The 55,817-nt window shown below is 73.3% G+C and carries 50 protein-coding genes and 1 pseudogene; 21 read left to right on the plus strand and 30 right to left on the minus strand.

Going from position 1 to position 55,817, the window contains the following annotated elements:
• A partial coding sequence (locus tag UWG_RS0113790; RefSeq protein ID WP_016907805.1) for a biotin/lipoyl-containing protein occupies window positions 1-671 on the plus strand: 671 nt, incomplete at its 5' end.
• A gap of 66 nt (window positions 672-737) precedes the next feature.
• Here the strand turns inward: UWG_RS0113790 and UWG_RS0113795 are convergent.
• A complete protein-coding gene (locus tag UWG_RS0113795) occupies window positions 738-1,733 on the minus strand; it encodes a DeoR/GlpR family DNA-binding transcription regulator (protein WP_078495654.1) in 996 nt (331 codons plus the stop codon).
• A gap of 177 nt (window positions 1,734-1,910) precedes the next feature.
• On the minus strand, window positions 1,911-3,350 hold the full coding sequence (locus UWG_RS0113800) for an NAD(P)H-quinone dehydrogenase (protein ID WP_033196132.1): 1,440 nt from the start codon (window positions 3,348-3,350) through the stop codon (window positions 1,911-1,913).
• A 96-nt stretch (window positions 3,351-3,446) separates the two neighbouring features.
• On the opposite strand from UWG_RS0113800, the gene UWG_RS0113805 reads away from it, so the two are divergent.
• The 3 genes from UWG_RS0113805 (at window position 3,447) to UWG_RS0113815 (ending at window position 6,629) form a co-directional block, all read left to right on the plus strand.
• Entirely contained in the window at window positions 3,447-3,884 is a 438-nt protein-coding gene (locus UWG_RS0113805) for a gamma-glutamylcyclotransferase family protein (RefSeq protein WP_016907808.1), read from the plus strand.
• Between the two features lie 112 nt (window positions 3,885-3,996).
• Window positions 3,997-4,842: a purine-nucleoside phosphorylase gene (locus tag UWG_RS0113810; RefSeq protein WP_016907809.1), complete on the plus strand. Its 846-nt coding sequence runs from the start codon at window positions 3,997-3,999 to the stop codon at window positions 4,840-4,842.
• Window positions 4,843-4,931: 89 nt separating this feature from the next.
• A complete protein-coding gene (locus UWG_RS0113815) occupies window positions 4,932-6,629 on the plus strand; it encodes a phospho-sugar mutase (RefSeq protein ID WP_016907810.1) in 1,698 nt (565 codons plus the stop codon).
• Between the two features lie 10 nt (window positions 6,630-6,639).
• On the opposite strand, the gene UWG_RS0113820 is transcribed toward UWG_RS0113815, so the two are convergent.
• The gene (locus tag UWG_RS0113820; RefSeq protein WP_016907811.1) at window positions 6,640-7,362 is read right to left on the minus strand and encodes a PH domain-containing protein; all 723 of its coding nucleotides are present in this window, start codon (window positions 7,360-7,362) and stop codon (window positions 6,640-6,642) included.
• 186 nt (window positions 7,363-7,548) lie between these two features.
• Between UWG_RS0113820 and deoC the strand changes: the two genes are divergently transcribed.
• Genes deoC through UWG_RS0113835 form a run of 3 tightly spaced genes read left to right on the plus strand, consistent with a single transcriptional unit; the run spans window position 7,549 to window position 11,039 of the window.
• On the plus strand, window positions 7,549-8,544 hold the full coding sequence (gene deoC, locus UWG_RS0113825) for a deoxyribose-phosphate aldolase (protein WP_016907812.1): 996 nt from the start codon (window positions 7,549-7,551) through the stop codon (window positions 8,542-8,544).
• 48 nt (window positions 8,545-8,592) lie between these two features.
• On the plus strand, window positions 8,593-10,122 hold the full coding sequence (locus UWG_RS0113830) for an aldehyde dehydrogenase family protein (RefSeq protein ID WP_016907813.1): 1,530 nt from the start codon (window positions 8,593-8,595) through the stop codon (window positions 10,120-10,122).
• The gene (locus UWG_RS0113835; RefSeq protein ID WP_016907814.1) at window positions 10,119-11,039 is read left to right on the plus strand and encodes an aldehyde dehydrogenase family protein; all 921 of its coding nucleotides are present in this window, start codon (window positions 10,119-10,121) and stop codon (window positions 11,037-11,039) included. The genes UWG_RS0113830 and UWG_RS0113835 overlap by 4 nt, the downstream gene beginning before the upstream one ends.
• A gap of 473 nt (window positions 11,040-11,512) precedes the next feature.
• Here UWG_RS0113835 and UWG_RS0113840 read toward each other — a convergent pair whose 3' ends face one another.
• Window positions 11,513-12,298: a winged helix-turn-helix transcriptional regulator gene (locus UWG_RS0113840; protein ID WP_016907815.1), complete on the minus strand. Its 786-nt coding sequence runs from the start codon at window positions 12,296-12,298 to the stop codon at window positions 11,513-11,515.
• A gap of 182 nt (window positions 12,299-12,480) precedes the next feature.
• Between UWG_RS0113840 and UWG_RS0113845 the strand changes: the two genes are divergently transcribed.
• Window positions 12,481-13,692 carry a pyridoxal phosphate-dependent aminotransferase gene (locus tag UWG_RS0113845; protein WP_016907816.1) on the plus strand — a complete coding sequence of 404 codons (1,212 nt, stop codon included), beginning with the start codon at window positions 12,481-12,483 and terminating at the stop codon, window positions 13,690-13,692.
• A 542-nt stretch (window positions 13,693-14,234) separates the two neighbouring features.
• Here the strand turns inward: UWG_RS0113845 and UWG_RS0113850 are convergent.
• The gene (locus tag UWG_RS0113850; protein WP_016907817.1) at window positions 14,235-14,867 is read right to left on the minus strand and encodes an MBL fold metallo-hydrolase; all 633 of its coding nucleotides are present in this window, start codon (window positions 14,865-14,867) and stop codon (window positions 14,235-14,237) included.
• Window positions 14,864-15,961, minus strand: a complete 1,098-nt coding sequence (locus UWG_RS0113855) for an S-(hydroxymethyl)mycothiol dehydrogenase (RefSeq protein WP_016907818.1) — start codon at window positions 15,959-15,961, stop codon at window positions 14,864-14,866. The genes UWG_RS0113850 and UWG_RS0113855 overlap by 4 nt, the downstream gene beginning before the upstream one ends.
• 205 nt (window positions 15,962-16,166) lie before the next feature.
• On the opposite strand from UWG_RS0113855, the gene UWG_RS0113860 reads away from it, so the two are divergent.
• Entirely contained in the window at window positions 16,167-16,967 is an 801-nt protein-coding gene (locus tag UWG_RS0113860) for a uridine kinase family protein (RefSeq protein ID WP_016907819.1), read from the plus strand.
• Between the two features lie 129 nt (window positions 16,968-17,096).
• On the opposite strand, the gene UWG_RS0113865 is transcribed toward UWG_RS0113860, so the two are convergent.
• Entirely contained in the window at window positions 17,097-17,933 is an 837-nt protein-coding gene (locus tag UWG_RS0113865; protein ID WP_029391437.1) for a SigE family RNA polymerase sigma factor, read from the minus strand.
• 189 nt (window positions 17,934-18,122) lie between these two features.
• Here UWG_RS0113865 and UWG_RS0113870 point away from each other — a divergent pair, with 189 nt between their 5' ends.
• From UWG_RS0113870 to UWG_RS0113890, 5 genes are all read left to right on the plus strand, one after another.
• On the plus strand, window positions 18,123-18,800 hold the full coding sequence (locus tag UWG_RS0113870; protein ID WP_193386448.1) for a response regulator transcription factor: 678 nt from the start codon (window positions 18,123-18,125) through the stop codon (window positions 18,798-18,800).
• Window positions 18,797-20,533 (plus strand): ATP-binding protein, encoded by a 1,737-nt coding sequence (locus tag UWG_RS0113875; protein ID WP_016907822.1) that lies wholly within the window; start codon window positions 18,797-18,799, stop codon window positions 20,531-20,533. Before UWG_RS0113870 ends, UWG_RS0113875 begins: the two co-directional genes overlap by 4 nt.
• A gap of 110 nt (window positions 20,534-20,643) precedes the next feature.
• The gene (locus UWG_RS0113880) at window positions 20,644-21,234 is read left to right on the plus strand and encodes a hypothetical protein (protein ID WP_016907823.1); all 591 of its coding nucleotides are present in this window, start codon (window positions 20,644-20,646) and stop codon (window positions 21,232-21,234) included.
• 127 nt (window positions 21,235-21,361) lie between these two features.
• Window positions 21,362-21,997, plus strand: a complete 636-nt coding sequence (locus UWG_RS0113885; RefSeq protein WP_033196134.1) for a VanZ family protein — start codon at window positions 21,362-21,364, stop codon at window positions 21,995-21,997.
• 48 nt (window positions 21,998-22,045) lie between these two features.
• On the plus strand, window positions 22,046-22,243 hold the full coding sequence (locus tag UWG_RS0113890) for a PspC domain-containing protein (protein ID WP_016907825.1): 198 nt from the start codon (window positions 22,046-22,048) through the stop codon (window positions 22,241-22,243).
• A gap of 83 nt (window positions 22,244-22,326) precedes the next feature.
• On the opposite strand, the gene UWG_RS0113895 is transcribed toward UWG_RS0113890, so the two are convergent.
• The 3 genes from UWG_RS0113895 to UWG_RS0113905 form a co-directional block, all read right to left on the minus strand.
• The gene (locus UWG_RS0113895) at window positions 22,327-22,608 is read right to left on the minus strand and encodes a hypothetical protein (protein WP_016907826.1); all 282 of its coding nucleotides are present in this window, start codon (window positions 22,606-22,608) and stop codon (window positions 22,327-22,329) included.
• A gap of 142 nt (window positions 22,609-22,750) precedes the next feature.
• Window positions 22,751-23,920, minus strand: a complete 1,170-nt coding sequence (locus UWG_RS0113900; RefSeq protein ID WP_016907827.1) for an adenosine deaminase — start codon at window positions 23,918-23,920, stop codon at window positions 22,751-22,753.
• A 106-nt stretch (window positions 23,921-24,026) separates the two neighbouring features.
• Window positions 24,027-24,338: a hypothetical protein gene (locus UWG_RS0113905; RefSeq protein ID WP_016907828.1), complete on the minus strand. Its 312-nt coding sequence runs from the start codon at window positions 24,336-24,338 to the stop codon at window positions 24,027-24,029.
• A gap of 197 nt (window positions 24,339-24,535) precedes the next feature.
• Between UWG_RS0113905 and UWG_RS0113910 the strand changes: the two genes are divergently transcribed.
• Window positions 24,536-25,222 (plus strand): alpha/beta hydrolase, encoded by a 687-nt coding sequence (locus tag UWG_RS0113910; protein WP_016907829.1) that lies wholly within the window; start codon window positions 24,536-24,538, stop codon window positions 25,220-25,222.
• Window positions 25,223-25,229: 7 nt separating this feature from the next.
• Here UWG_RS0113910 and UWG_RS0113915 read toward each other — a convergent pair whose 3' ends face one another.
• A complete protein-coding gene (locus UWG_RS0113915) occupies window positions 25,230-26,171 on the minus strand; it encodes a LysR family transcriptional regulator (RefSeq protein WP_016907830.1) in 942 nt (313 codons plus the stop codon).
• Between the two features lie 92 nt (window positions 26,172-26,263).
• Here UWG_RS0113915 and UWG_RS0113920 point away from each other — a divergent pair, with 92 nt between their 5' ends.
• Window positions 26,264-27,586: an MFS transporter gene (locus UWG_RS0113920; RefSeq protein ID WP_016907831.1), complete on the plus strand. Its 1,323-nt coding sequence runs from the start codon at window positions 26,264-26,266 to the stop codon at window positions 27,584-27,586.
• A 60-nt stretch (window positions 27,587-27,646) separates the two neighbouring features.
• Here UWG_RS0113920 and UWG_RS0113925 read toward each other — a convergent pair whose 3' ends face one another.
• From UWG_RS0113925 to UWG_RS0113975, 11 genes and pseudogenes are all read right to left on the minus strand, one after another.
• Window positions 27,647-28,921: a thymidine phosphorylase gene (locus tag UWG_RS0113925; protein WP_016907832.1), complete on the minus strand. Its 1,275-nt coding sequence runs from the start codon at window positions 28,919-28,921 to the stop codon at window positions 27,647-27,649.
• Window positions 28,922-29,087: 166 nt separating this feature from the next.
• Window positions 29,088-29,522: a cytidine deaminase gene (locus UWG_RS0113930; RefSeq protein WP_016907833.1), complete on the minus strand. Its 435-nt coding sequence runs from the start codon at window positions 29,520-29,522 to the stop codon at window positions 29,088-29,090.
• The gene (locus UWG_RS0113935) at window positions 29,519-30,841 is read right to left on the minus strand and encodes an ABC transporter permease (protein WP_016907834.1); all 1,323 of its coding nucleotides are present in this window, start codon (window positions 30,839-30,841) and stop codon (window positions 29,519-29,521) included. Before UWG_RS0113935 ends, UWG_RS0113930 begins: the two co-directional genes overlap by 4 nt.
• The gene (locus UWG_RS0113940; RefSeq protein WP_016907835.1) at window positions 30,838-31,977 is read right to left on the minus strand and encodes an ABC transporter permease; all 1,140 of its coding nucleotides are present in this window, start codon (window positions 31,975-31,977) and stop codon (window positions 30,838-30,840) included. The genes UWG_RS0113935 and UWG_RS0113940 overlap by 4 nt, the downstream gene beginning before the upstream one ends.
• A complete protein-coding gene (locus UWG_RS0113945) occupies window positions 31,974-33,656 on the minus strand; it encodes an ABC transporter ATP-binding protein (protein ID WP_420235630.1) in 1,683 nt (560 codons plus the stop codon). Before UWG_RS0113945 ends, UWG_RS0113940 begins: the two co-directional genes overlap by 4 nt.
• 202 nt (window positions 33,657-33,858) lie before the next feature.
• Window positions 33,859-34,890 carry a BMP family lipoprotein gene (locus tag UWG_RS0113950; protein WP_016907837.1) on the minus strand — a complete coding sequence of 344 codons (1,032 nt, stop codon included), beginning with the start codon at window positions 34,888-34,890 and terminating at the stop codon, window positions 33,859-33,861.
• Window positions 34,891-35,168: 278 nt separating this feature from the next.
• Window positions 35,169-36,542, minus strand: coding sequence for an amidohydrolase (locus UWG_RS0113955; RefSeq protein WP_033196133.1), 1,374 nt, complete (start codon window positions 36,540-36,542; stop codon window positions 35,169-35,171).
• Between the two features lie 117 nt (window positions 36,543-36,659).
• Complete coding sequence (locus tag UWG_RS0113960; protein ID WP_016907839.1) at window positions 36,660-37,775, minus strand: hypothetical protein; 1,116 nt, start codon at window positions 37,773-37,775, stop codon at window positions 36,660-36,662.
• A complete protein-coding gene (locus UWG_RS0113965) occupies window positions 37,756-38,712 on the minus strand; it encodes an N-acetylneuraminate synthase family protein (protein WP_016907840.1) in 957 nt (318 codons plus the stop codon). The genes UWG_RS0113960 and UWG_RS0113965 overlap by 20 nt, the downstream gene beginning before the upstream one ends.
• A 118-nt stretch (window positions 38,713-38,830) precedes the next feature.
• Window positions 38,831-39,562: pseudogene (locus UWG_RS0113970) on the minus strand (acylneuraminate cytidylyltransferase family protein); the annotation flags it as partial.
• Window positions 39,563-39,686: 124 nt separating this feature from the next.
• A complete protein-coding gene (locus tag UWG_RS0113975; RefSeq protein WP_016907842.1) occupies window positions 39,687-41,024 on the minus strand; it encodes a DUF6716 putative glycosyltransferase in 1,338 nt (445 codons plus the stop codon).
• Between the two features lie 235 nt (window positions 41,025-41,259).
• On the opposite strand from UWG_RS0113975, the gene UWG_RS0113980 reads away from it, so the two are divergent.
• Together UWG_RS0113980 and UWG_RS0113985 are read left to right on the plus strand one after the other, a co-directional pair.
• Window positions 41,260-42,300 carry a glycosyltransferase family 2 protein gene (locus UWG_RS0113980; RefSeq protein ID WP_016907843.1) on the plus strand — a complete coding sequence of 347 codons (1,041 nt, stop codon included), beginning with the start codon at window positions 41,260-41,262 and terminating at the stop codon, window positions 42,298-42,300.
• Window positions 42,300-43,643, plus strand: coding sequence for a polysialyltransferase family glycosyltransferase (locus UWG_RS0113985; RefSeq protein ID WP_016907844.1), 1,344 nt, complete (start codon window positions 42,300-42,302; stop codon window positions 43,641-43,643). Before UWG_RS0113980 ends, UWG_RS0113985 begins: the two co-directional genes overlap by 1 nt.
• Window positions 43,644-43,699: 56 nt before the next feature.
• On the opposite strand, the gene UWG_RS0113990 is transcribed toward UWG_RS0113985, so the two are convergent.
• Both UWG_RS0113990 and UWG_RS0113995 read right to left on the minus strand, forming a co-directional pair.
• A complete protein-coding gene (locus UWG_RS0113990) occupies window positions 43,700-45,100 on the minus strand; it encodes a GntP family permease (protein WP_016907845.1) in 1,401 nt (466 codons plus the stop codon).
• Window positions 45,101-45,169: 69 nt separating this feature from the next.
• Window positions 45,170-45,754 carry a gluconokinase gene (locus tag UWG_RS0113995; protein WP_016907846.1) on the minus strand — a complete coding sequence of 195 codons (585 nt, stop codon included), beginning with the start codon at window positions 45,752-45,754 and terminating at the stop codon, window positions 45,170-45,172.
• 284 nt (window positions 45,755-46,038) lie between these two features.
• Here UWG_RS0113995 and UWG_RS0114000 point away from each other — a divergent pair, with 284 nt between their 5' ends.
• Window positions 46,039-46,752, plus strand: a complete 714-nt coding sequence (locus tag UWG_RS0114000) for a FadR/GntR family transcriptional regulator (RefSeq protein WP_016907847.1) — start codon at window positions 46,039-46,041, stop codon at window positions 46,750-46,752.
• A gap of 7 nt (window positions 46,753-46,759) precedes the next feature.
• Here the strand turns inward: UWG_RS0114000 and UWG_RS0114005 are convergent, their stop codons facing one another.
• Window positions 46,760-48,235 (minus strand): amidase, encoded by a 1,476-nt coding sequence (locus tag UWG_RS0114005; protein ID WP_016907848.1) that lies wholly within the window; start codon window positions 48,233-48,235, stop codon window positions 46,760-46,762.
• 183 nt (window positions 48,236-48,418) lie between these two features.
• A complete protein-coding gene (locus UWG_RS0114010; RefSeq protein WP_016907849.1) occupies window positions 48,419-50,005 on the minus strand; it encodes an acyl-CoA mutase large subunit family protein in 1,587 nt (528 codons plus the stop codon).
• A gap of 435 nt (window positions 50,006-50,440) precedes the next feature.
• Here UWG_RS0114010 and UWG_RS0114015 point away from each other — a divergent pair, with 435 nt between their 5' ends.
• Window positions 50,441-51,292 carry a L,D-transpeptidase family protein gene (locus UWG_RS0114015; protein WP_016907850.1) on the plus strand — a complete coding sequence of 284 codons (852 nt, stop codon included), beginning with the start codon at window positions 50,441-50,443 and terminating at the stop codon, window positions 51,290-51,292.
• Between the two features lie 408 nt (window positions 51,293-51,700).
• Window positions 51,701-52,201, plus strand: coding sequence for a DUF3995 domain-containing protein (locus UWG_RS0114020; protein WP_033196136.1), 501 nt, complete (start codon window positions 51,701-51,703; stop codon window positions 52,199-52,201).
• A gap of 369 nt (window positions 52,202-52,570) precedes the next feature.
• Here UWG_RS0114020 and UWG_RS0114025 read toward each other — a convergent pair whose 3' ends face one another.
• The 4 genes from UWG_RS0114025 to UWG_RS0114040 all read right to left on the minus strand — a co-directional run.
• Entirely contained in the window at window positions 52,571-53,626 is a 1,056-nt protein-coding gene (locus tag UWG_RS0114025) for a hypothetical protein (RefSeq protein WP_016907852.1), read from the minus strand.
• A 46-nt stretch (window positions 53,627-53,672) separates the two neighbouring features.
• Window positions 53,673-54,323 (minus strand): RNA polymerase sigma factor, encoded by a 651-nt coding sequence (locus UWG_RS0114030; RefSeq protein WP_016907853.1) that lies wholly within the window; start codon window positions 54,321-54,323, stop codon window positions 53,673-53,675.
• A complete protein-coding gene (locus UWG_RS32780; RefSeq protein WP_016907854.1) occupies window positions 54,299-54,496 on the minus strand; it encodes a hypothetical protein in 198 nt (65 codons plus the stop codon). The genes UWG_RS0114030 and UWG_RS32780 overlap by 25 nt, the downstream gene beginning before the upstream one ends.
• A gap of 816 nt (window positions 54,497-55,312) precedes the next feature.
• A partial coding sequence (locus UWG_RS0114040) for a hypothetical protein (protein WP_029391442.1) occupies window positions 55,313-55,817 on the minus strand: 505 nt, incomplete at its 5' end.

The following is a 55,817-nucleotide window of genomic DNA, read 5'->3' on the forward strand; positions in this document are numbered from 1 at the left end:
TCGAGTCCGGCTCGGTGATCGGCCCCGCGTGGGACTCGCTCCTGGCGAAGCTGATCGTCACGGGCGCCGACCGCAAGCAGGCGCTGGAGCGCTCGCAGCGGGCGCTCGCGGAGTTCACCGTGGAGGGCATGGCGACGGCGATCCCCTTCCACCGGAAGGTCGTGCGCGACGCGGCGTTCGCACCCGAAGTCCACGGCAGCGACGAGGCGTTCACCGTCCACACCCGGTGGATCGAGACCGAGTTCGTCAACGACGTGGAGCCGTTCGGCCCCCCCACGGGCGACGACGAGGCCGGCGAGGCCGGGCGGGAGACCGTCGTCGTCGAGGTCGGCGGGAAGCGGCTGGAGGTGTCGCTGCCGTCTTCGCTGGGGATGCCGCTCGCTCGCGCCGCCGTGGAGGGCGGTGCGCACAAGCCGCGGCGCAAGGCGGGGAAGAAGTCCTCGTCGGCCGCTTCGGGTGACGCGCTCGCCTCTCCGATGCAGGGCACCATCGTCAAGGTCGCCGTCGAGGAGGGGCAGCAGGTCGAGGAGGGCGAACTCGTCGTCGTCCTGGAGGCGATGAAGATGGAGCAGCCGCTCAACGCGCACCGCTCCGGCACCGTCAAGGGGCTCAACTCGCAGGTGGGCGAGGCCGTTACGGCCGGTGCCGTGCTCTGCGAGATCAAGGACTGACCCGGTTCCGCACCGGAGGAGCGTGGGGCGTACACGGTCGGCGTGTACGCCCCACGTCGTGTGCGGTCAGCGCCTACGGGGCCCGAGGTCGGCGACGCGGTTCTTCGCCGGATAGCCCCCGGCGCCGGGTGGCTCGCCCTGCTGTCCTGGGCCGCGCGCCTGCGGGTGCCCCGAACCGCCGCCCTGCGGCGGCGGGTTGCGGCGGGGCGACGGCATGGGGACGTCGCGCCGCTGGCCCTCGGCCCGATGGCCGCCTCCAGGTCCGGGCCCCGAGGGGCTCGGACCGCCCGCCACGACGACCTGCACCCCGCGGTCGGCGAGGGCGTGCAGCTCCGCCTCGGCACGCTGCTCGCCCGCCGGCGGTTCGTCGGTGACGAGGCGGGTGACGGCGTCGGTCGGGACCGTCTGGAACATCGTGTCGGTGCCGAGCTTGCTGTGGTCGGCGAGGACGACGACCTCCGTCGCCGCCTGCACGAGCGCCCGATCGACGCTCGCCGAGAGCATGTTGGAGGTGGAGAGCCCGCGCTCGGCGGTGAGCCCGCTCCCGGAGAGGAAGGCACGGGAGACCCGCAGCCCCTGGAGCGACTGCTCGGCACCGCTCCCCACGAGCGCGTAGTTGGAGCCGCGCAGGGTGCCGCCCGTCATCACGACTTCCACGCGGTTCGCGTGGGCCAACGCCTGCGCCACCAGCAGGGAGTTGGTGACGACCGTCAGCCCGGGGACGCGCGCCAGGCGGCGGGCCAGCTCCTGGGTGGTGGTGCCGGCGCCGACGACGACGGCCTCCCCCTCACCGACGAGGCCGGCCGCGAGGTCGGCGATCGCCGTCTTCTCGGCGCTGGCCAGGTGCGACTTCTGTGGGAGCCCGGACTCCCTGCTGAACCCTCCGGGCAGTACGGCACCGCCGTGGCGACGGTCGAGCAGCCCTTCGGCTTCCAGCGCCCGCACGTCCCGACGGACGGTGACTTCGGAGGTCTGGACTACCCGCGCGAGCTCCCGGAGCGAGACCGCTCCGTTGGCTCGCACCATTTCAAGGATCAATTGGCGACGTTCCGCAGCGAACACGAAACTGACAGTAACGCCAACGACCGTCTGGTTTCAGCAGATTGCGCCGATTAACAGAAGTTGTTCGTCTCGTACGGGAGCACGTGGTATAGGGCCCCTCAGGAGCCTTCCGTCCCTGCGTACCGGCCGTCGGACCGCCTTCGCGCCCCTCTTCACGCCCCCGGCGGCGTCAACGGCTCAACTCTCCTCTGCCGCCTTACGAGTGTGCAGCTGCCGCGCCACCTCGGCGATCGAACCCGTCAACGACGGATACACGGTGAAGGTGTTGGCTATCTGCTCGACCGTCAGATTGTTGTCGACGGCGATCGCGACGGGGTGGATCAGCTCGCTCGCACGCGGCGCCACCGCGACGCCGCCCACCACGATCCCGGTACCGGGCCGGCAGAAGAGCTTCACGAAGCCGTCCCTGATGCCCTGCATCTTCGCCCGCGGGTTCCGCAGCAGCGGCAGCTTCACCACGCGTGCGTCGATCGTGCCCTGCTCGACGTCGGCCTGGGTGTAGCCGACGGTGGCGATCTCCGGGTCGGTGAAGACGTTCGCCGAGACCGTCTTGAGGTCGAGCGGCGCGACGGCGTCCCCGAGGAAGTGGTACATCGCGATCCGGCCCTGCATCGCGGCCACCGAGGCGAGCGCGAGGACGCCGGTGCAGTCCCCCGCCGCGTAGACGCCGGGCGCCGAGGTGCGCGAGACCCGGTCCGTCTTGATGTGCCCCGACTCGCGCAGCACCACGCCCGCCTCGGCGAGGCCGAGTTCGGCGGTGTTGGGGATCGCGCCGACGGCGACGAGGCAGTGCGTGCCGCTGATCGTCCGGCCGTCCTTGAGCGTGACCTCGACCCGGTCGCCGACCCGGCGCGCGGACTCGGCGCGCGAGCGGGACATCACGTTCATGCCGCGCCGCCGGAAGACGTCCTCCAGCACGGCGGCCGCGTCCGGGTCCTCGCCCGGAAGCACGCGGTCGCGCGAGGAGACGAGGGTGACCTGGGAGCCGAGCGCCTGGTAGGCACCGGCGAACTCGGCGCCCGTGACGCCGGAGCCGATCACGATCAGCTCCTCGGGGAGCTCCTCGAGCTCGTAGACCTGCTTCCAGTTGAGGATGCGCTCGCCGTCGGGGAGTGCGTCGGGGATCTCCCGCGGATGCGCGCCGGTCGCGATGAGGACGGCGTCGGCCGTGAGCCGCTCCTCGCGGCCGTCGGCGGCGGTGGCGACGACCTCGCGTGAGCCGTCCCGCGCCTGGCCGGGCTCGATGCGCCCGTGCGCACGGACGACGCGGACGCCGGCGCGGGTCACGGAGGCGGTGATGTCGTGGGACTGCGCGAGTGCGAGGCGCTTCACGCGCTTGTTGACGCGGCCGAGGTCGACGCCGACCACACGGGCCGGGTCGGCCGGGTCGTGGGTGCCGTCCTCGATCCGGATACCGAGTTCGCGGTGGGAGGAGTCGAAGCTCGTCATCACTTCCGCGGTGGCGATGAGCGTCTTCGACGGCACGCAGTCGGTGAGGACCGAGGCGCCGCCGAGGCCGTCGCTGTCGACGACGCTCACCTCCGCCCCGAGTTGAGCGGCGACGAGCGCCGCCTCGTATCCGCCAGGGCCACCACCGATGATCACGATCCGAGTCACGGGCCCATTGTCCCGCACGGCCCCCGTCGCCACCCGCCCGGGCCACCCGACGCCGCACAGCCGCCCGCGTCCGCGCACCGCCGCTACCCTCGGGCCATGTCGCTCTACGCCGCGTACGCCGGCAACCTCGACGCCCGGCTGATGGCGCGCCGCGCCCCGCACTCCCCGCTCCGCTGCACGGGCTGGCTCGACGGCTGGCGGCTCGCTTTCGGCGGGGAGCACATGGGTTGGGACGGGGCGCTCGCCACGCTCGCCGAGGAGCCGTGCGGGCAGGTCTTCGTCGCGCTCTACGACGTCGCACCGATGGACGAGGCGGCGCTGGACCGCTGGGAGGGCGTCGGCCTGGAGATCTACCGCAGGACGCGGATGCGCGTCCACACGCTGGAGGGCGACGAGGCCGCGTGGACCTACGTCCTCAACGCGTACGAGGGCGGGCTCCCTTCGCCGCGCTACCTCGGCGACGTCGCCGACGCGGCCGAGTCGGCGGGCGCCCCGCACGACTACGTGATGGAGCTGCGCAAGCGCCCGTGCTGAGGTCGCTACCGGAGGCCGCTTCAACTCCCCCCGGCGAAACGGGCAGTTGAGAGGCGCAGAACGAACCCCCCTCCTTCTACGCGCGTAGGGCCGGAGCGGCTACGCTCAACGCGTGAACGCATCACCCACACTCCACCCCGACGACCCGTACCGCACGGCCGAGGCCGCCGCCGCGCGGCTCCGCGAGCTCACCCGGCGCCGGGAGGGCGGCGCCTTCGAGGGCTCCGACAGTTTCGACGTCGCGCTCGTCATGGGCTCCGGCTGGGCCCCCGCCGCCGACGCGCTGGGCGACCCCGAGGACGAGATCGACGTCACCGAGCTCCCCGGCTTCCCCCCACCCACCGCCACCGGCCACGCCGGAACCATCCGCACGTACACGCTCGGCAGCACCCGGGCGCTCGTCTTCCTCGGCCGCACCCACTACTACGAGCACCGCGACCTCGCGGCCGTCGCGCACGGCGTGCGCACCGCCGTCGCCGCCGGGTGCAAGACGGTCGTCCTCACCAACGGCTGCGGCGGACTGCGGCCCGGCATGCGGCCCGGGCAGCCCGTCCTCATCAGCGACCACCTCAACCTCACCGCCGCCTCACCCATCCAGGGCGCCCGCTTCGTCGACCTCACCGACCTGTACTCGTCGCGTCTGCGCACGCTGTGCAGGGAGGTCGACCCGACGCTGGAGGAAGGCGTCTACGTCCAACTCCCCGGACCGCACTACGAGACGCCGGCGGAGATCACCTACCTGCGGGCCATCGGCGGCGAACTCGTCGGCATGTCCACGGCGTTGGAGGCGATCGCAGCCCGCGAGGCGGGGGCCGAGGTCCTCGGCGTCTCCCTCGTGACCAACCTCGCCGCCGGCATGACGGGCGAGCCGCTCAGCCACGAGGAGGTGCTCCGCGCCGGGCGCGACTCCGCGTCCCGGATGGGGACGCTCCTCGCCGGCGTGCTCGAACGGATCTGACCGGCGCCGGCGTGCGGCGGAGCGCGGTAGGCGGGACGCCGACGCGGGTACCCCGCACAGCGGCGCAGCAGCGACGAGAGGCAGGAACCGTGCACGACGAGGCGATCACGGCAGCCCGCGAGTGGCTCGCCGAGGACCCCGACGAAGAGACCCGCAAGGAGCTGGCCGCGCTCCTGGCCCGAGCGGAGGAAGGAGACCCCGGCTCCCTCGCCGACCTCGGCGACCGCTTCTCCGGGACCCTGCGGTTCGGAACGGCGGGAATGCGCGGGCGCCTCGGCGCCGGACCGATGCGGATGAACAGGGCCGTGGTGATCCGCACGGCGGCAGGGCTCGTGCGCCACCTGGAGCGGACGCTGGGCTCGGCCGCCGGGCTCGACCCGGCGAGGGGGCTCGTGGTCATCGGCTACGACGCGCGGCACAAGAGCGCGGAGTTCGCGCGCGACACCGCGGCGGTCGTCGTCGGGGCCGGCCTGCGCGCCGTCCTGCTGCCGGGCCCGCTGCCGACACCGGTGCTCACCTTCGCCGTCGGACACCTCGGGGCCGTCGCGGGCGTGATGGTCACCGCGAGCCACAATCCGCCGGGCGACAACGGTTACAAGGTCTACCTCGGCGGCGGATACCAGATCGTCCCGCCGACCGACGACGAGATCGCCGCGGAGATCGACGCGATCGGTCCGCTCTCGTCGGTGCCGCGCCCCGACTCCGGCTGGCAGGTCCTCGACGACGGGCTGCTCGACGCGTACCTCGCACGCTCCGGCTCCGTGCTCACCGAAGGGTCGCCGCGCGAGGTGCGCGTGGTGCACACGGCGCTCCACGGCGTCGGCACCGGCACCTTCCGCGAGGCGTTCCTCCGCGCCGGCTTCCCCGAGCCCGTCCCCGTGCCCGAACAGGCGGAGCCCGACCCGGAGTTCCGCACGCTCGCCTTCCCCAACCCGGAGGAGGCCGGCGCCCTCGACCACGCCTTCGCCACGGCACGGGCGCACGGCCCCGACCTCGTCGTCGCCAACGACCCGGACGCCGACCGGTGCGCCGTCGCCGTGCCGGAACCGGGGAGCGAAGCCGGCTGGCGGATGCTCCACGGCGACGAGGTGGGCGCGCTCCTCGCCGTCCACCTCGTCCACAAGCGGGCGCGCGGGACGTTCGCGACGACGATCGTCTCCTCCTCGCTGCTCTCGCGGATCGCACGGGCCGCGAAGGTGCCGTACGCAGAGACGCTCACCGGGTTCAAGTGGCTCTGCCGCGTCCCCGACCTGGCGTTCGCGTACGAGGAGGCGCTCGGATACTGCACCGACCCCGCCGCCGTCCCGGACAAGGACGGCATCACGGCGGCGCTCCTCGTCGCGGAGCTCGCGGCCGAACTCAAGCTCGCCGGACGCACGGTGGGCGACCTCCTCGACGACCTCGCCGTCGAACACGGGCTGCACGCGTCGGGGCAGATCTCGATGCGCGTCGACGAGCTGCCGCGCATCGCCGAGGCGATGGAGCGGCTGCGGTCCCGCCCGCCGCAGCAGCTCGGCGGGTTGGCCGTCGCCGAGGCGGAGGACCTCGCCGCGGGCGCGGGCGGGCTGCCGCCGACGGACGGTCTCCGCTACCGGCTCGACGGCGCCGGAGCCGTCCGGGGCGCACGCGTGATCGTGCGGCCGAGCGGCACGGAGGCGAAGCTGAAGTGCTACCTGGAGGCGGTCGTCGGGGTCGAGGGGCAGGGGGACCTCGACCGCGCGCGGCGGACGGGGGAAGCGGTGTTGGAGCGGATCAAGGAGGGGCTCTCGGCCGCCACCGGGCTGTGAACCGGCTGCGTCAGCCGGTCGCGAGGAGGACGGCGAGCGCGACGACGCCGGCCGCGGCCGGCGCGAGCACCTCGTAGGCCCAGCGGACCGCCACGCCGCCTGCCCGGTCGCCGTCCGCGCCGTGGCGTTCGGCGAGGGAGCGGAGGTCGTCCATCGCCTGGTCCGAGGGCGCGCGGCGGTCGGTCTGCTCCGGCTCCTTGGCGACGGAGGGCATCGTCCTGCCGCCGAACAGGCCGCCGGCCGCCGAGGGCGGGCGGCCGGCGGCGACCCGCTCGTTGTGGCGCGTCGCCTTGTTCCGGGCGCGCAGCGACACCGGGATCGACCAGAGTTGGTAGGTCCGGCCGTCGGCGACGACCTCGCTTGAGTACCCGGAGCGCAGCGACTCCACCGCGCCCCACGGCACCGAGACGGTCCGGAAGGGGTTGCGCACCCGCAGCCGCCGCTCGCCCGCGAAGACCGCGGGGCGCAGGGTGAACGCCACCACCAGCGGCACGACGACGAAGAGGCCGGCGAGCGTGATCCACGGTGTACGCCCGTCGCTGTTGACGATCGCGTCGGTGCCGAGCCACAGGGCGAGCAGGAGCAGCAGCACGCCGCCGGCCATGCCCGCGGGCGAGCGGAAGACACGGTCCGCGTACGCCGGGGGCTCGGGGCGCTGCTCGCCGGGCTCGTCTGCCGTGGTCCCTCGCCCCTCGGGGCGGTCGTCCCCTGGGGTGCTCTCCTCGCGCGTCATGCGATCGATTCTGCCGGACCGTCCGGTAGACGGACATTGCGGTACGGCATCGATGCGTGTGGCGGGAGCGCACGCTGTGTCGGGAGGTCGTCGCACACGGTGTTCGGCCGCTCCAACTGCCGGGAAAACGGTCGCACTTCGGGGGCGACGCACCGCTACACGCGTAGATATGCTGCCCTGGTGACCATGCCGACTCCCCCCAGCAGCCCCCCGGCCGCGCCCCGCCCTCCCGTCACCGGGCCGGCGCCCTCGCAGGCGGAGCTCCGCTCCCGGCTCCACGGCCTCCCCGGCGTCGACGCCGTCGGCCTCGAGCAGCGCGCGTCCGGGCTCGCCACCCGCTCGATCAAGACGACGGCGAAGGCGTACGCCCTCGACCTGGCGATCTCCATGGTCGACCTCACCACCCTCGAGGGCTCGGACACGGCCGGCAAGGTGCGCGCCCTGTGCGCCAAGGCGGCGCGGCCGGACCCCGGCGACCCGACGACGCCGCACACCGCCGCCGTCTGCGTCTATCCCGACCTCGCCGCCACGGCGAAGGAGGCGCTCGCCGCCGCGGGCGCCCCGCAGGTCGAAGTCGCCGCCGTGGCGACGGCGTTCCCCTCCGGGCGCGCCTCGCTCCGGGTGAAGATCGCCGACGCCGAGGACGCGGTCGCGGCAGGCGCCGACGAGGTCGACATGGTGATCGACCGCGGCGCCTTCCTCTCCGGCGACTACCTGAAGGTCCACGAGGAGATCAGAGCCGTCAAGGAGGCGTGCGCCGCCGGACCGGGCGGCGGCGCGCGGCTCAAAGTCATCTTCGAGAACGCCGAGTTGGCGACGTACGACAACATCCGGCGCGCCTCCTGGCTCGCCATGGAGGCGGGCGCCGACTTCATCAAGACCTCGACGGGGAAGGTCGGCGGCGCCGCCACCCTCCCCGCCACCCTGCTGATGCTGGAGGCGGTCCGGGGCTACCACGCGGCCACCGGCACCCGCGTCGGCGTCAAGCCGGCCGGCGGGATCAGGGCGGCGAAGGACGCGCTGCGCTACCTCGTCGTCGTCAACGAGGCGGCGGGTCCCGAGTGGCTCACACCCGACTGGTTCCGCTTCGGCGCCTCAGGACTCCTCGGCGATCTCCTGATGCAGCGCCACAAGTTGGCGACGGGGGCCTACTCCGGCGCCGCGTACGTCACCGTCGACTAGACGACCTGCCACCCACCCATGCCCACACCCCAAGGCACAGAGGCACCGATGGTTTTCGACTACGCACCCGCACCGGAGTCCCGCTCGCTGGTGCAGATCGCCCCGTCCTACGGGCTTTACATCGACGGCGAGTTCCGCGAGGCGGCGGACGGGAAGAGCTTCAAGACCGTCTCCCCCGCCGACGAGCAGGTCCTCAGCGAGGTGGCGCACGCCGGCGCCGAGGACGTCGAGGCCGCCGTCCGCGCGGCCCGCTCGGCCTTCCCCGGCTGGGCCGCGCTGCCCGGTGCCGAGCGTGCGAAGTTCCTCTTCCGGATCGCCCGCATCCTCCAGGAGCGCTCCCGCGAACTCGCCGTCCTGGAGACCCTCGACAACGGCAAGCCGATCAAAGAGACGCGCGACGCCGACCTGCCGCAGGTCGCCGCACATTTCTTCTACTATGCAGGCTGGGCCGACAAGTTGGCCCACGCAGGTCTGGAGCGCACCGCGCACGGCGGCCCGCCGCGGCCGCTCGGTGTCGCCGCGCAGGTCATCCCCTGGAACTTCCCGCTGCTCATGCTCGCCTGGAAGGTCGCGCCCGCGCTCGCCACCGGGAACACCGTGGTGCTCAAGCCGGCCGAGACGACGCCGCTCTCCGCGCTCTTCTTCGCCGACATCTGCCGCCAGGCACAGCTCCCGGCGGGCGTCGTCAACATCCTCACGGGGGACGGGGAGACGGGCGCCGCACTCGTCTCCCACCCCGGCGTCGACAAGGTCGCGTTCACCGGCTCCACCGCCGTGGGCAAGGCGATCGCCCGCGAAGTCGCAGGCGGTGACAAGCGGTTGACGCTGGAGCTCGGCGGCAAGGGCGCCAACATCGTCTTCGAGGACGCGCCGCTCGATCAGGCCGTCGAGGGCGTCGTCAACGGCAGCTTCTTCAACCAGGGGCAGGTCTGCTGCGCCGGCTCGCGGCTCCTCGTCCAGGAGTCGGTCGCCGACGAACTCCTCGAAGCCCTGCGGCGGCGGCTCGGCACGCTGCGGCTCGGCGATCCGCTCGACAAGAACACCGACATCGGTGCGATCAACTCGCCCGAGCAGCTCGCCCGGATCACCGAACTCGCCGACGCGGGGGAGGCCGAGGGCGCGGCACGGTGGTCCCCGGCGTGCGAACTCCCGTCGCAGGGCTACTGGTTCGCGCCGACCGTCTTCACCGGAGTGACGCAGGCGCACCGCATCGCGCGCGAGGAGATCTTCGGTCCTGTGCTCTCCGTGCTCACCTTCCGCACCCCTGAGGAGGCGGTGGCGAAGGCGAACAACACACCGTACGGGCTTTCGGCAGGCATCTGGACGGAGAAGGGCTCGCGCATCCTGCGCGTCGCCGAGCAGCTGCGGGCCGGTGTGGTCTGGGCGAACACCTTCAACAAGTTCGATCCCACCTCGCCCTTCGGCGGCTACCGGGAATCCGGCTTCGGCCGCGAGGGCGGACGGCACGGACTGGAGGCGTACCTCGACCTCACCGGCGCCGAGCCGGCCGAGGCGGGCGCCGTGGCGAACGAGGGCAGGCGCGGGGCTCGCGCCGGTGGAAAGGCAGGTGGCCGGTGAGTGAGCAGACGGCACAGCGGCGCACGGGCGCGCCGCGCAGGCTCGGGGTGCTGAAGACGTACAAGCTCTTCGTCGGCGGAAAGTTCCCGCGCAGCGAGAGCGGACGGGTGTACGAGGTGGTCGACGCAAAGGGCGAGTGGCTCGCCAACGCCCCGCTCTCCTCGCGGAAGGACGCCAGGGACGCCGTCGCCGCCGCGCGCAAGGCGTTCCCCGGTTGGTCCGGGGCGACGGCGTACAACCGCGGTCAGGTCCTCTTCCGGGTGGCCGAGATGGTCGAGGGGCGCAGGGCGCAGTTCGCCTCCGAGGTCGCGGCCGCCGAGGGGCTCTCGGCCGCGCGCGCCTCCGCGCAGGTGGACGCGGCGATCGACCGGCTCGTCTGGTACGCGGGCTGGACCGACAAGATCGCGCAGATTGCCGGAGGTCCCAACCCGGTGGCAGGGCCCTTCCTCAACGTCTCGACCCCCGAACCCACGGGCGTGGTCGCCGTGTTGGCGCCGCAGCGCTCCTCGCTGCTGGGGCTCGTCTCGGTGCTGGGGCCCGTCCTCGCGGGGGGCGGTACCGCGGTGCTCGTCGCGTCGGAGCGGGCGCCGCTCCCTGCGCTCTCCTTCGCCGAAGTGCTCGCCACCTCCGACGTGCCCGGCGGGGTCGTGAACATCCTCTCCGGGCGGACGGCCGAGCTGGCGGCGCCGCTCGCCGCCCACCGCGACGTCGACGCCCTCGACCTCACCGGCGCCTGCCGGGATCCGGAACTCGTCCGCGAGTTGGAAGTGGCGGCGGCCGAGAACCTCAAGCGCGTCCACCGGCCCCGGGCGGGCGCCGGGGACGGCGACGCCGAGGACTGGACCGCGGAGCCGGGGACGGGGCGGCTGCTCGCCTTCCTGGAGACGAAGACGGTCTGGCACCCCCGAGGGGACTGAATCCCGCACGGTTCCGGGCCCCGCGCGGGGCCCGGACCATCGGGGCACGGCCGACCGGGCCGACCGACTGCGCTGCACGCTCCGCGCCGTGGGCGTCTTCTCGTGAGCGGTGCGGCAGCACCCGCATCCCTCCGCCCGGCGCACACCCTGCGTTTCGTTCACGTGCCCGCACACCCCTCCCGCCAGGTGCTCCGTGCCCTCGCCCTTCCCTCGTGCTCGACTACCGCGTCGCCGCGGTCGACGCGCGAGGCGGCGGAGCGCTGGGGGATGCGCGTGCCCGAGCGGTTGCGGGGGCCGATCGCCGGCCTGCTCGTCGGGGCGGCGGGCGTGCAGGGCGCAGGGGCTGCGCGGGGCGCGCAGGACGCGCACAACGCGGAGTGCGCGCGGGATGAGCAGCGCGAGCAGAGCACAGGCGACGCGCAAGGCGCGCCGCCCGGCGGGCAGCCCCGGATGCCGACGGCGCCTCGGTGGCGTCAACACGCGGCTTCCGCACCCTCGTTGGAGTGGTCGCCGTTGCCGGTCCCGTCGGGCTCCGCCGCTCTGTCCTCCGGGGCGGGACGGCGGAGCTCCTCGGCGAGCCAGCTCGCGCCGTGGACCCGGACCGATCCCTTGCTTATGGCCTCGCGCAGAGTGAGAGAGGAGTTGGCCAGCTCGACGGGCGCCCGTGCGTCCAACTCCATGACCACGTCGGGGGATTCGGCGCGCCCGGGCTCGTAGAGCGGCGGCGCCTCGGCCCCGGGACGCACGCCGCAGAGGCGCTCGACGTCAAGGTGGAGGTGGAAGCTTCCCTCTTCCAGGTGGACGTCGAGGACGCCGCGCGCCGCTCCGTCCGGCGGCTCGCCCCCGCCTGCCGACTCCCGGAGCGCACGCGCGACGGCCCCCTGGAGCGGCACGGCGAACCAGTGGGCGCGCACCGCGTCGGTCGGGCGCAGTCCGTCGAGGAGGGGGGCGCCCCACTCGGCGAGCGCGCGCAGCACGGGGAGCAACGCGGCGCCGCGCTCGGTGAGTTCGTAGACGTAGGCGGAGGCGGGGCTCGCGAGGCGGCGCCGCCCGACGAGCTCGGCCTGTTCCATGTGCCGCAACCGCGCGGCGAGTATGTCGGTGCTGACGCCCGGGAGATCGGCGTGGAGATCCGTGTACCGGCGTGGGCCGGCGAGGAGTTCTCGCACGATCAGCAAGGTCCAGCGGTCCCCGACGGAGTCGAGGGCGCGCGCTATGGCGCAGAACTGGTCGTAGCTGCGGCGGGTTCGGCTCGGCATGGCACCAGTGTACGCATGCGGTTGGACTTTCCAAGTCCGGACTTGGTAGAACCAAGTAGTCAGATCCGAGGGGACGTTCCGAGCGGGTCAGGGCGCGGTGCCTGCTGCGTTCTTGGCGGCCGCGGCGCGTCCCCGATGGCAGGGCGGGCCGCGCACGCGGCTCCCCGGGAGGGCGGGGACGCATGGTGTTCCGGCAGTCGAGCAAGCTCAGCGAAGTCTGCTACGAGATCCGCGGTCCTGTGATCGAGCAGGCCGACGCGCTCGAGGAAGCAGGCCACAGCGTCCTGCGCCTCAACACCGGCAATCCGGCGCTCTTCGGCTTCGAAGCGCCGGAGGAGATCCTCCAGGACATGCTCCGGATGCTCCCCCGCGCGCACGGGTACACGGAGTCGCGGGGCATCCTCCCGGCCCGCCGCGCGGTGGCCCAGCACTACCAGCAGCGAGGCATGCCGGAGACCGACGTCGACGACGTCTTCCTCGGCAACGGCGTCTCGGAGCTCATCTCCATGGCCGTCCAGGCGCTCGTCGAGGACGGCGACGAAATCCTCGTCCCCGCCCCCGACTTCCCGCTCTGGACGGCCGTCACGACGATGGCCGGCGGCCGCGCCGTCCATTACCGCTGCGAGGAGACCGCGGAGTGGCTCCCCGACCTCGACGACATGGCAGCGAAGATCACACCGCGCACCAAGGCCGTCGTGATCATCAACCCCAACAACCCCACGGGCGCCGTCTATCCGCGCGAGACCCTCGAAGGCATCCTCGAACTCGCCCGCAGGCACGGCCTGATGGTCCTCTCCGACGAGATCTACGACAAGATCCTCTACGACGACGCCGTCCATTACCACCCGGCCGCGCTCGCCCCCGACCTGGTCTGCCTCACCTTCGGCGGCCTCTCGAAGGCGTACCGGGTCGCCGGCTTCCGCAGCGGCTGGCTCATCGTCTCAGGACCCCGCTCGGAGGCCGCCGACTACCTGGAGGGCCTCGGCATGCTCGCCTCGATGCGTCTCTGCCCCAACGCCCCCGCGCAGTACGCCATCCAGGCGGCCCTGGGCGGCCGCCAGTCGATCGACGAACTGGTACTCCCCGGCGGCCGTCTCCACGAACAGCGCGACGTCGCCTGGCAGAAGCTCAACGAGATCCCGGGAGTGAGCTGCGTCAAGCCCAAGGGCGCCCTCTACGCCTTCCCCCGGATCGACCCCGAAGTGCACAAGATCCACGACGACGAGCAGTTCGTCCTCGACCTTCTCCTCCGCGAGAAGATCCAGGTCGTCCAAGGCACCGGTTTCAACTGGCCTTCGCCCGACCACTTCCGCATCCTCACCCTCCCCCGCGCCGAGGACCTCGACGCGGCCATAAGCCGGATCGGAAGGTTCCTGGAGGGTTACCGGCAATGAGCCGGGCCACGCGGCGCCCCGGGGCCGACACTGCCGCGAGGTGCACGCGCTCCGATGCAGGCACGCCGGGTGCACGGCCGTCGACGCACCCGCGTGAGCAGCAAGCCGAAGCGTCTGCCTCGCCGGGCGCCCTCCGAGCCGACCTCCGCGTGCCCACGGCCAACGCGCACCGGCGTCCTCACACCGGCACGACGCCCCCTCGCGCCCCCTCCTCGGCAGCCGCCGAGCACCGCACGGAACGACGGAGCGGCTTCCGAGCGGCTCGGCCCCTGGCGTCCACACCGGCGAGAAGGCGCTCCTTCACCCCGGCCACCCTGCCGGCCGCTCTGGCGCCCCCTCGCCGCGCACCGTCAACACACGGCGGCGACGACCACGTTGGGCTCACCCCCGCGGTGCTCAGGCGAGCCGACACCCACCCGGAACAGCCGCTGGGGCGCTCATGCCCCGGCCCCCGCGGCAACGCCCCGCACCGCGACCCCGCCCGCGACCCCTTCAGGCGCGGTGGGCGCGGCGCGAGGCGCCGTCCGCGGACTACCGCGACCTCAGTGGCCGCGCGCGAGCCACTCCTGGACGTGCGGTGCCTCGTCCCCGATCGTCGTCGAGTCCCCGTGGCCGGTGCGCACCTCCGTCTCCGAGGGCAGCGTCAGCAGGCGGTTCCTGATCGACTCGACGATCGTCGGGAAGTCCGAGAACGACCGCCCCGTCGCACCCGGCCCGCCCTGGAAGAGCGTGTCACCCGTGAAGACGGTCCCGAGGTCCGGCGCGTAGAAGCAGACGGCCCCCGGCGCGTGCCCCGGCGTGTGGAGCACCTGCAGCTCCACACCGGCCACGGAGAGGCGCTCGCCGTCGAGCAAGTCCTCGTCGGGAACGGTGCCCTGGTGCGTCATCTTCCACAGCGGCAGGTCCTCCGGGTGGAGGTGGACGGGCGCGCTGGTGAGCTCGGCGAGCTCGGGCGCGGCGTCGACGTGGTCGTTGTGGCCGTGGGTGCAGAGGATCGCCGCGACCCGACGGCCGCCGACCGCCTCGCTGATCGCCTGCGCGTCGTGCGCGGCGTCGATCACGACGACCTCCTCGTCGTTCCCCACGACCCAGACGTTGTTGTCGACCTCCCACTCCCCACCGTCGAGCCGGAAGGTGCCCGAGGTGACGACGTGGTCGATACGCGCGGCGCTCACAGGACCACCACCGAACGCAGCACGTCCCCGCGGTGCATCCGCGCGAACGCCTCCTCGATCTCGTCGAGGGCGATCGTCTCGGTGACGAAGGCCCCGAGGTCGAGGCGGCCCTGCTGATGGAGGTCGACGAGCATGGGGAAGTCCCTGGAGGGCAGGCAGTCGCCGTACCAGGAGGGCTTGACGGCGCCGCCTCGCGAGAAGACGTCGAGGAACGGCAGTTCCAGCTCCATCTCCGGGGTCGGCACACCGACGAGGACCACCGTGCCCGCGAGATCCCGTGCGTAGAACGCCTGCTTGAAGGTCTCGGGCCGGCCGACGGCCTCGATCACGACGTCGGCACCGAAGCCGCCCGTGAGCTCGCGCACGGCCTCGATCGGGTCGGAGTCACGGGAGTTGACGGTGTGCGTCGCGCCGATCCGCTCGGCCGTCGCCAGCTTGCGGTCCTCGATGTCGACGGCGATCACCTTCGACGCCCCCGCGAGCCGCGCACCGGCGATCGCCGCGTCACCGACGCCGCCGCAGCCGATCACTGCGACGCTGTCCCCGCGGGTGACCTGCCCGGTGTTGATCGCCGCACCGATCCCCGCCATCACACCGCAGCCGAGCAGCCCCGCGACCGCCGGCGAGACCGCCGGATCGACCTTGGTGCACTGCCCCGCTGCGACGAGCGTCTTCTCCGCGAACGCGCCGATGCCCAGAGCCGGTTCGAGCTCGCTGCCGGCCTGCGGCCCCGAGACCACGGTCATCCGCTGCTCGGCGTTGTGCGTGTCGAAGCAGTACCACGGGCGTCCGCGGCGGCACGCGCGGCATTCGCCGCAGACGGCACGCCAGTTGAGCACCACGAAGTCACCGGGCGCCACCTCGGTGACCCCCTCGCCGACCGCCTCCACGACCCCGGCGGCCTCGTGGCCGAGGAGGAACGGGTAGTCGTCGCTGATGCCGCCCTGCTTGTAGTGGAGGTCGGTGTGGCAGACGCCGCACGCCTGTACGTCGACCACCGCCTCGCCGGGCCCGGGGTCCGGCACCCGAATCGTCTCGACCCGTACGGGTTCGTTCTTGCCCGGTGCGATGACACCGCGGATCTCCTGGGCCATGTACGGCCTCCTTCTGCGTACGGGGAACGGGACTTGCCACGGGTACGGCGACCGCGGCATCCCGACCACGGCGCCGCCAGGCGCGACCGTCCCATTGTCGCGGTCGCCGCGGCGGACCGGGAGGCGGGCGCACCACGGTCCACCCGAGCGCCGATCGACGCAGCCGGGTCCCCACGGCTCCGCGCATGGCAGAGAATGGACTCCCGTGACCGACTCCACCGACCACACCGGTCCCGAAGCCGACCCGGCGCCGCCCCACCGTACGCGCCCCCTCGCCCGTGTCGTCCTGCTGACCGGGCCTTCGGGTTCGGGAAAGTCCCGGCTCGCGGCCCGCACCGGCCTCCCGGTCCTCCGCCTCGACGACTTCTACAAGGAGGGCGGCGACCCGACGCTCCCCCTCCTGGAGCCGAAGGACGGCGCGCGCCCGGGATCGGGCCCCAAGTCCCCACCGGCAGGCGTCGACTGGGACTCCCCCCTCGCCTGGGACGCCGCCTCCGCGTTGGAGACGGTGACCAGGCTGTGCACCCGTGGCAGCGCCGACGTCCCGCTGTACTCGATCTCGGCGAGCGCGCGCACGGGCACGCGGCACCTCTCGGTGGAGGGCTCCCCGCTCTTCGTCGCCGAGGGCATCTTCGCCGCCGACCTCGCCACCGCCTGCGCCGAGTCCGGCCTGCTCGCCGACGCCCTCTGCCTCAGCGGCAGCCCGCTCACCACCTTCCGGAGGCGGCTGCTCCGGGATGTCCGCGAGGCACGGAAGTCGCTCCCCGTGCTCGTCCGCCGCGGATGGCGGCTGCTGCGGGCGGAGGGGGCGATCGTCGAGCGCCATGTACGTCTCGGCGCCTTCCCGTGCGGGAGGGAGGAGGCCGCTGCCCGTATCGAGCGCGCCCTCGCCTCCGCGACCGGCCCCGCGCCCGCCGGGCACCCCACGTCTCCGGCCCACACCGTCCCGCGCCCGCGCGAGGCCGGCTGCCGCACGGGAGCAGGCGAGACCGGCGCATCACGCTAGACCGCGCACACGACGCAGCGGGAGGTTCCCGCCAGACCCCCCGGCCGGCCGGAACCTCCCGCTGCTTCCCCGTGTCCCCTTGTCCCCCCCCGTGCCCCCTGTCCCCTCGGACCGTGCTTTCCCCCTGCCTCAGGCGACGAGTTCGCCGAAGGACTCCTCGCGGTCCTTGCCGAAGCTGAGCACCTCGTCGTCGCGGAGCCGCCGCAACGAGCGCCAGATGCTGCTCTTCACGGTGCCGACGCTGATGTTGAGGATGTCCGCGATCTCCGGATCGGTCCGCCCCTCGTAGTACCGCAACACCAGCATCGTCCGCTGCAGTTCGGGGAGCTTGGCGAGCGCCTGCCAGAGCACGGCGCGCAGTTCGGTGCCGCGCATCGCGTCCTGGTCGTGCGCCGTCTCGGGCAGCTCCTCCGTCGGGTACTCGTTGAGCTTCCGGCGCCGCCAGGCGCTGATGTGGAGGTTCGTCATCGTCCTGCGGAGGTACCCGCCGACCGCCGCCTTGTCGGTGATCCTGTCCCAGGCGCGGTACGTCGAGAAGAGCGCGCTCTGGAGGAGGTCCTCGGCCTCGTACCGGTCGCCCGTCAGGTGGTAGGCGGTCGCGTAGAGGGAGGCCCGGCGGTCGCGGACGTAGGCGGTGAACGCCGCTTCGGCGTCGCTCTCCGTCTCGTGCTCCGCGGTGTCCCGCCGTTCCCCTTCGGCCTCCCCGTACGCGTCCCGCTTCCGCTCCCCCGTCTCCCCCCGGGCCTGCTCCGGTACGTCCCCCCGCAGGCCCTCGACCGCAGCGATGTGCTGCGGACGCACCCGCGCGGCGCCGCGGACGCGTCCCCGCCCGCTCACCGCGCCGGACTTCTCACCGTTCCGCGGCACGGTGTCGCCGCCGAACGTCGTCCGCGTCGCGGGAACCGAAGGCACGTGCAGACGCGTGTGAAGTACTGCATTGGTTGCGGTGCCGTGCAGTTTGTTCATCTCACGCGCCCCCTTCGGAGCCATCGGTTCCTTGCTGACGACGTACACATTGCCGGGCCAGTTTCATGGCGAGGTCCTCCGACTGTCACAGCGGTGTCACAACGGATCAGGCCCCGGCGGGCCGCGCTTCCGGTCGAAGGAGGAACCGGCGGTCGAAGTCGGGATGGGTCATGCGCCAGAATGGCGCGCGTGGCTTTCCTGTTGCTGATCGAGGACGACGACGCTGTCCGTACGGCCCTGGAGATGGGGCTCACCCGCCAGGGGCACCGCGTGGTGACCGCGGCCTCGGGCGAGGACGGCCTCAAACTGCTGCGCGAGCAGCGCCCGGACCTCATCGTGCTCGACGTCATGCTCCCGGGCATCGACGGCTTCGAGGTCTGCCGCCGCATCCGTCACACCGACCAGCTCCCCATCATCCTGCTCACGGCGCGCAGCGACGACATCGATGTCGTCGTGGGCCTGGAGTCGGGCGCCGACGACTACGTCGTCAAGCCGGTGCAGGGCAGGGTTCTCGACGCCCGCATCCGTGCCGTGATGCGCCGCGGCGAGCGCGAGTCCAGCGACTCGGCCACCTTCGGCTCGCTCACCATCGACCGCTCGGCGATGACGGCGACCAAGAACGGCGAGGACCTCCAACTCACCCCGACGGAGCTGCGGTTGCTGCTGGAGTTGAGCCGCAGGCCCGGCCAGGCGCTCTCCCGCCAGCAGCTCCTCAGGCTCGTCTGGGAGCACGACTACCTCGGTGACTCCCGCCTCGTCGACGCCTGCGTGCAGCGCCTGCGCGCCAAGGTGGAGGACGTCCCGTCCTCGCCGACCCTCATCCGCACGGTCCGCGGCGTCGGCTACCGGCTGGACGCTCCTCAGTGATCGCGCGCTCGCGGGACGGCGGCCCCGGGGCCGCGGAAGAGGAAACGCAGAAGGGCGAGGAACACCGGCCGGAAGACGACGGTTCCGCGAAGAAGCCTCGCGGGGTGCGCCGTCGGCTGGCCGGTGTGCTGCCGTCGCTGCGGTTGCGGCTCGTCGTGGTCTTCGCGCTCGTCGCACTGACCGCCGCCGTCTCGGCCTCGGGGATCGCCTACTGGCTCAACCGCGACGCCGTGCTCACCCGCGCGCAGAACGCGGCGCTCAACGACTTCCGGAAGTCGTTGGAGGACAACGCGGGGAACCTCCCGAGCGAGGCGGAGTGCGCCCAACTCCGCGAGGCGGCCGACCGGATGGCGGGCACCACCCAGAACTACGAGGTCCTGCTGATAGGCGGGAGCCGCGACAGGGGCCCCTGCGCCGCCGCCTCCAGCGAGGACGACTTCACCCTCGGACACGTCCCCGCCTCGCTCCGCAAGGCGGTCGACAAGCGCCGCACCGTGGACTCCGCCAACCGGCACCCGTACCACCTCTATTGGCAGCGCATCACGATAGACGGCGACCCCTTCCTCGTCGGAGGGGCGAAGGTGATCGGCGAGGAGCCGACGCCCACCGGCTACATGCTCAAGTCGCTCGCACCCGAGCGCGACGATCTCAACTCCCTCGCCTGGTCGCTCGGGATCGCCACGGGCCTCGCGCTCCTCGGCGCCATGCTCCTCGCCCAGGCCGCCGCGACGACGGTGCTCCGCCCCGTCCGCAGGTTGGCCCAGGCGGCCAAGCAGCTCGGCGAGGGCCGCCTCGACACCCGTCTGAAGGCGACGGGCAGCGACGAACTCGCCGAGCTCTCCAGGACGTTCAACCGCTCGGCCGAGGCGTTGGAGGCCCGCGTCGCCGAGTTGAGCGCCCGCGAGGAGTCGAGCCGCAGGTTCGTCGCCGACATGTCGCACGAGCTGCGTACGCCGATGACGGCGATCTCCGCCGTCACCGAGGTGTTGGAGGAGGAGCAGGAGAACCTCGACCCGATGATCGCGCCGGCCGTGCAGCTCGTCGTCAGCGAGACCCGGCGCCTCAACGACCTCGTCGAGAACCTGATGGAGGTCACCCGCTTCGACGCGGGCACGGCCAGGCTCGTCCTCGACGACGTCGACGTCGCCGACCAGGTCACCGCCTGCATCGACGCGCGCGCCTGGCTCGACGCCGTCGAACTCGACGCCGACCGCGGCATCATGGCCCGCCTCGACCCGCGCCGGCTCGACGTCGTCCTCGCCAACCTCATCGGCAACGCGCTCAAGCACGGCGGCTCCCCCGTCCGCGTCTCCGTGCGCACCGAGACCCCGCAACCGGGCGACGCAGAGGCCGCGCGCCAAGTCGGCGCCCCCGCGCAGGAGCCGCAGCGCGAGCTGGTGATCGAGGTGGCCGACCGTGGGCCCGGCATCCCAGAAGAGGTGCTGCCGCACGTCTTCGACCGTTTCTACAAGGCGAGCGCCGCACGCCCCCGCTCCGACGGCAGCGGCCTCGGCCTCTCCATCGCCATGGAGAACGCACACATCCACGGCGGCTGGATCACGGCCCACAACTCCTCGGAGGGCGGCGCCGTCTTCACCCTCCGCCTCCCCCGCGACGCCCACCGCGTCGCGGGCGGCGAGATGGAGGGCGAGGCCGAGGACGCGGAGGGCAGCAGGAGCAGGAGGCGCCGCCGCGACGGCGCGGAGTCCGGCAACGGAGGGGACGGGGAGTGAAAGGCCGTACCAGCGCGCGCCGTCGGGAAACGGGGGGTGCCGAAGAGCGCCGCGGGACGAGGCGCGCCCGGGACGCGGGAGGCCGTGCACTCGCCCTCGCCGCGGCTTCCTTGGCCGCCGCGGCGCTGCTCTCCGGGTGCGGTATCAGGGCCACCTCGGTGCCGGTCGACGCCGGCGCCGCGCCGTCGCGCGTCGGCTGCGCCCCGCCCACGTCGACGCCGCCCGCCCCGCCCGGCGCGGAGACGAGCCAGGTGCGCGTCTTCCTCGTCTGCGGGTCGCGGGTGGCGCCCGTCGAGCGGGAGGTGGCCATACCGCAGGGCCGCTCGTCCGCGCGCCGGGTCCCCGTCGCCCGGGCGCTCGTCGAGGAGCTCACCGAGCCCCCGCGGCGTTCCGAGCGCGCGACGGGCTTCGAGAGCGCCGTGCCGCAGGACCTCACGGTGGACGGCGGCACGGAGGCGGACCCGAAGGAGGCGCTGCGGCTGAGTGTCCCGCTCGACGAGCTGCCGGCGTTCGCGCTCGCGCAGATCGTGTGCACCTTCAGCGGCAGCGCGGCCGCCGACACCAACGACGCCGTCGTCCTCGGGGGCCCCGCCGAGACCGCGGAGGAGGCCGAGCGGGCCCGCCCGCTGGAGCGGTTCGAGTGCGGCACGGCCCTTCGCACCCGCCCCGAAGCGGCGGAGACGGCGGGCACCCGCGTGTGAACCCCGAGCGCCGGTGACGAGCGCCCCGAGGCCGGCGTGCGGGGCAGGACGTACGCCGGGACAAGCTGTGGGGAACCGGACGCTTCGGACCGGAACCGCGGCCTGGGGAGGGGACGTCCTCAGTTCCGTGCAGCGCCATGGCTCAGGCGGCGGAACAGCCGTCTTCCGCATCCGCGCCGCGGGACTCCTCCTGCTCGGCGCGTACCTCCTGTTCGTCGGATGGCTGACGCTGCGGCCGCTCGCCGTCCCGTGGGTCCTCCCGACGAACACGCGGCCGCTCGCCACCATCCGCGCCGACCTCGCCGACGGGCCCACCGCGGCGCTGACCGGAATCGGAGGCGGACTGCTGCTCATGGTGCCGCTAGCCCTGCTCCTGCCGATCGCGGGCGGCGGCTGGCGCCGCCCGCTCCCCGCGCTGTGGCTGCGGGCGGTGGGCGTGACCGGGCTGCTCTCGTCGGGGATAGCGGTGACGCAGTCCGGGATCTCGGGCCAGATGGGGAACGTCGATTCGGTGCTGCTCAACACGGTCGGCGTCGCGGTGCTGCAGCCGCTGCTCTTCCCACCGGTGCGGAACTGGCTGTTGCGGGTTCCGCGGAGGGCAGGCACCGTGCGCGGGGGCGGCCGGCCCGCGGGTCGGTCCGGCGGGGGCGGGGCGCCGCGCCAGTCCGGCACCCCTGAGGGGTCGTCCCCGAGGACAGCCAGGGTTCACCTCACTCCTTGGCCCGAGGCGCGGGTGGCTCACCGCGGCTACCTTCGTAAGTAGGCAGAAGGTCCCGATCGGGGCCCGCCTCCGATACGAAGGAGTACCGAGATGTCCACACTGGCCCGCCCCCGCAACGGACGGATGATCGGCGGTGTGTGCGCCGGGCTCGCCCGCCGCTTCGGTACCACGCCGACCACGATGCGCGTCCTCTTCCTGCTCTCGTGCCTGCTGCCGGGGCCGCAGTTCGTGCTCTACCTGGCGCTGTGGGTGCTGATGCCGAACGAGGACGAGCGCACCGCCTGGTGAGCCGCCGACCGCACGCCGCACGCGAGGGCGGCGGTCCACCGCGGGGTGGACCGCCGCCCTCGCGACTGTCGGGAGGCGTGTCCTCAGGAGATGAGGCCGCCACCGAGCGGGACGCCGCCGAGGAGCTCCTGGCCCGAGGGGCTGCCGGGCTGCTTGCTGTTGCCGGAGCCGGGCTTCTCGGAGTCCTGGTTGAGGAGGCTGTCGGTGGTCTTGCCGAGGTCCTGGTCGGCGACCGCGTCCGTGGCGGCGTCGACGGTGGGGCCGAGGGCGGGTGCGGCGGCGGCCGTGCCGGCGCCCGCGAGGGCCGCGGCTCCGGCGAGTGCGAAGGCGCCGAGGGTCTTCCGGGTGAGGTGCGTGGTCTGCAACGTGGGTCCTCGCTGTGTGTGGGGGTGTTCTTCAGCGGCGACCGCGAACGTAGTCAGACGACTGCGGAGCGTGCAAACACCTCTGGCTCCTGCCCCGTCGCGCACCCACGGCCTTGCGCGGGGGTGCGGCACTCCGCGCGCGTCAACTGCCGGACGGGGCCGCCGTGCTGGTCAACGGGGCGGTCTCCAGTGCGTCGCGGAAGAGCCACTCGGACTTCAGCTCGGCGTAGCCCGGCTTGACCACGTCGTTGATCATGGCGAGACGTTCATCGAAAGGGATGAAGGCGGACTTCATCGCATTGACGGTGAACCACTGCATGTCGTCGAGCGTGTAGTGGAAGGTGCGCACCAGCTCCGTGAACTCGCGGCTCATGCAGGTGTCGCTCATCAACCGGTTGTCCGTGTTGACCGTCGCCCTGAAATGGAGGCGCCGCAGCAGGCCGAGCGGGTGCTCGGCGTACGAGGTGGCCGCGCCCGTCTGGAGGTTGGAGGTCGGGCAGAGTTCCAGCGGGACGCGCTTGTCCCGCACGTACGAGGCGAGGCGCCCCAGCGCAACCGACCCGTCGTCGCCGACCTGCACGTCGTCGATGATGCGGACGCCGTGGCCCAGCCGGTCGGCGCCGCACCACTGGAGCGCCTGCCAGATCGAGGGGAGGCCGAACGCCTCGCCCGCGTGGATCGTGAAGTGGTTGTTCTCCCGCTTGAGGTACTCGAAGGCGTCGAGGTGGCGGGTGGGCGGGTGGCCGGCCTCGGCGCCCGCGATGTCGAAGCCGACGACGCCCGAGTCCCGGTGGCGGTTGGCGAGTTCGGCGATCTCCAGCGACCGCGCGGCGTGCCGCATCGCCGTGAGCAGCGCCCCCACGCGGATACGGTGCCCGGCGGCGAGCGCGTTCCGCTCGCCCTGGCGGAACCCCTCGACGACCGCCTCGACGACCTCCTCCAGCGTGAGCCCTTGGGTGAGGTGCTGCTCGGGTGCGAACCGCACCTCGGCGTAGACGACGCCGTCGGCCGCGAGGTCCTCGGCGCACTCGGCGGCCGTGCGCACCAGCGCCCCGCGGGTCTGCATGACGCCGACGGTGTGCCGGAAGGTCTCCAGGTACCGCTCCAGCGAACCGGAGCTGGCGGCGGAGCGGAACCACTCGGCGAGGCGCTCGGGGTCGGACTCGGGGAGGCCCTCGTAGCCCGTCTCCGCTGCGAGTTCGACGATGGTCGCGGGGCGCAGGCCGCCGTCGAGGTGGTCGTGGAGGAGGACCTTGGGCGCGCGGTGGATCTGCTCCGGGGTCGGTGTGTTCGCGGGCATCTGGCTCGTCATCCAGGCAGGGTAGCTGCTACGCGCGTAGAAGGCATCCTTTTCCCGCCTCGACGCACCCGTGGACTCCCAACTCCCACGCCCGAGCCGCGCATTGGGAGCCCGAGCCTCAGGTGTCGACGCGCCAGGGGAGCCCGCGCAGCCGGCCGATCTCGCCGGCGGCGAGGAGCGCGAGGAGGCGCAGGACCTCGTTGAGCGGCAGGTCGTTGAGCTCGCCGGGGGGCACCGTGCCGTCCTCGAGGTTCTGCCAGTGCACCGCGCCGCCGCGGTAGGCGCTCAGACTCCAACCGCTGTCGTGCCTCAGCATCACCGCCGGGTGCTCGCCGTCCGCGTCGTGCAGGCTGTCGAGGATGCGGCGGCGCATCTCGGCATCCGGGTCCCGGAAGGCGGCTCCGCCGGCGTCGTACATCAGGAAACCCATGGCGCCCATTACCTCACGCCGCACCCCCGGCTTCGGTGAGGTCCGCCCGCGCCGCACCGTCTTGGCGGGCTGTTCGATACCCAATGGTGATGGAGCGGCCTGCGCCGGGCGGTGGTCCTTCTGCCATCGTTCTGCTCGTGACTGAGCAGCGAGCGACGCCCGTCAGGGAAGCACGTCTCGGCCGCCCCGCGGGGCCCGTGGGGACCGCACCGCACGCGGTGGTCCTGGTGCTGCCGGGAGGTGGGGAGACGTCGAGCCTGCGTCGCCAACGCGCGGCGCCCGCCTGGACCGCGCGCACGCTCGCGCGCCGGCTCGTCCGCGGCGCGGAGCCGCTCCTCGCGCACCCGGTGCGCCTCCGTTGCCGCGGCTGGGGCGAGGAGGGCCTGCCGGTGCAGGACGCGCGGTGGGCCGTCGAGGAGGTCGGCCGCCGCTACGGCGACGTGCCCGTCTGCCTCGCCGGCGTCGACACGGGGGCCCGTGCCGCGCTCCAGGCCGCCGGGCACCCCGCCGTCGCCTCCGTGCTGGCGCTGGGGCCGCGGCTGCCGGAGTCCGGGGAGCCCGAGCCCGTACGGCAGCTCCTCGGGCGCAAGGTGCTGATCGCGCACGGCACCGAGGACCAGCGCACGGAACCCGAGCTCTCCTACCGCCTCGCCGAGCGCGCCAAGAAGGTCAACGCGGACGTCTGCCGCTTCGAGGTCCACTCGGACGGCCACGCGCTGCGGCAGCACCGCTTCGAAGTCACCGCGCTCGCCCGGGACTTCGTCCGCGGCACGCTCTGCGACCTCGACTTCGCCAGGCCGCTCGCCGACGCGATGGCGGCCCCGCCGCCGATCGGCCTGCGGATGCCGCTCGCCTCCGGGTTCGGCAGGTCGCTGCGGCTGTGAGCCCGACTCACTCCGAGAGCAGCCGCCCTTTGCGTGCCAGCAGGAACCGCTTGAACGCCGCGACGGGCGAGGTGTCCTGGTGCCCGGCGAGCCACGCCACTCCGATCTCGCGGAAGGCGCGCGGTGCCGTCACCGTCAACTCGTGGACCCCCTGGCGGTGTACGGGCGCCGGGGGCAGCAGCGCGACGCCGAGGCCGGCCGCGACGAGGCCGCGGATCGTCTCCGACTCCTCGCCCTCGAAGGCGATCCGCGGACGGAAGCCGGCCTGCGTGCAGAGGTCGTCGAGGATGCGCCGCATCCCGTAGCCGCGCTCCAGCGTGACGAAGGACTCGCCCGCCGCCTCGGCGAGCCGCACGCGTCTGCGGCGGGCGAGCGGGTGGTCGTCGGGGACGACGAGTCGGAGCCGCTGTTCGTCGAGGCGGCGGGAGACGAGGTCGGGCGCCGCGGGCAGCGGCGAGGTGAGGCAGAGGTCCAACTCGCCCGCGCGCAGGCGTTCCAGCATCGCGTCGCCGTACGTCTGCACGAGGGAGAAGCGCACCCGGGGGTGCTCGGCGCGGAAGTCGCGGAGGAGGCTCGGGACCGTCTCCCAGCCGAGGGTGTGGAGGAAGCCGAAGGCGACCTTCCCCGTTGCCGGGTCGGCGTCGGTGCGGACGGACTCGGCCGCGCCCTCGACGGCCGCGAGGGCACGCTCGGCCGAGGCGAGGAACGTGCGTCCCGCGGGGGTGAGCGAGAGCGCCCTGCCGTGCCGGGCGAAGAGCGCGACGCCCAGTTCCCGCTCCAGCCGGGTGAGGGAGCGGCTCAACGTCGACTGGGGGACGCCGAGTTCGTGCGCCGCGCGGGTGACGTGCTCGAGGCGGGCGACGGCGGCGAACTGCGCGAGGCGCGGGGCGAGCGACGCCGCCCAGCCCGTTGTGACAGAGATGTCATTCTCGTGACCCGGCGATGACATATCCCCTCCTGAACTGTGCTGATGCATGAATGGATTGATTTTCGCAGTTCCGTGCATTGGACGCATGAAACAGCCGGCCGTAAGTTCGACGTATGCCTGCTGCTGATACCAAGGCGTCCGAGCCGCGTTCGGACGCCGCCTCCGAGGACCACCCCGCACCCGCACCGCGCACCGGCGACCCCGGAGCAGCGGACACCGATGCCACGAAGCTGTCGCCGGGCGACCCCGGGCACACCCGGATGCGCCTCGCGCTCTTCGCCGCAGGACTCGCCACCTTCGCCCTCCTCTACGAGACTCAGGCGCTCCTCCCGGAGATCTCCCGGGACCTCAACGCCTCCCCCGACCAGGCCAGTTGGACCGTCTCAGGGCCGACGATCGGCCTCGCCGCCGCCGTGCTGCCGCTCGCCGCGCTCTCCGAGCGGTTCGGCCGCCGGCGCATCCTGACGGTCTCGATGGCGGCGGCCGTCGCACTCGCGCTCGTCGTCCCGTTCGCGCCCGGGCTCGGCGCGCTCGTCGCGCTGCGCACCCTCCAGGGCGTGGCGGTCGCGGGGGTGCCGGCGTCGGCGCTCGCCTTCCTCTCCGACGAGGTGCGCCGACGCCATCTCGTGGGCGCCGTCGGGCTGTTCGTCGCGGGCAACAGCGTCGGCGGGATGAGCGGGCGCATCCTCACCGGGTGGGTCACGCAGGCGTGGGGGTGGCGCGCCGGGCTGATGGCCGTGGCGCTGACCTCGCTGCTCTGCGCCGTCGCCTTCCGGCTGCTGGTGCCGGAGCCGCGGCACTTCACGCCCGTACCGCTGCGGCCCGCCGCCATGGCGCGGACGGTCGGGCGGCACCTGCGCAACCCGCTGCTGCTGCGGCTCTACGCGATCGGGCTGCTCTTCATGAGCGTCTTCGGCTCTGTCTACACGGTGATCGGGTACCGGCTCGTCGAGGAGCCGTTCTCGCTCTCGCAGGGGCTCGTGGGCTCGATCTTCGTCATCTACCTCGTGGGGACGCTCGCCTCGGCGACGGCAGGGCGGCTCAACGCGCGCCTCGGGCGGCGCGGCACTCTCTACCTCGGCGTCGGCACCGCGTCGGCGGGGCTGCTGCTCAGCATGGTCGACAGCCTCTTCGGCGTCGTCGCGGGCCTCGTGCTCGTCACCGCCGGGTTCTTCGCCGGGCACGCGGTGGCGCAGGGCGCGGTGAGCCAGACGGCGACGGAGGGCAAGGCGCAGGCGTCCGCCCTCTACACGATGGCGTACTACCTCGGCAGCTCCCTCGGCGGCGCCTTCGGCGCGCTCGCCTTCGCGGCCGGCGGCTGGGCGGCCACGGCGTCGCTGGGGCTCGGCTCGATGGCGCTCGCCGGGTGCGTCACGCTCTACGCCACGCGCAAGGCCGTCGTGGCGAACCGCGTGGCGGTCGGGGCCGCCGCCTGAGGCCCGCCCGACTCCCCCTCGGCGCACCGCACTTGCGGCCGCGGAGGGGGAGTCGACGTCTCAGGCGATCCGCTCCAGCACCACCGGCTGCTTCGTGAAGGCGCCCGCTTCGTCGACGGCGACCGCGCCCTCCAGCGCCTCCGCCGCATACGCGAACGCCTCGGGGGTGTCGCTGTGCAGGGTGAGCAGGGGGGCGCCCGCCGTGACGGAGTCGCCCGGCTTGGCGTGGAGTTCGACACCGGCCCCCGCCTGGACGGGGTCCTCCTTGCGGCTGCGTCCGGCGCCGAGCCGCCAGGCGCAGACGCCGACGGCGTAGGCGTCGAGCTCGGTGAGGACGCCGGCCTCCTGCGCCGTGACGGTGTGCCGCTCGCGGGAGGCGGGCAGCGGGGCGTCCGGGTCGCCGCCCTGCGCGGTGATCATGCAGCGCCAGTGGTCCATCGCGGAGCCGTCCGCGAGCGCCTTGGCGGGGTCGGCCGAGGCGAGTCCGGCGGCGTCGAGCATCTCGCGGGCGAGCGCGAGGGTGAGCTCCACGACGTCGTCGGGGCCGCCTCCCGCGAGCACCTCGACGGACTCGCGGACCTCCAGCGCGTGTCCGGCGGTGCGGCCGAGCGGGGTCGACATGTCGGTGATCAGCGCGCGGGTACGGACCCCGTGGTCGGTGCCCAACTCGACCATGGTGCGGGCGAGTTCGCGGGCCTGTTCGGGCGTCTTCATGAAGGCGCCGGAGCCGGCCTTCACGTCGAGGACGAGCGCGTCGGTCCCCTCGGCGATCTTCTTCGACATGATCGACGAGGCGATCAGCGGGATCGACTCGACGGTGCCGGTGACGTCACGGAGCGCGTAGAGGCTGCGGTCCGCGGGCGCCAGCCGCTCGTTGGCCGCGCAGACGACGCAGCCGGTCTCGCGGAGGACGTCGAGCATCTCCTCCGCGGTGAGCCCTGCACGCCAGCCGGGGATCGACTCCAGCTTGTCGAGTGTGCCGCCGGTGTGCCCCAGTCCGCGCCCGGAGAGCTGCGGTACGGCCGCGCCGCACGCCGCCACGAGCGGGGCGAGCGGCAGCGTGATCTTGTCACCGACGCCGCCCGTCGAGTGCTTGTCCGTGGTGGGCTCGGGGAGCGAGGAGAAGTCCATGCGGTCGCCGGAGGCGATCATCGCCGCCGTCCAACGGGCGGTCTCCGTACGGGACATGCCGTTGAGGAAGACCGCCATCGCGAGCGCCGACATCTGCTCGTGCGCCACCTCGCCCCTGGTGTAGGCGGCGATGATCCAGTCGATCTGCTCGGCGGTGAGCTCGCCGCCGTCCCGCTTGGTGCGGATCACGGAGATGGCGTCCATCTGCACTCCTCGGTCGTGTGGTTGGGGCCGGGCGCGCCGGGCCGCGCCGCGGCCGCGGACGGTGTGCGGCAGGCGTGCGGAATCGGGCGCGGGGGTCTCCGCGCGCCCGCGGCGCTCCGGGGTGGGCGTGCGCCCCGGACGTCCCCCGTGCGTCCGGCACGGTGGTTCAGCGGGCGAGGTGCTCCGGTGTGAAGGGGTCGGCGAGGAGCTCGGAGAGCCTGCGGCTGCCGGCCGCCCCGTCGACGAGCAGGCCGGGACCGCCGTGCTCCCACAGCAGTTGGCGGCACCTGCCGCACGGCGCGACGGGCACGCCGTCCTGCCCGACGCAACTGACGGCCGTGAGCCGCCCGCCGCCGCGCGCGTACAGCTCGGAGACGAGCCCGCACTCGGCGCAGAGGCTCAGGCCGATCGACGCGTTCTCCACGTTGCAACCGGAGACGGTGGTGCCGTCGTCGACCTGTCCGGCCGCGCCCACCGGGTAGCCGGAGTACGGCGCGTAGGCGCGGGCCATGGCACCGCGGGCGAGGGCGCGCAACGCGGGCCAGTCGACGGGCTGTTCGGACGGGGTCCCGCTCTCGGGGATGTGCGGTCCTGCGGTCACTGGGCCTGTCCTCTGCGGTAGGACTTGCCGACGGCTCTCGGTGCGCGCAGCCGTTGGGCGGCGAGCGCGAGCACCAGGAGGGTGGCGACGTAGGGGGTCATCTCGACGAACTCCAGCGGGATGGTGTCGGTAAGGGCATACCAGACAATCAGCAGCACGGCGGTGACCGTGCTCAGCGCGGCCTGGAGCCGGTGCCCCGAACGGAGCTTGGCGAGCGCGATGGCGAGCAGCACCACGGCGACGAGGAGCAGCAGCGCGTGCACCGTCGGCCCGCCGGAGCGGAGTTGGAGCGCGTCCATGAAGCCGAAGAGGCCGGCTCCCATGGCGACGCCGCCGGGGCGCCAGTTGCCGAAGATCATCGTGGCGAGGCCGATGTAGCCGCGGCCGCCGGTCTGCTGGTCCTGGTAGATGTGGACGTCGATGGCGAGGAAGGCCCCGCCGAGCCCCGCGAGGGCGCCCGAGACGACGACGGCCGCGTACTTGTAGCGGTAGACGTTGACGCCGAGCGTCTCGGCCGCGACCGGGCTCTCGCCGCAGGACCGCAGCCGCAGCCCGAACGACGAGCGCCAGAGCGCGAAGAAGCTCGCCACGAAGACCGCCACGGCGAGGACGGTGAGCCAGGAGACCGAGCTGACGAGCGAACCGAGCAGCCCTGCGGCGTCGGAGACGAGGAACCAGTGGTGCTCCTCGACCGCCTTGAGCCCGTCGGAGAGTCCCGGGACGGTGAACGTCGGCATCGAGTCCATCGGTGGGGACTGCTTGTCGTTGCCGCCCTGCGCCGCCGCTTCGCTCCCCTCGGCGCCGAACCACAGCTTCGCGAGGAACTGCACGACGCCGAGCGCGAGGATGTTCATCGCGACACCGGAGACGATGTGGTCGACCCCGAACGTGACGGTGGCTACGGCGTGGAGGAGCCCGCCGAGCGCGCCGCCCGCGATCCCCGCGACGGCCGCCACCCAGGGGCCGTACTGCCAGCCGAGCCACCCGGCCGAGAAGGCGCCGAGCATCATCATGCCCTCGAGGCCGATGTTGATGACGCCGGCCCGCTCCGCCCACAGCCCGCCGAGCCCGGCGAGGCCGATCGGGACGGCGGCGCCGAGGGCCGCGGAGTACTGCCCGCTCGCGGTGAGCTGGTTGGCTCCGGTGACGATGCGCAGCAGCGACAGCGCGACGAGGCCGCCGGCGACGAGGAGCAGGATCTGCGGGTACGTCAGCTTCCCGCGGGCGCCCTTCGCCTCGCCGCCGCGGGTGAGCGTGGCCCGGAGGACGGCGAACTTCTGCCGTCCGGGGGCCTGTTGGGGTTTCAGGGGCGCACTCACGCCGACACCTCCGCCTTCTCGCCGCCCGCGCCCGGGGAGGCGGCGAGTTCGGCGCCGACCTCCCGCTGCTGCCTGCGCAGGCCGTAGCGGCGTACCACCTCGTAAGCGATGACGACGCAGAGCACGATCACGCCCTGCATCACACCGACGATTTCCTGGGCGTATCCCTCGAACTCCAGTTGTGTTCCCGTGCGTTCGAGGAAGCCCCACAGCAGGGCGCCGAGGGCCATCCCGATCGGGTGGTTCCGGCCGAGCAGCGCGATGGCGATGCCGGTGAAGCCTATGCCCGCGGGGAAGTCGGTGCCGTAGTTGAACGACTCGTTGAGGAGCGTCGGCATCCCGACGAGGCCGGCGACGGCCCCCGAGAGCACCATGCTCGTCACGATCATCCGCCGGACGCTGACGCCGCTCGCGGTGGCCGCGGACTCCGAGCGCCCGACCGCGCGCAGGTCGAAGCCGAATCGGGTGCGCCCCAGGACGAACCAGTACGCGACGCCGATGACGAGCGCGATCAGGATCGTGCCGTAGATCGGGTCCGGGTCGGTGGGGAGGGTGAAGAAGCGGGTGGCCTCAGGGAGGTACGGGGTGTGGAAGAGGTTGCCCTCCTTCTCGGCGAGCCTGCCCTCCTGGAGGAAGTAGCCGATGAGAGAGCCGGCGATGGAGTTGAGCATGATCGTGGTGATCACCTCGCTCACCCCGCGCGTGGTGCGGAGCACCCCGGCGATCCCTGCCCAGACGGCGCCGACGACCATCGCCGTGAGCAGCACCAGCGGCAGCGCGAGGAAGCCGGGCAGCGAGACCGCGCCGCCGACGACCGCGGCGGCGAAGGCGGCGATGCGGTACTGGCCGTCGACCCCGATGTTGAAGAGGTTCATGCGGAAGCCGACGGCAACGGCGACCGCCGAGAGGTAGTAGGGGATCGCCTTGTTGACGATCCAGATCTGGCTGTCGCTCTTCGAGCCGAAGTCGAGCATCACCTGGAACGCGTGGAACGGGTCCTTGCCCGTCGCGCCGATCACGAGCGAGGTGATCGCCAGAGCGGCGACGATCGCGAGCAGCGGTGCGGCGAGCGCCTGCACCACGGCCTGCGGGTCGATCCTGCGCGGCCCGGAGCCGCGGCCGGCGGGGCGGGTCACCTCGCCTCACCCCCTTCGTCGTCGGGGCCTCGTTCTTCGTCGGCCTGCGGGCTGCGCTGGCCGGGGAGCGGTGGAGCGCCGGGCCCGGGCGGCTCGTCGTCCTCGTGGACGAGGTGGCCGCTGGCGGCGCCCGTCATCGCGGAGCCGAGCTCCTCCGGTGTGATCGCCGCGGGGTCCGCGTCGGCGACGAGGGCGCCGCGGTACATCACCCGCAAGGTGTCGGAGAGGCCGATGAGTTCGTCGAGGTCGGCCGAGACGAGGAGCACGGCGAGGCCCTCCCGTCGCGCCTGCCTGATCTGGTCCCAGATCTGCGCCTGTGCGCCGACGTCGACGCCGCGGGTGGGGTGGGCCGCGATGAGGAGCTTGGGCTCGTGGCTCATTTCCCGGCCGACGATGAGCTTCTGCTGGTTGCCGCCGGAGAGGCTGGCGGCGGGGACGTCGATGCCGGGGGTACGCACGTCGTACTCCTCGACGATGCGCTCGGTGTCCCGCCGGGCGCCGCGCGGGTCGAGGAGCCTGCCGCGGGAGTTGGGCGCCTCGGTGACGTGGCCGAGGATGCGGTTCTCCCAGAGCGGCGCCTCCAGGAGCAGCGCGTGGCGCTGGCGGTCCTCGGGGATGTAGCCGATGCCCTGTTCGCGCCGGGTGCGGGTGGAGGCGTGCGCGAGGTCCGTGCCGTCGAGCTCCACGGCGCCGGACTCCGGCTCGCGGATGCCTATCACCGCCTCGACGAGCTCGGCCTGGCCGTTGCCCTCCACGCCCGCGATGCCGAGCACCTCGCCGCGGTGGATGGTGAAGGACACGCCGTCGAGGACCGTCCGTGCGACGCCGTCTCCGTCGGTCGCCGCCAACCGGAGCCCGTCGACCCGGAGTACGGGGACGTCGGTGACGGTCGACTCGCGCGTCTCCGGCGAGGGGAGCTCGCTGCCGACCATCAGCTCGGCGAGCTGGCGCGGACTCGTGCGCTCCGGGGTGAGGGTCTCGACGGTCGTGCCCCTGCGGATCACCGTGATCTCGTCGGCGACGGACATCACCTCGCCGAGCTTGTGCGAGATGAAGAGGACGGTGAGCCCCTCGGCCTTCAGCTCCCTGAGGTTGTCGAAGAGCGCGTCGACCTCCTGCGGGACGAGGACCGCCGTGGGCTCGTCGAGGATGAGCGTACGGGCGCCGCGGTAGAGGACCTTGAGGATCTCGACGCGCTGCCGGTCGGCGACGCCGAGGTCCTCGACGAGCGTGTCGACGCGGATGCCGAGGCCGTACTTCTCGGAGATCTCCTGGATGCGCGCGCGGGCGCGGCCCGCGATGCCGTGGAGGCGTTCGGCGCCGAGGACCGTGTTCTCCAGGACCGTGAGGTTGTCGGCGAGCATGAAGTGCTGGTGGACCATGCCGATGCCGCGCGCGATCGCGTCCGCCGGGGTGTGGAGCGAGACCTCTTCGCCGTCGAGTGCGATGGTGCCCTCGTCCGGCTTCTGCATGCCGTAGAGGATCTTCATCAGCGTCGACTTGCCCGCGCCGTTCTCGCCGACGAGGGCGTGGACCGTGCCGCGGCGCACGGTGATGCCGATGTCGTGGTTGGCCACGACACCGGGGAAGCGCTTGGTGATCCCCCGGAGTTCGACCGCCGACGGGTGCTGCCCGGCGCTTTCGGGTGCGGCGCGTTGGGGGGTGCTGGCTGGGGAAATGACGGCACCTCGGGTTTTCGGTCGGCTCGCGCGCGGGCGGCCGGAGGAGGAGGGGGCGGCCGGAGTGCCCGCTGCCGCGGGGGGAGTTGGGGTCGTGCCGGCGGGCTCGGCGTCCGCCGCTCGCGCCCGCCGCCGGCCGTCCGCGCACGCGGCGGAGTGCCCGGCGGCGGGCAGGTTTCAGCGGGTCGCGAGGATCAGCGGGTCACGGGGAGGTGCGGACCTTGATGTCGCCGTTGACGATCTTCTTCTTCGCGGCGGAGACGTCGTCCTGGACGTCGTCGATGAAGCCGCCGGAGGTGGCGAGGGAGACCCCATCCTCCTTGAGGGTGAAGTTCTGGGTGCCGTGGAGCGGCTTGCCCTCGTCGACGCTCTTGATCAGCTCGTAGACGGCGATGTCGACGTTCTTCACCGCGGAGGTGAGGATCGAGTCGCGGTACTTCTCCAGACCCGGCTGCTCGTACTGGTCGGAGTCGACGCCTATCGCCCAGGCGCCCTTCTTCTTGCTGATCTCCTCGATCGCGCCGGTGCCCGACTGGCCTGCGGCGGAGTAGATGACGTCGATGTCCTGGTCGAGCATGCCCTTGGCCTTGTCCTTCGCGGCCTTCGGGTCGTTGAAGCCCTTGATGTTCGTCGGGTAGAGGTACTGCGACGTCAGCTTGATCTTGGAGTCGGTCTCCTCGACGCCCTGGACGAAGCCCGCCTCGAACTTCTGGATGAGCGCGTTGTTGACGCCGCCGATGAAGCCGACCTTCTTCGTCTTCGTCTTCTTCGCCGCGGCGACGCCCGCGAGGTAGGACGCCTCCTGCTCGGAGAAGAGCAGCCCGGAGACGTTGTCGGCGTTCGACTCCGCGTCGACCACGGCGAAGGTGGTGTCGGGGAAGTCCTTGGCGACCTTGTTGATCGACTTTCCGTAGGCGAAGCCGACGCCTACGACCGGGTTGTAGCCGGCCTCGGCGAGCTGGGTGAGGCGCTGCTCGCGGGTGGCCTCCGTCTCGTCGTTGGAGGCGGTGAGCGTCTTGTTGCCGAGGTCCAACTCCTTGGTGGCCTTCAACATGCCGCGGTTTGCCGCCTGGTTGAAGGAGTGGTCGTCCTTGCCGCCGACGTCGAAGGCGAGGCCGACACCCTTGTCTCCCTCCGCGGCGGACTCCGTGGAGCTCTCGCCGCAGGCAGTGGTGGTCAGTGCGAGAGCCGCGGTCGCGCAGGCCGCGGCAGCGAGCTTGGTTACCCGACGCAAGAGGACGTCCCCTTCAGCTTTTCCGCGCGCCGCTTCCGGCGCTGGTCCGGGGTCAGATTAACGCGCGTAGATTTCAGGTAAAGGCATGGGGAAGCGCCGTTACCGTATCGTCGCGTGACCCACGCGCGTAACCCCCGCAGAGGGTGACGCAGCGCGGTGCCGAGTGGACGCGCAGTGAGAGCAGCGAGGACCAAACCGCCGGGGACGCACGGAGGTTGGGTGGTGCGCGCCCTTCCTTCGCGGCTCCGGAGCCGAACCGGCCCCGGAGCCGCGGGTGTTCAGCGCGCCGCGTCCAACAACGCGGCGGCGGTGAAGAGTTCGACGCCGACGGTGACGGCCCGCTCGTCCGCGTCGAAGTCGCCCTGGTGGAGGTCGCGGGTGCGGTGCTCCTCGGGCCTGCGGACCCCGAGCCGCGCCATCGCGCCGGGGACGTGCTCCAGGTACCAGGAGAAGTCCTCGCCGCCGAGGCTCTGTTCGGTCCCGACGACGGCCTCGGCCCCGCGCCGTGCGGCCATCGCGCGCTGCAGGAGCTGGGTGGCGCCCGGTTCGTTGACCACGGGGGGCACCCCGCGGACGTAGGTGAGCTCGGGCTTGGCGCCGTGGAGCGCGGCGACCTCGTCGACCGCCGCGTGGACCAGGTCGGGTGCCGTGCGCCAGGAGTCGAGGTCGAGGCAGCGCAGGGTGCCGGAGAGGTCGGCGCGCTGCGGGATGACGTTGCACGCGTGTCCCGAGGCGATCCGCCCCCAGGTCAGCGCGAGCCCGGCACGCGCGTCGACGCGGCGGGCGAGGAGCGCGGGGACGTCCGTCGCCAACTTCGCGGCGGCCGTGACCAGATCGGTGGTCAGGTGGGGCCGCGCCGTATGTCCTCCCGGGCCCATGAGCGCCACCTCCACGCGGTCGGCCGCGGAGGTGATCGCGCCCGAGCGCAGGCCGATTTGTCCGACCTCGACCCGGGGGTCGCAGTGGACGGCGAGGATGCGGCCGACGCCGTCGAGGACGCCGCACTCCAGCACGTCGGGGGCACCGCCCGGCAACAGCTCCTCGGCCGGCTGGAAGAGGAGCCGCACCGAGCACGGCAGGGCCCCCGCGCGCGCCAGGTCGGCGAGGACGAGGCCGGTGCCGAGGACGGCGGTGGTGTGGACGTCGTGGCCGCAGGCGTGTGCCCGGTCGGGGACCGTCGAACGGTAGCCGACGTCCTTGGTGTCGGGGATGGGGAGCGCGTCGATGTCCGCGCGGAGCGCCAGCATCGGGCGGTCGGGAGAGGGGGGTTCGGAGGCGAGCCCCGGGTGGATGTCGCAGACGAGACCGGTGCCGAGGGAGAGCACCTGCGGTGCGAGCCCCGCCTGCTCCAGCCGCGCCTTCAGCGCCGACGTCGTGCGGAACTCCTGGTTGCCCAGCTCCGGGTGCATGTGGAGGTCCCGCCGGAAGGCGACGAGTTCGCGGCGGAGCGATTCGGGGAGCGCGCCCGGGAGTTCGGGCATCTCCGGGTTGCCTGCGGGGAGCCGTTCGGCGCCGGGGAACTGCGGGGCGTCGGACGGGTGAGGGCGTTCCGGTGGAGCGGCTTGCGGCGTGCGGCTGTGGTCCGGAGCCGCCGCTGCCGGGGTGTCGGGGGCGTCCACCTCCGGAGTGTGGGACGACAGGAGTTCGTTCATGGTGCGAAGACTAGGCGCATCACGGGGGCAACTGGCCGGTGATCCACCAAAGTTCAGCCCCACAGGGGAAGAAGAATAGCCTGGGCGGCGGTTGTTCCCGTTTGAGGCTGGGTATCGTTATGCGCTCGCTGCGCCCGGTTCGGGCCCGAGAGAGCGGACGCCGGTGGCCGACTCCGCCACCCGCGCGAGGAACCCCTTGGCTCCCGGTGCGGCGGCGGGCGTCAACCACGCGGGGTCGACGTCGCGCACCGCTACCGTCACGGGCGTACCGGAGAGGGCGAGCGGGAGCGTGTGCACGACCGTGGAGGGGAAGCTGAGGATCGTCCGCCCCACGGGGCCCCGCCGTGCGGCGAGCTCCAGCGGCAGGTCGGGACGGGCGATCTGCAACCCGGCCGCGGAGGCGACGCGTTGGAGCTTGCCGCTCGCCTCCCTGCGGTGCGCGAAGTAGCGCGTGGCGCCGTACTCCCCGGCGAGGCGGGCCACCGCCTCGACGTAGCGCTCCTGGTCGACGACGCCGGTCTCCACCAGCGAGGTGCCGACGAGGTCGGCGCCCTTGGTGAGAAGCGGAGGGCCGAACCGTTCGCGGGTCCACGCGAAGGCGTTGGTGCGCAGCCGCACGCCCGGGGGCGGCTCTATCGGCATGGCGCTGAAGACCTCCACCTCGCGCGCGGGGCCCGGTGTGAGCCGTCGGCGCGCGCCGTGCGAGACCGGAGCGAAGAGCAGCGCGCGGGCGCCGCCCCGCCCGGTGCGGTGCCAGCGCGTGAGCCGTTCCCCGCGGGCCAGTTGGGAGGCGAACTCCATCGTCGCGGTCCCGTCGTCGACCACCACCGCCTGTGCGGCGCCGGCGAGGTTGAGCAGGACCTGGAGGTAGCGCGAGAAGGGATCGCCGATCACCAGGCGCGCGGCGCGCCGGAGTTCGGCGGCGAGCGACACCGCGGCCCTGAGCGGTGCGAGCGCCCCTCCGCGCGCCTCTTGCCAGCGCACCGGGTGGCCCTCGTCCCTCGCCAGCTCCACCATGCGGCGCAACTGGCCCCGCGTCATCGGGTCGCCGGGCGGCAGCACGACGAGCGTGAGGTCCTGCGGACGTGTGAGGTGCGCCCACTCCAGGAGGTTGAGCAGTTGCGCGGGGCTTTCGGCGAAGGCGAGAGTGCGCCCTTCGGCACGCGGGGCGCCCGCGCTCCCGCCGGCGGCGCCCGTCGTCGCGCCGGTACGGCTAGACGGCCGCCGGGACACGGTCCACCCCCTCCCCGGGCGCCCCGCCCTGCTCCGCGACGACGCCGGGCACCCGGCGGAGCTTCTGCATCGGCTTCAACTCGCTCTCGTAGACGCGCTTCACGCCGTCCCCGAGCGACTCCTCGATGGTGCGGATGTCCCTGACCATGCGGCGCAGCCCGCCGGGCTCGACGGAGGCCGCCTGGTCGGAGCCCCACATCGCGCGGTCGAGGGTGACGTGCCGCTCGACGAAGACGGCGCCGAGCGCGACGGCGGCGAGGGTGGTCTGGAGGCCGGTCTCGTGGCCGCTGTAGCCGATCGGGACGTTGGGGAACTCGGTCTGGAGCGTGTGGATCATGCGCAGGTTGAGTTCGCCCGCCGGGGCCGGGTACGTCGAAGTGGCGTGGCAGAGCACGATGTTCTCGCTGCCGAGCACCTCGACGGCGTGCCGGATCTGGCGGGGCGTCGACATGCCGGTGGAGAGGACCACCGTGCGGCCGGTCTCCCGCATGGCGCGCAGGAGGTCGTCGTCGGTGAGGGAGGCCGAGGCCGCCTTGTGCGCGGGCACGTCGAACTTCTCGAGGAAGGCGACGGACTCGACGTCCCACGGCGACGCGAACCAGTCGATGCCGCGCTCGGCGCAGTGCTCGTCGACGGCGCGGTACTCCTCCTCGCCGAACTCGACGCGGTGGCGGTACGCCAGGTACGTCATCCGGCCCCAGGGGGTGTCGCGTTCGACGTCCCACTGGTCGCGCGGGGTGCAGACCTCGGGCGTGCGCTTCTGGAACTTGACGGCGTCGCAGCCCGCTTCGGCCGCGGCGTCGATCAGGCGGAGGGCGTTGTCGAGGTCGCCGTTGTGGTTGATGCCGATCTCTGCGGTGACGTAGACGGGCCGGCCGGGGCCCGCGAGGCGGCTGCCGAGCGTCCGCTGGCGGGTGGTGGTCGGGGTGGTGCTCATCTTCGGGTTTCCCTTCGGTTTCGGTGCGCCGCGGTCCGCGGCGCGGGTCTGCGTGGCGTGCTCAGGTCGCCGCGTCGGACGCCGATACGGCTGCCCGCGGCGGCGGTTGGGCCGCTCCCGCGTGCGCGGGAGCGGGCTCGGGCCCGGCGTGCGCCGGGGCGTCGAGGAGCGGGGCGAGGAGGCGGGCGCGCGCCAGGTCGTGGGGTTCGTCGACCTCCAGGACGCGTGCCGCTTCGGTCCGCACGGGGACGGTGCGGCCGAAGAAGCGGTGCCGTGCGGCGCGGAAGCCGTCGGCGCGCATCGCGTAGGCGGCGCCCGTCTCCAGCAGGTCCTCGGGACGGTCCTGCCGGCGCGGCCTGTGCCTGCTGTCGTGGTTGACGCCGCGTGCGCCGCCCGGCTCGTCGCGCCAGACGAAGCCGTGGAACGGCGCGACGCTCAGCGCGCTGTCCGCGCCGCCGAGCACCGCGCCGGCGACGCCCGCGACGTCACCCGGCGTGACGAACGGGCTCGTGCACTGCACCAGCAGCACCACGTCGACGGTGCGGCCCGTACGCGCCTCGTGGACGTCGAGCGCGTGGAGGACGGCGGCCTCGCTCCCCGCGGTGTCCACCGCCAAGTGCGCCGGACGCTCGACCGCTTCGGCGCCCTCCGGCAGGACGGCGGAGACGATCCCGGCGTCGTCGGTGGAGACGGCGACGGCGGTCGGCTGCGGCGCAGCCAGGCAGGCGCGCACGGCGCGCACCACGAGCGGCGCGCCGCCGACCTCGGCGAGGTTCTTGCCCGGCACGCCCTTCGAGCCGCCCCGCGCGGGGACGACGGCGAGGACCTCGGGCCGGTCGCGGTGGGTCATTCGGGCTCCCTGGCGAAGAGGACGGGGCGGAGGCAGCGTGGGCACGCGCCGGCTGCGTACGGCACGGAGCGCCCCAACGGGACCGCGCCGTACGGGAGTCGGTGCCGTCGGCACCGCGGCCGGCTCACAGCTCCCCCAGCCGGCGCACGACGGGCGCCACCCGCTGCACCCCGTGCCGGTACGCGCCCCGCGCCGTCGTACGGAGCGCGCGGCGCAGGGCGCTCGGACGTGCGGTCGAGGCCGAGCGCCGCAGGGGCTCGCCCTGCGGGTCGAGGCCGTAGCGCGCGAGGACGGCGGCGAGGTGCGCGGGGGCGGTGCGCGGCGTGTAGCACGGGGCGAGCGGCGGCAGTCCCGCACCGGCCGACCGCGCGACGAGGCGCGCGACCCGGGCGCGGGCCGCGTCGAAGGCGTGCGCGTACCACTCCCCCGTGCTCCCGCCCCCGGGCGGAAGCACCCCCTCGCGGGCGCACCACTCGCCGTCCGCCTCGGGGAGCGCGCCCGCGTCGAGCTCGTCCCAGGAGGCGAGGCACCCCGAGCCGAGGAAGTAGTGGTTGCCGAGCGCCTCGCGGACACCGAGGTCGGTGAGGACCGCCGTCGGCACGCCGCGGTGGAGCGACTCCAGCGCGGCCGTCGAACTCACGGTGACGAGCAGGTCGGTCCGCTCCAGCACCTCCCCCATGTGCCCGTGGACGAGGCGGCAGTTGGGCGGCAGGCCGCCGGGGAGCGAGCGGGCCAGCCGCTGGTAGGGCTGCTCCTCGATGTGCGTGGTCTGCTCGCCCGGTTTGCTCCGCAACTTGACGAGCACCTGGCGATCGGGGTGCGCCCGCGCGTGCTCCGCGGCGCGCCGCAGCAGATAGCGCCGGTCCGCACGGCCTGCGGGGACGGACGGCTGGGTGGCGAAGACGACCGTGAACGGGCGCCCCGTGTCCGCAGGTTGGGGCACCCCCGGCTCGTGCGCCCCGTCGAGGAAGGGGAGCGCGCACTCCGTCACGCCGTCCGGGTCGGCCCCTGCCCCGCGGTACACCTCGCGGAAACGGGCCGCGTCCGCGGGCGAGTTGGCGAGGACGACGTCGGCGCCGTGGCGCAGCAGCAGCCCGTCGGCGAGCTTCTCGTAGACGACGCCGACGTACCCGGTGACCATCACGGGGCGCCGCAGCGGCCCCGCCCCCGGTGCGGCGGCGCGCTGCGCGGCCGCCGCACCGTGCAGCATCGACTGCACCGCGCCGCCCACGCAGGCGAGCACGATCGCGTCGTACCCGGGGTCCCGCTCGGCGGCGGCGCGGACGAACTCGGCCGTCGTCACCTCGCGCAACGAGTCGGCGTCGGCGTCGACTTCGGCGAGCTGGCGCGGCGTCGGCGTCGCCCTGCCGCGCAGCAGCAGGCCGTCGAGGTGCGCCCCGGGCGCAAGCCTGCGTGCGGTGAGCGCGCCCCATTTCCAGCGCGTGTCGGAATCCGCGAGCACGGCGACGCGCTGCGGCGCGGAATGCGCCGAGTTTTCACCGACGGCTTCTGCAAAAGTACCTGTGAGCACGCCGAAGACATTAGGGAGCAGAAATCCCCGGAGGCCGAACGGAAAGGCAACAGACGGTGAACAACGGCGCACCGCGGGGCGGTTCACCTGCCCGCCATGCGCCGTTCACCACGGCGATCACACCAGGACACACCCCTGCGCCGACGCGGGCCTAGCCTTTCTCCCCGTGGTCAAGCTCTCCGTCATCGTGCCGTTCTACAACGTGCGCGACTACGCACCCGACACTCTCGCAAGCCTGCAGGAAAACACCGGCGAGGACGTCGAGTTCCTCCTCGTCGACGACTGCTCGACCGACGGCACACGCGCGCTCCTGGAAAAGGCGGAAAGGGAACTCCAAGGCGCCGTGCTCGTGCCGCGGGAAGAGAACGGCGGCCTCGCCTCCGCGCGCAACTCCGGACTCGCGCGCGCCGAGGGCGAGTTCGTCACCTTCCTCGACGGGGACGACTGGCTCGCGCCCGGCTACTACGCGCGGCTCCTCTCCGCGGCGGAGAAGCTGCGCTGCGACTTCCTCCGCACCGATCACGTCCGGTGCACCGGCAGGTCCCGCACGATCGCGCGCGTGCCGCACGGGCGCCGCGAGGTCGTCGAGGACCCGCGCGGCGCGATCCTCCCCGCCGACCGCACCACCTCCGTCGACTACGCGTACGCCTGGGCCGGCATCTACCACCGCCGCCTCCTCGACCGCGGGCTCCTCCACTTCACCGAGGGCCTGCGCACCGCGGAGGACCGGCCGTGGATCTGGCGGCTCCACCGGGAGGCCGAGTCCTTCGCGGCCGTCGGCCTCCTCGGGGTCTTCTACAGGCGCGGCGTCGCCTCCTCCCTCACCCAGATCGGCGACGTACGCCAACTCGACTTCCTCCGCGCCTTCGACCAGGTCGTCACCGAGACCGCCGAGGACCGCGACGCCGCGGCGCTCCTCCCCAAGGCCGTCCGCACCTACTGCGCGATCATCGCGCACCACCTCACCAGCGGCCGGTTCGAACCGCGCGTGGCCCGCCTGCTGCGCGCACGCAGCGCGGCAGCGCTGCGCACCCTCCCGCCCGCCGTGCGGGACGAGGCGCTCCACGCGATGGACGCGCCACGCGCGGCCCGGCTGCGCCGGCTGCTGCGCCGCCCCACGCGCGCGGCGCCGCCGGCCGGCGTACCGCGCCTCTCCCCCGACGGCGCCGGCCCCGCCCGCCGGGCAGCGAACGGAGCCTCCGTCTGATGCGCACCAGAATCCTCCTCGCCTCCACGCTCTACGGCGCCGCCACCCTCGTCGCCGCCGAGGAGTCGGGGCTCCTCGGGCCCGCGGGACGGCGCCTCCTCCTCGTCAGCAACAACGCCGCCGTGCCCGAGACCACGCCGGCGCTCGACGCCGCGCCCGGATTCGCCGTGCTGCGGGGCGCGTTCGACTCCGTCGCGTCGTGGAACGACGCCATCAGGCCGCTCCACCCCGGCGGTTGGTCGCCCCGCGCCGACGAGGTCCCGCTCTGGGAGCGGCACCTGCGGCGGCTGTGGGGGCTCGGCGAGGACGAGGTGGAGCTCGTCGTGGAGTCGATCCAGGTCGATCCGGCGCTCGCGCTCTGCCGGATCTTCACCGACGCGCCCGTCACCGTCTACGCCGACGGACTGATGAGCTACGGGCCGACCCGCAACAGGCTCGACCCGCTCGTCGGCTCCCGCATCGACCGCCTCCTCCACCTCGACCTCGTACCGGGCCTGCGTCCGCTGCTGCTCGGCGAGTTCGGCGTACCGGCCCGGGTGGTGCCGCTCGACGCCTTCCGCTCGGTGCTCGACCGCCTCGCGCGGGCCGCGCCCGCCGAAGTCGAGGCGGCGCCGCACGGAGGCGCGCTCCTGCTCGGGCAGTACCTCGGGGCGCTCGGCATCCTCAGCCACGACGAGGAGGAGCAGCTCCACCTGTCGATGGTGCGCGGCGCCGCCGCGCGCGGACACCGCACGGTCCTCTTCAAGCCGCACCCGGTGGCCCCGCTCCGCTACACCGACGCGCTGCGCGACGCGGCCGACGCGCTCGGCGTCGACCTCACCGTGCTCGACGCGCCCGTCCTCGCCGAGACGCTCTGCGCCCGCACCCGCCCCGCCCTCGTCGCCGGGTGCTTCTCCACCGGCCTCTTCACCGCCGCCGCCTGCTACGGCATCCCCGTCGCACGCACCGGAACCGGGATGCTGCTGCGACGGCTCGCGCCGTACGAGAACAGCAACCGCGTCCCCGTCACCCTCGCGGACGCGCTCCTGCCCGAGTTGGGCGACCCGGAGGCGACACCGGCCGCGGACCTCGCGGCCACCGGAGGGGTCACCGCGCTGGTCCGCGCCGTGGGGTTCGCGATGCGGCCACGGCTCCACCCCGAACTGCGCGGCGAGGCCGAGCTGTTGCTGTCGGCCCGGCGCTCAGAACCGGCCCTCCTCCGCTACTTCGACCGCCGCCGCCTCGCCGTCCTCGGCCTCCCGGGCGCACTACCGCCGGCGCTGACCCGGATGGTGCGCGACCCCAGGGTCCGCCGGCTCGCGCGCCGCGCTCCGCGCTCGCTGCGGCAGGCGGTGACGGGGTAGCACGACGGCGCGCGCCCCCGCCACCGGGAGCGCGCGCCGTCGGGGCCGCCGTCCGGCTACAACACCAGCGAGAGCAGCAGCACGAAGACGAGCGAGGCGACCGAGATCAGCGTCTCCATCACCGACCACGTCTTCACCGTCTGCCCGACGTCCATCCCGAAGTACTCCTTCACCAGCCAGAATCCGGCGTCGTTGACGTGGCTGAAGAAGAGCGAGCCGGCGCCGACGGCGAGGACGAGCAGCGCCGTGTGCGTGCTGGACATGTCGGCGGCGAGCGGCGCGACGAGGCCGGCGGCCGAGATCGTCGCGACGGTGGCGGAACCGGTCGCGAGGCGGATGCCGACGGCGATCAGCCAGCCGAGGAGGAGCGCGGAGATGTTCCAGTCCTCCGAGAAGCGGAGGATCATGTCGCCGACGCCGATGTCGATGAGCGTCTGCTTGAAGCCGCCGCCCGCGCCCACGATGAGCAGGATGCCGGCGATCGGCACCAGCGACTTCTCGACCGTGGTGGCGACCCGCTGGGTGCCGAACCCGGCGGCCCGCCCGAGCGTGAACATCCCGACGACGGCGGCCGCGAGGAGCGCGATCATCGGCGAGCCGACGACGTCCATCACACGCTGCACCCCGGCCTCGGGGTCGTCGACGATGACGTCGGTGAACGCCTTGGCGAGCATCAGCACGACCGGCAGCAGCACCGTCGCCAGCGTCGCGGCGAAGCGGGGGCGGCGCTTCAGCTCCTCGGAGGGACGCTGCGGGACGAGGCCCTCGGGCGGCGTGACGTCGACCCAGCGGTCGGCGTACCGGGCGAAGAGCGGCCCCGCGATGACCGCCACCGGGACCGCGATGAGGACGCCGAGCGCGAGCGTGACGCCGAGGTCGGCGTCGAGGGAGTCGATCGCGGCGAGCGGGCCGGGGTGCGGCGGCACGAGGCCGTGCATGACGGAGAGTCCTGCGAGTGCGGGGATGCCGATCCGCATCAGCGAGTACTGGCCGCGCTTGGCGACGAGCAGCACCACGGGGATGAGCAGGACGATCCCGACCTCGAAGAAGAGCGGGAGTCCGACGATCCCGGCGATGAGGACCATCGCCCAGGGCATCGCCCGGTTCCCGGTGCGGGCGAGGATCGTGTCGACGATCTGGTCGGCGCCGCCCGAGTCCGCGAGGAGTTTCCCGAGGATGGCGCCGAGTGCGATGAGCACGCCGACGCCCGAGACGGTCTCGCCGAGTCCCGCGGTGAAGCTCTCGATCGTCTTGTCGGGGGAGGCGGCGGCCACCGAGCCGAGGACGAGGGAGCCGATGGTGAGGGCGAGGAAGGCGTGCAGCCTCCACTTGGTGATCAGCAGCACGATCGCGGCGATGCCGACCAGAACGGCGATGCCGAGCTGAAGGTCGCCCGCCGAGGTTATCTTCTCGGCCGAATCGCCTGCTGCCAGCATCTCGACGCTGAGATGACGCACGGGAGTTCCTTTACGGACAGGGGGTCGAAGAGGGGTGTGGCGCGCCGCGTGGGCGGCGCGCGGGGAGGCTCACCCGGCGGACGCGCCGCCGCTGCGGGCCTCTTCGCCGGAGGCGCGGGGATCGGGGTCGTGCCCCTCCGACGCTCCGGCACCGAGCGCGGTGAGCGCCTCGCGCGCCACCGCCTCGGGGGGCTGGTCGACGGAGACGGCGGTGCCCGACTCGTCGGAGCCGAGCGGCTCGAGCGTCGCGAACTGCGAGTCGAGGAGTTCGGGCGGCATGAAGTGGCCCTGCCGGCCCCGCATCCGCTCGGCGATCAACTCGCGGTCGCCGACGAGGTGCAGGAAGAAGAGGCCGGGCGCCGCGGCGCGCAGCCGGTCGCGGTAGGCCCGCTTGAGCGCGGAGCAGCTCACGACGCCGCCGGACCCGTCCCTGCCGTGCGCCCACTCGCCGATGGCGTCGAGCCAGGGGATCCGGTCGTCGTCGTCGAGGGAGACGCCGGAGGACATCTTGGCGATGTTGGCCGGGGGGTGGAAGTCGTCGGCCTCCGCGTAGGGGACGCGGAGTTCGGCGGCGAGCAGCTCGCCCACCGTCGTCTTCCCCGTGCCCGCCACTCCCATGACGACCACCACAGGGGCGGCGCTCGCGGCGTTCATCGCTACCTCGCTGGATACGGCTCTCGGGCGTGCGCCCTGGTTGTGCGGACCGGCCGGAGTCCGCTGCGTACGGCGGCTCCCGGCGTCGCGCGGCGGCACCGGCCGTCGCTTCGGCCTCGGCCACTCAACCCGACTGATCACACGTATTCAAGAGGTGGGCCATAAAAAGTCATACTTAAAGCGCGTGACGGTTGCCACGCTCCCCGCCTCCCCGGGGAGGGGGCGCGGCAGCCTGCGTAAGCTGGGCACTTCCGGGCGAAGAGCGGACAGGAGAGCGCAGGCCGATGGCGGAGCAGGCGGACAGCCGCGGGCAGGGGCTGCACGCCCGCCTCCTCGACGCGCTCGGTCCCGCGATCACCGCGGGCGAGTACCCGCCGGGCACCGTGCTCCGCACCGACGAGGTCGCCGAGCGGTACGAGGTCTCCCGCACCGTGGTCCGCGAGGCGGTCCGCGTCCTGGAGTCGATGCATCTCGTGGAGTCGCGCCGACGGGTCGGCCTCACCGTGCTGCCCACGGCGGAGTGGAACGTCTACGACCCGCAGGTGATCACCTGGCGCCTCGCAGGCGCCGACCGCCCGCGCCAGCTGCGCTCGCTCACCGTCCTGCGGTCGGCCGTCGAGCCGGCGGCGGCGAGGCTCGCCGCCGAGAGCGCGACGCCGCAGCAGTGCGCAGAACTCACGGAGCACGCCCTCGGCATGGTCGCCACCTCCCGCGGGCACCGGCTCGGCGAGTACCTGGAGCACGACGTCGCCTTCCACCGCGTCGTCCTCAACTCCTCGGGCAACGAGATGTTCGCGCGCCTCGGCGACGTCGTCGCCGCCGTCCTCACCGGCCGTACCCGCCACGACGTCATGTTCAGCGATCCGCGGCAGGAGGCCGTCACCATGCATGTGCAGGTGGCGGAGGCGGTGCGCGAGGGGGACGGCGAGCGCGCCGAGTCGGTGATGCGCAACATCACGGTCGACGCGATGGCGGAGCTCGACGTCCTGGCGCCCTGACCGGACGCTACGGGTGTCCCGCAGACCGGTGCAGCAGCGCTTCGTCGGGCCACCGCTCGTGCCAGCGCCGGTCCGCCTCCAGCTCGGCGGCGAGCGAGACGAGGAGCGGCTCGCTCGCTTCGGGCCCCAAGAGCTGGGCGCCGAGCGGGAGTCCGGGGCCGCGTCCCCCGTCCACGGGGGCGGGCGCGAACCCTGCGGGGACGTTGACGGCCGGCCAGCCGAGGACGTTCCACGGCCAGGCGTAGGGGCAGTGGGCGATCATCGTGCGGTCGGTCCGCCAGCCGCTGAGCCCGGTGAAGGCGCCCACCCTCGGAGGCGGCGTCGCCGTGGTCGGTGCGAGGACGACGTCGTACCGGTGGAAGATGCGGCCGACGCGGCGCCGCAGCGGGGTCTCCGCTGCCCGGGCCGCACGCAGGATCGGACCGCCGAGCAGCCGCCCGGTGCGGACGGCACCGAGCGTGCGCGGGTCCAACAGACGGCGCTCGGGGGCGCGTTCGGACCAGGTGCGCACGCCGGCGGTCGCCCGCGGTACGAACGTGAGGCCGATCGGGCCGTATCGCGGCTCCGCCTCCTCCACCCGGTGGCCGAGCAGCGCCAGCCGCTCGGCGAGAGCGCGCACCGCCGACTCGACGAGCGGGTCGAGGGCCTTCGGCGTCGCCGTGAAGGGCATGCCGGTGGAGAGGGCGATGCGGAGACGCTCGGGCGGGCGGTCGGCAGCCGGGAGCACGTCGACGGGTGCGGGCCTGTGGAGGTCGCCGGGTGCGTTGCCGCTGGCGGCGGCGAGGAGGAGCGCGGCGTCCCTGACGGTGCGCGCGAGCGGCCCGTTGACCGTGATCCCGTTGAACGCCTCCGCCTCCGGCCAGGTGGAGATGCGCCCGCGCTGCGGCTTGATCCCGACGAGGTGCGTCCAGGCCGCGGGGATGCGCACGGAGCCCGCCCCGTCGGAGCCGAGCGCCGCGGCCACGAGCCCCGCCGCGACCGCCGCCGCCGAGCCTCCCGAGGAGCCGCCGGGGGTGTGGTCCGGGTTCCAGGGGTTGCGGGTGTCGCCGAAGACGGGGCCCTCGGTGAAGGGCCACTGTCCGAGTTCGGGGCTGTTGGTCTTGCCGACGATCACAGCGCCCGCGGCGCGCAGACGGCGCACGGACTCGCCGTCGCACGCCTTCGGCGGGAAGGCCCCGCCGCAGCCGAAGGCGGTGGGCTCGCCCGCCACGTCGGTGTCGTCCTTCACTGCCAACGGCACGCCGAGCAGCGGGCGTTCGGAACCCGCGAGGCCGCGCGCGAGCGCGGCGTCGGCCGCGTCCGCCTCGGCGAGCGCGGCTTCCTCGCGCACCAGGCGGAAGGCGTTGACGACCGGCTGCGTCGCGGCGATCCGGTCGAGGGCGCGCCGGGTGAGCGCGCGCGAGGTGGTCTCGCCCGCGGCGAGGGCGCGCGCCTGCTCGGCGAGCCCGGGGGCGCGCACCACCGGTTCCGTACTCTCCGCCACGGTGCCCACCTCCACGGCGGGCGCCCCGGGGACGGTCCCCGGGTTCAGGTCGCCGAGGGGCGACCGTCGGATACCCGCCAGTAGTCCGGCCCTCATCCTGCTGACAGGCGGCGCCGAGTCAACCCCCGCACGGCGAGCGGCCGTCGGGCCCGCACGAATGCACCACCGCGCGCGTGCGCCGGCTCAGAAGGCGTCGGTCGGGACGTAGGCGCCCCAGACCTCCCGGAGCGTGTTGCAGACCTCGCCGACGGTCGCGCGGGCACGCAGCGCCTCCTTCATCGGGTAGAGGACGTTCTCCTCCTCGCCCTCGGCCGCCTTCCGCAGCGCGGCGAGCGCGGTGTCGACGGCGCCCTGGTCGCGCTCGGCCCGCAGCCGCGCGAGCCGCTCGACCTGCTGCTGCTCGATCGCCGGGTCGACGGTGAGCGGCTCGTACGGGTCCTCCTCCGCGAGCTGGTACCGGTTGACGCCGACGACGACGCGCTCGCCGCTGTCCTGTTCCTGAGCGATCGCGTACGCGCTGCGCTCGATCTCGTTCTTCTGGTAGCCCTGCTCGATCGCGTGGACGGCCCCGCCCCGCTCCTCGACCTGCTCCATCAACTCCAGCGCCTTCGCCTCCACCTGGTCGGTGAGGGACTCGACGACGTAGCTGCCGGCGAACGGGTCGACGGTCGCGGTGACGTCGGTCTCGTAGGCGAGCACCTGCTGGGTGCGGAGCGCCAGCCGCGCCGACTTGTCGGTCGGGAGCGCGAGCGCCTCGTCGTAGGAGTTGGTGTGGAGCGACTGCGTCCCGCCGAGCACGGCACCGAGCGCCTGCACCGTCACGCGCGCAAGGTTCACCTCGGGCTGCTGCGCCGTGAGTTGGACGCCGGCCGTCTGGGTGTGGAAGCGGAGCATCAGGGACTTGGGGTTCTCGGCACCGAACTCCTCGCGCATCACCTTCGCCCAGATCCGCCGGGCCGCACGGAACTTGGCGACCTCCTCCAGGATCGTCGTCCGCGAGACGAAGAAGAACGAGAGCCGGGGCGCGAAGTCGTCGACGTCCATCCCCGCGGCGACGGCGGTGCGCACGTACTCGATGCCGTCGGCGAGGGTGAAGGCGATCTCCTGCGCGGGCGTCGCGCCGGCCTCCGCCATGTGGTAGCCGGAGATCGAGATCGTGTTCCACTTCGGGATCTCGGCACGGCAGTACTTGAAGATGTCGGCGATGAGGCGGAGCGAGGGCTGCGGCGGGAAGATGTAGGTGCCGCGCGCGATGTACTCCTTGAGCACGTCGTTCTGGATGGTGCCGGTGAGCTTCTGCGGGTCGGCGCCCTGCTCCTCGGCGACGAGTTGGTAGAGGAGGAGCAGCAGCGCGGCGGGCGCGTTGATCGTCATCGACGTGGAGACCTTCTCCAGCGGGATGCCGCCGAAGAGGACGCGCATGTCGTCGATCGAGTCGATGGCGACGCCGACCTTGCCGACCTCGCCCGAGGCGAGGGGCGCGTCCGAGTCGTGGCCCATCTGGGTCGGCAGGTCGAAGGCGACCGAGAGGCCCATGGTGCCGTTCTCGATCAACTGCTTGTAGCGCGCGTTCGATTCGGAGGCGGTTCCGAACCCCGCGTACTGCCGCATCGTCCAGGGGCGGCCGGTGTACATCGTGGGATAGACACCTCGCGTGTACGGAAAGGCGCCGGGATCGCCGAGCCGTTCGGCGTGGTCCCATCCGTCCAGCGCGCCGGGGCCGTAGACCGGTTCGATGGGCTGGCCTGACTCCGACTGGCGTGCCGCCATGGTGCTGCCTCCGTACGTTCGCGCCTGCGACGGCGCCCGCGGGAGGCGGGGCGGCGTCGCCGAGAGTGTGGGTGCGTACGGCACGGACTGTAGCGATCGCCCTGCGAACAGTGGAGGTGTGCACGCTGGGACCTTGCTCACAGCCGACGTAGGTGGCTCCGCGCTCCCCGATTCCCGTGTGTCGTGCGCCGGTTGAGGAGGCGCCCCCGCGTACGCGCCAGGGGCTCGGCGGGGCGTTGTGCGCCCGATCGAGGTTCACGGGAGAGGTGGAGTGGGAATTGATGTGCTGCGAGACAGTCGCTGCCCGGGGGGACTCTCATGGCCGGTCGAAGAAGAGGCACGGAGCGCGCACCGCACGCGCGCGCGGAGCGCGAGTGTGCGCGTGACGCCCCGGAGCGCGCGCGGGTCCCGGCCCGACGCCGCGGACGACTCGCCGTGGCGGGGCTCGCGCTCGGCGCCGTCACCGCGCTCGCCGGCTGCCAGGTCGACACCTCGGGCGAGCCCTCCGTCCGGGTCTCGCGCCTCCCCGAGGAGCCGGTGGCCCGCTCCTCGCCACCGCCCTCCCCCTCCGACGCACCGGCCGCCGTCCCCGAGCCGAGCAGCCCCGCGCCGCGGACGAGCAGCAGCACCCCGTCGCCCCCGCCACCGCCGCCCGACCCGGTGCTGATGCGGTCGGGGCAGGAGAGCGGCCAGGTGCGCGAACTCCAGGCGCGGCTTCAGCAGTTGAAGCTCTTCTCGGTCAACCCCACGGGGTACTACGGCGACATCACCACCGCCTCGGTGAAGGCGTTCCAGCGCAAGCAGGGCAGCCCCCGCACCGGCAACGTCTCCCCGAGCGACTGGACCGCGCTCCGGGCGCGCACCTCCCAGCCGACGAAGCTGGAGCTCCACCCGACGACCTCCCGCCCGCTCGCCGATCCCGACCCGCGCTGCCGCACCGGCCGCGCCCTCTGCATCAGCAAGAAGAGCCGCACCCTCGCCTGGATGGTCGACGGCGAGGTCCGCTCGGCGATGGACGTCCGCTTCGGCTCGGCCTACACGCCCACGCGCGAGGGGAAGTTCAAGGTCGACTTCAAGAGCCGCCGCCACCACTCGACGATCTACGACACCCCCATGCCGTACGCGCTGTTCTTCAGCGGCGGCCAAGCCGTCCACTACTCCGCGGACTTCGCCGCCACCGGGTACTCGGGCGCCTCGCACGGCTGCGTCAACGTCCGGGACAAGAAGCGGATCATCGCGCTCTTCGACGCGGTACGCGCCGGCGACAAGGTCGTCGTCTACAAGTGACGCCGCACTCGCGGCAGCGGAGGAAGCGGGGGCGCGGGCGGGACCGGGGGAACGTGTCCCGCCCGCGCCGATGCGCGCGCCCAGGGGTACGGGGGGAACCCCGGGCGTCATCGCGCAGCCGATGACCAGTCGGCTCACTCCCTTCTGCGCTGCCGCACCGGAAAGTGTCACACCGCCGCACACCTGCGCCCTGTGGTCTCCGTCACTCCTGCCGCCGGGGCGGGGCTCTTGCGGAATGCCTTGGTCAACGTCCGTCGTGCGGGGGGCTGGTGGCGACCGGGATTCCTCGGAAAAGGTCGCCCGCGGGCCCGCGGGCCGAAGCCCCCGCGGCCGGTGGTGGAGCCCCCGTCCGACATCGGCGGAGGCGTCATCTGTGCCGCGCCGCCCGGGACTTGCCACAATCCCGACGTGAGCCGCGACCGCACCTCCCGCCCCGGGCCCTCCGCATGGCCCGGGTATGCCGCATGCACGCTCGGCCTGTTGTACGCCGCCGTCAGCGCCTACTGGGCGGCAGGCGGCACGGCCGGTCTCGACACCGTCGGCGGCGAACTGGCTCGATCGACCCGGGCCCGCGATCCCGGAATGGTGGCGGTGCTCTGGCTCACCGTCGGCCTCAAACTCGTCGCCGCGCTGCTGGGGTTGGCGCTCGTGCGTCCTCGGCGGCGGATGCCGCGCCGTCTTCTGCTGACCCTTTCCGGGGTTGCCGCTGTGGTACTCACCGCGTACGGAGGTCTGTTGGTCGGCGGGCAGGCGCTGGTGAAGGCGGGAGTGCTGGGGACGTCGTCGGACGTGGACCGGACGGCGTTCGACTGGCACCTGTTCCTGTGGGACCCGTGGTTTCTCGTCTGGGGACTGCTCCTGGGTGCGGCCGCGTACCGCGAAGGGCTTTCGCGGAACGCTCGGCCGTAGGCGCTCGCCGGTGGACGTCCCGCCGCCCGTGTTCCGAGCTCGACCGGGACGTCGTCGTCCAGCGGTCCCGTCTCCCGGCACGTCCCGGTTCAAGTGCATGTCGGGGCCCGGCCGTCGACAACGCGACGCGGGTCCGCGCCCCGCCGCCGGCCGGCGCGCCGAACGTCGCCGTCTCCGGATGCGCTGACCGCCGTGCGGACTCGGCGCCGGCGTGTGCGCCGGCCGGAACCCACCACCGACGGGACCGAATGCGACCGAACCGTTGGGCTTCGGACGCCCGCCGGCAGGGACGCGACCGCGGCATCTCCGGGCACGCCGGATTGTCGACGCGCACGTGCCGCGTGCGCGGGGTCGCTGAGGACCGGCCCGCTACGGCCCCGCCGGTGTCGGGACGGCCGCGCCCTCGGGTGTGGGACCGGGTGCGAACGAGCCCCCTGCGCCCTCGCTTTCGGAGGAGTCGTCCTCGTCGTCGTCCTCGTCGCCGTCGCCCGGGACGCTCGGGACGCCCGGGCTCCCTTCCGGGGAGCTGGGCTTGGTGGGCGGTGCCGGGTCCCCGCCGCCCGGTCCGGTGCCGCCGGGTGACGAGGTGCCGACGTCGCCGCCCGGCGCGGACCAGCCGCGGCCCGAGCAGAAGGAGCGGACCGCGTTCCTGCCGCCGGCCGCTTGCTCCAGCTTGGCGCGCTGCTTGGAGTTGAGCACACCGTCCGCGTACGCCTCGCAGAGCGCGTTGGCGAGCTTGCCGTGGCCCGTGCCGTGCCGGGGGCCGTCGCGGTGCTTGCGGCCGTCGCCGTCCTCGGAGTCGTCGTCCGCGCCGGGGCTCTTGCTGCCATCGTTCTCGTCGTCGTCGCGCGAGGGCTTGCGCGAGCCGTCCTCGTCCTCCCAACTCCCCGTGCTGCCGGGGGCGGGCTCGTCCCGCTCGGGGGACCGGAAACCGTCCGGGCTCGAGAGCGGCGAGGCGCTCGCCGCGGGGGCCTCCCCACCGAACGGACTCGGCAGCACGCCGGTGCCGGCCGCGACGGCGACGCCGCCGAGCGCGCACCCGGCGAGCGCCACGGCGAAGCCGGCGCGCAACGGCACACCCGCCACCGCCCACCGCGCGCCGTGCACTCGGCCACGGTCGCGCGCACCCGTCGAGGCGCTGCGGAGCAGCCCGGCCTGTGCGCTGCGGAACGCCTCGACGGCCGCCGTCTCGCCGGGCAGTTCATCGCCGCCGTGCCGCGGCGAGGGCCCCAGCTGCCGGGCTGCGAGATCGTCCAGGACGGCGTCGAGCCGCGCGTGGCGATCCGCCGCCTGCTCCTCCTCGGGGCCGCGGCCCGCACCCGTCCCCGCGCTGCGGGCAGGGGAATCCGACGCCGGGGGCAGCGGTCTTCCACGCAGCAGGCGCTCCGCTGCCTCTCCGTCCAGCCAGCCATACCGGTCCGCCATCACGTATCCCTCAGCGTTGTCACGACGCTCGGCGTCACACCGAAGGTCATGTTTCGCCCCCGTCCGCTCCGGCGGAGCCACGCCCCGAGGCCCGCCGCAACCTGCCCTTCGGCGGCAGCGCCTGCACCGCCTGCGGCGCCCCGCTCTCCGATTCCTCCAGCAGCTCCGCGAGCTTGCGCAGTCCGCGGTGGGCCGCGGTGCGCACCGCCCCCGGGCGCTTCCCCAGTACCTCCGCCACGCTCTTCGCGTCGAGCCCCACGACGACGCGCAGCACCACGGCCTCGGCCTGGTCCCTGGGGAGGCACGCGATGAGCTCCATCGTCCGCCCGGTGTCGAGCGACTCCAGTGCCTCCTGCGCCGTGTCCGTCTCCCCCGGCAGCGCGGCGAGTTCGCTCTCGTCGCCGCCGACCGCCGGGCGCCGCCCGCGCATCCGGATGTGGTCGAGCGCCCGGTTGCGCGCGATCCGCGCCGTCCAGCCGCGGAACCTGTCGCCGTCGCCGTGGAACCGCGCGAGGTCCCTGGCGATCTGGAGCCACGCCTCCGAGGTCACGTCCTCGGCGTCGGCCTCGGGCACGAGCGTGCGGACGTACCCCAACAGCCTGGGATGCACGGCGCGGTAGACGGTGCGGAAGGCGTCCTCGTCCCCGTCCTGCGCCGCCCGCACCGCAGCCGTCAGCTGTGCGTCGTCCCCCTGCACGCTCGTTTCTCGCTCCACTCCGCGAACTTGCGACGGTCGTTGCTCGGCCACGCCTGGATGTGGGGCCCGTCCCTGCCGTGCTCGGCCGCTCCGCCCAGGAGCGGCTCGGTGCTCCCCGGCCATACACCCGGGGTCTGCTCGCGCACCAGCTCTTTGCCGATGCGATGCAGCACGCTAAGGGCAAGTGTGCTCGCTCGTCCATGCCGAGCACCGCGCGGGTCCGTCCTGCCTCCCGGCCCCGGACAGGCGTCGCGTCTCCCGGCGGACGGAGCGCCCCCGGCATATGCAATGTGGACGACGGCCCAGGCAGCGGGAGTTGGGGACGACCGCGCGAGACACGGGTAACAGTTTCGGGCCGCCCGGCGCAGAGGGGAGTACGGGCCTGCCAGAGGCACAGCGCGCGCCCGTGCCAGACGACCGGGGTCTCTCCTGTGGGGGGTGGCGACCCCGGTCGTCCTTTGTACGCGTTCCGGCGCCGGGGCGGCCGGTGAGCGGTACCTCACGGGGCCTGGCCGGATCTCGGACTCGTCACCCGCGTTGGTGTCTTCGACACGGCGCCTGTGCTTGATCGCGTATTCCCGAGCGCCCCTGGGAAGGTTCTGCTGCGCGCCTTGCGGTGCGGCGAAGGACCTCGAATTCGTCCGGTGCGCATGCCGGGTCGGCGCGTTCCGAGAGGTCGTGCGTCGACACGGCGCCGGAGGAATCCCAGCCCCATTTGCATTTCTTCGTCGCGGCGCTGTGGCTGGGGCGTCGCCCCTCCCGGTGGCCTCCAACGAGCGCGACGGTTCCGGCGGTTGTCACGTCGTGGCAGACGTGATCACCGAAATTGCGGCGTGAGACCACTGCTTCGAGGTGGGGTTTTTCGAGCACGGCGATACCGCCCCCGGACGCGACGTCCGCGGTGGAATGGGGAAGGGCACCAGGGCAGAGCCGCCCGAGAAAGCCGACGGGGCCGCGACTGCTCACGGCGGCTCCCGCGTCGGCGTCACTCACCCGCCGGTGAGCGTGCGGAAGATGAGGTCGGCGCGCGACTCCGGGGGCGGGGCGCCCGTGCCGCTCGTCGCCCCGTCCGGAGGTCGTGCGGTGTCGACGGTCCGTGTCGGCGGCGGACCGGTCTCTGCGAGGAGCGGTACGAAGTCGCCGCCGCGCCGGCGCAGTACCAGGTGAGGCCGGCCTTCGGCGCCGGTGCCGGGGAAGGTGTGCGCCGTGCCGTCCTCGTCGACGAGGGTGAGCGTGACGCCCGTCGCCGCGGCCACCCACCTCGCCATCGTCTCGTCGGCCCGCTGCCGCCAACCGGCCCGTCCCGCGTGCCGGGCGAGCTCCGCTGCCGCCTCGTGCGCCGGCGCGTCCAGGAGCCCGGCCACGGCGTTCCGTTCGCCGGGCGGCGGCGCCTGCCCGAGTATCCGCGCCGGATCGCGCCGGACCTGCGCCGCCTGCTCCCGGTGCGCCCGCCGCTCGCCGTCCGGGAGCCCGGCCGTCTGCGCGGCGTGCTCG

The organism is Streptomyces xiaopingdaonensis (assembly GCF_000262345.1).
Lineage (GTDB): Bacteria > Actinomycetota > Actinomycetes > Streptomycetales > Streptomycetaceae > Streptomyces > Streptomyces xiaopingdaonensis.

Bases quoted from the DNA above. Each gene is read 5' to 3' on its own strand.
- UWG_RS0113805 (WP_016907808.1), top strand. From the start codon at position 3,447: ATGTCGCTCTACGCCGCGTACGCCGGCAACCTCGACGCCCGGCTGATG.
- UWG_RS0113820 (WP_016907811.1), bottom strand. From the start codon at position 7,362: ATGACGCGCGAGGAGAGCACCCCAGGGGACGACCGCCCCGAGGGGCGA.
- deoC (WP_016907812.1), top strand. From the start codon at position 7,549: ATGCCGACTCCCCCCAGCAGCCCCCCGGCCGCGCCCCGCCCTCCCGTC.
- UWG_RS0113830 (WP_016907813.1), top strand. From the start codon at position 8,593: ATGGTTTTCGACTACGCACCCGCACCGGAGTCCCGCTCGCTGGTGCAG.
- UWG_RS0113840 (WP_016907815.1), bottom strand. From the start codon at position 12,298: ATGCCGAGCCGAACCCGCCGCAGCTACGACCAGTTCTGCGCCATAGCG.
- UWG_RS0113845 (WP_016907816.1), top strand. From the start codon at position 12,481: ATGGTGTTCCGGCAGTCGAGCAAGCTCAGCGAAGTCTGCTACGAGATC.
- UWG_RS0113855 (WP_016907818.1), bottom strand. From the start codon at position 15,961: ATGGCCCAGGAGATCCGCGGTGTCATCGCACCGGGCAAGAACGAACCC.
- UWG_RS0113865 (WP_029391437.1), bottom strand. From the start codon at position 17,933: ATGAACAAACTGCACGGCACCGCAACCAATGCAGTACTTCACACGCGT.
- UWG_RS0113890 (WP_016907825.1), top strand. From the start codon at position 22,046: ATGTCCACACTGGCCCGCCCCCGCAACGGACGGATGATCGGCGGTGTG.
- UWG_RS0113900 (WP_016907827.1), bottom strand. From the start codon at position 23,920: ATGACGAGCCAGATGCCCGCGAACACACCGACCCCGGAGCAGATCCAC.
- UWG_RS0113905 (WP_016907828.1), bottom strand. From the start codon at position 24,338: ATGGGTTTCCTGATGTACGACGCCGGCGGAGCCGCCTTCCGGGACCCG.
- UWG_RS0113915 (WP_016907830.1), bottom strand. From the start codon at position 26,171: ATGTCATCGCCGGGTCACGAGAATGACATCTCTGTCACAACGGGCTGG.
- UWG_RS0113920 (WP_016907831.1), top strand. From the start codon at position 26,264: ATGCCTGCTGCTGATACCAAGGCGTCCGAGCCGCGTTCGGACGCCGCC.
- UWG_RS0113925 (WP_016907832.1), bottom strand. From the start codon at position 28,921: ATGGACGCCATCTCCGTGATCCGCACCAAGCGGGACGGCGGCGAGCTC.
- UWG_RS0113955 (WP_033196133.1), bottom strand. From the start codon at position 36,542: ATGAACGAACTCCTGTCGTCCCACACTCCGGAGGTGGACGCCCCCGAC.
- UWG_RS0113965 (WP_016907840.1), bottom strand. From the start codon at position 38,712: ATGAGCACCACCCCGACCACCACCCGCCAGCGGACGCTCGGCAGCCGC.
- UWG_RS0113985 (WP_016907844.1), top strand. From the start codon at position 42,300: ATGCGCACCAGAATCCTCCTCGCCTCCACGCTCTACGGCGCCGCCACC.
- UWG_RS0113995 (WP_016907846.1), bottom strand. From the start codon at position 45,754: ATGAACGCCGCGAGCGCCGCCCCTGTGGTGGTCGTCATGGGAGTGGCG.
- UWG_RS0114000 (WP_016907847.1), top strand. From the start codon at position 46,039: ATGGCGGAGCAGGCGGACAGCCGCGGGCAGGGGCTGCACGCCCGCCTC.
- UWG_RS0114010 (WP_016907849.1), bottom strand. From the start codon at position 50,005: ATGGCGGCACGCCAGTCGGAGTCAGGCCAGCCCATCGAACCGGTCTAC.
- UWG_RS0114025 (WP_016907852.1), bottom strand. From the start codon at position 53,626: ATGGCGGACCGGTATGGCTGGCTGGACGGAGAGGCAGCGGAGCGCCTG.